Source organism: Kribbella sp. NPDC026611, assembly GCF_040638345.1.
Taxonomy (GTDB): domain Bacteria; phylum Actinomycetota; class Actinomycetes; order Propionibacteriales; family Kribbellaceae; genus Kribbella.
The window spans coordinates 245,462-301,831 of sequence record NZ_JBEZYC010000010.1 but is presented as its reverse complement, the minus strand read 5'-3'; the positions used below and the strand labels follow the sequence as shown (position 1 = coordinate 301,831).

Annotated in this window: 53 protein-coding genes, 1 pseudogene and 1 riboswitch (1 of these 55 running past the window's edge); of the genes and pseudogenes, 34 read left to right on the top strand and 20 right to left on the bottom strand. The window is 69.1% G+C overall.

What is annotated here, in order from left to right:
- From AB0E69_RS34670 to AB0E69_RS34655, 4 genes are all read left to right on the top strand, one after another.
- Positions 1–397: the 3' end of an alpha/beta fold hydrolase gene (locus AB0E69_RS34670; RefSeq protein WP_360156164.1), read on the top strand. It extends 461 nt beyond the left edge of the window; only the last 397 of its 858 coding nucleotides appear in the window; the start codon falls outside the window, past its left edge; the stop codon is at positions 395–397.
- A gap of 199 nt (positions 398–596) precedes the next feature.
- Positions 597–1,493 (top strand): M23 family metallopeptidase, encoded by an 897-nt coding sequence (locus AB0E69_RS34665; RefSeq protein ID WP_360156161.1) that lies wholly within the window; start codon positions 597–599, stop codon positions 1,491–1,493.
- A 42-nt stretch (positions 1,494–1,535) separates the two neighbouring features.
- Positions 1,536–2,054 carry a DUF6886 family protein gene (locus AB0E69_RS34660; protein ID WP_360156159.1) on the top strand — a complete coding sequence of 173 codons (519 nt, stop codon included), beginning with the start codon at positions 1,536–1,538 and terminating at the stop codon, positions 2,052–2,054.
- The gene (locus AB0E69_RS34655) at positions 2,051–3,346 is read left to right on the top strand and encodes a lanthionine synthetase LanC family protein (RefSeq protein ID WP_360156156.1); all 1,296 of its coding nucleotides are present in this window, start codon (positions 2,051–2,053) and stop codon (positions 3,344–3,346) included. Before AB0E69_RS34660 ends, AB0E69_RS34655 begins: the two co-directional genes overlap by 4 nt.
- Here AB0E69_RS34655 and AB0E69_RS34650 read toward each other — a convergent pair.
- The 4 genes from AB0E69_RS34650 to pcrA form a co-directional block, all read right to left on the bottom strand.
- The gene (locus AB0E69_RS34650) at positions 3,336–4,274 is read right to left on the bottom strand and encodes an NAD(P)-dependent alcohol dehydrogenase (RefSeq protein WP_360156153.1); all 939 of its coding nucleotides are present in this window, start codon (positions 4,272–4,274) and stop codon (positions 3,336–3,338) included. The genes AB0E69_RS34655 and AB0E69_RS34650 overlap by 11 nt on opposite strands.
- Positions 4,275–4,322: 48 nt before the next feature.
- On the bottom strand, positions 4,323–4,988 hold the full coding sequence (locus AB0E69_RS34645) for a TetR/AcrR family transcriptional regulator C-terminal domain-containing protein (protein ID WP_360156150.1): 666 nt from the start codon (positions 4,986–4,988) through the stop codon (positions 4,323–4,325).
- A 14-nt stretch (positions 4,989–5,002) separates the two neighbouring features.
- Positions 5,003–5,563, bottom strand: coding sequence for a hypothetical protein (locus AB0E69_RS34640; protein ID WP_360156147.1), 561 nt, complete (start codon positions 5,561–5,563; stop codon positions 5,003–5,005).
- A gap of 87 nt (positions 5,564–5,650) precedes the next feature.
- Positions 5,651–7,969, bottom strand: coding sequence for a DNA helicase PcrA (gene pcrA, locus AB0E69_RS34635; RefSeq protein ID WP_360156144.1), 2,319 nt, complete (start codon positions 7,967–7,969; stop codon positions 5,651–5,653).
- 63 nt (positions 7,970–8,032) lie between these two features.
- Between pcrA and AB0E69_RS34630 the strand changes: the two genes are divergently transcribed.
- Positions 8,033–8,926, top strand: a complete 894-nt coding sequence (locus AB0E69_RS34630; RefSeq protein ID WP_360156141.1) for a phospholipase — start codon at positions 8,033–8,035, stop codon at positions 8,924–8,926.
- Here AB0E69_RS34630 and AB0E69_RS34625 read toward each other — a convergent pair.
- On the bottom strand, positions 8,914–9,291 hold the full coding sequence (locus AB0E69_RS34625) for a hypothetical protein (RefSeq protein ID WP_360156138.1): 378 nt from the start codon (positions 9,289–9,291) through the stop codon (positions 8,914–8,916). The two genes, AB0E69_RS34630 and AB0E69_RS34625, sit on opposite strands and share 13 nt — an antisense overlap.
- A gap of 96 nt (positions 9,292–9,387) precedes the next feature.
- Here AB0E69_RS34625 and AB0E69_RS34620 point away from each other — a divergent pair, with 96 nt between their 5' ends.
- Positions 9,388–9,981: an ATP-dependent Clp protease proteolytic subunit gene (locus AB0E69_RS34620; protein WP_360156135.1), complete on the top strand. Its 594-nt coding sequence runs from the start codon at positions 9,388–9,390 to the stop codon at positions 9,979–9,981.
- Positions 9,978–10,586, top strand: coding sequence for an ATP-dependent Clp protease proteolytic subunit (locus tag AB0E69_RS34615; RefSeq protein WP_360156132.1), 609 nt, complete (start codon positions 9,978–9,980; stop codon positions 10,584–10,586). The genes AB0E69_RS34620 and AB0E69_RS34615 overlap by 4 nt, the downstream gene beginning before the upstream one ends.
- Here AB0E69_RS34615 and AB0E69_RS34610 read toward each other — a convergent pair.
- Positions 10,583–11,674, bottom strand: coding sequence for a serine hydrolase domain-containing protein (locus AB0E69_RS34610; protein WP_360156129.1), 1,092 nt, complete (start codon positions 11,672–11,674; stop codon positions 10,583–10,585). The genes AB0E69_RS34615 and AB0E69_RS34610 overlap by 4 nt on opposite strands.
- Before the next feature lie 44 nt (positions 11,675–11,718).
- On the opposite strand from AB0E69_RS34610, the gene AB0E69_RS34605 reads away from it, so the two are divergent.
- The 3 genes from AB0E69_RS34605 to AB0E69_RS34595 all read left to right on the top strand — a co-directional run bounded on the left by AB0E69_RS34605 (position 11,719) and on the right by AB0E69_RS34595 (position 14,357).
- The gene (locus tag AB0E69_RS34605; protein WP_360156126.1) at positions 11,719–12,444 is read left to right on the top strand and encodes a PIG-L deacetylase family protein; all 726 of its coding nucleotides are present in this window, start codon (positions 11,719–11,721) and stop codon (positions 12,442–12,444) included.
- 40 nt (positions 12,445–12,484) lie between these two features.
- Positions 12,485–13,231: an alpha/beta hydrolase gene (locus AB0E69_RS34600; RefSeq protein ID WP_360156124.1), complete on the top strand. Its 747-nt coding sequence runs from the start codon at positions 12,485–12,487 to the stop codon at positions 13,229–13,231.
- 124 nt (positions 13,232–13,355) lie between these two features.
- On the top strand, positions 13,356–14,357 hold the full coding sequence (locus AB0E69_RS34595) for an IS481 family transposase (protein ID WP_360156121.1): 1,002 nt from the start codon (positions 13,356–13,358) through the stop codon (positions 14,355–14,357).
- Here the strand turns inward: AB0E69_RS34595 and AB0E69_RS34590 are convergent.
- Entirely contained in the window at positions 14,354–15,676 is a 1,323-nt protein-coding gene (locus AB0E69_RS34590; RefSeq protein WP_360156118.1) for a C1 family peptidase, read from the bottom strand. The genes AB0E69_RS34595 and AB0E69_RS34590 overlap by 4 nt on opposite strands.
- Before the next feature lie 138 nt (positions 15,677–15,814).
- Here AB0E69_RS34590 and rpsR point away from each other — a divergent pair, with 138 nt between their 5' ends.
- The gene (rpsR, locus tag AB0E69_RS34585) at positions 15,815–16,057 is read left to right on the top strand and encodes a 30S ribosomal protein S18 (RefSeq protein ID WP_360156115.1); all 243 of its coding nucleotides are present in this window, start codon (positions 15,815–15,817) and stop codon (positions 16,055–16,057) included.
- A gap of 4 nt (positions 16,058–16,061) precedes the next feature.
- Here rpsR and AB0E69_RS34580 read toward each other — a convergent pair whose 3' ends face one another.
- Genes AB0E69_RS34580 through AB0E69_RS34570 form a run of 3 tightly spaced genes read right to left on the bottom strand, consistent with a single transcriptional unit; the run spans position 16,062 to position 19,301 of the window.
- A complete protein-coding gene (locus tag AB0E69_RS34580; protein ID WP_360156112.1) occupies positions 16,062–17,078 on the bottom strand; it encodes an ABC transporter permease in 1,017 nt (338 codons plus the stop codon).
- 46 nt (positions 17,079–17,124) lie between these two features.
- The gene (locus AB0E69_RS34575; RefSeq protein ID WP_360156109.1) at positions 17,125–17,766 is read right to left on the bottom strand and encodes a response regulator transcription factor; all 642 of its coding nucleotides are present in this window, start codon (positions 17,764–17,766) and stop codon (positions 17,125–17,127) included.
- Complete coding sequence (locus AB0E69_RS34570) at positions 17,763–19,301, bottom strand: PspC domain-containing protein (protein ID WP_360156106.1); 1,539 nt, start codon at positions 19,299–19,301, stop codon at positions 17,763–17,765. Before AB0E69_RS34570 ends, AB0E69_RS34575 begins: the two co-directional genes overlap by 4 nt.
- A gap of 196 nt (positions 19,302–19,497) precedes the next feature.
- Here AB0E69_RS34570 and AB0E69_RS34565 point away from each other — a divergent pair, with 196 nt between their 5' ends.
- The 9 genes from AB0E69_RS34565 (at position 19,498) to AB0E69_RS34525 (ending at position 28,369) form a co-directional block, all read left to right on the top strand.
- Positions 19,498–20,811, top strand: coding sequence for a PspC domain-containing protein (locus AB0E69_RS34565; protein ID WP_360156103.1), 1,314 nt, complete (start codon positions 19,498–19,500; stop codon positions 20,809–20,811).
- Positions 20,808–20,999 carry a hypothetical protein gene (locus AB0E69_RS34560; protein ID WP_360156100.1) on the top strand — a complete coding sequence of 64 codons (192 nt, stop codon included), beginning with the start codon at positions 20,808–20,810 and terminating at the stop codon, positions 20,997–20,999. The genes AB0E69_RS34565 and AB0E69_RS34560 overlap by 4 nt, the downstream gene beginning before the upstream one ends.
- A 68-nt stretch (positions 21,000–21,067) precedes the next feature.
- Complete coding sequence (locus AB0E69_RS34555; protein ID WP_360156097.1) at positions 21,068–21,274, top strand: cold shock domain-containing protein; 207 nt, start codon at positions 21,068–21,070, stop codon at positions 21,272–21,274.
- A gap of 58 nt (positions 21,275–21,332) precedes the next feature.
- Positions 21,333–22,484, top strand: a complete 1,152-nt coding sequence (locus tag AB0E69_RS34550) for an L-histidine N(alpha)-methyltransferase (protein ID WP_360156094.1) — start codon at positions 21,333–21,335, stop codon at positions 22,482–22,484.
- Positions 22,481–23,053, top strand: coding sequence for a hypothetical protein (locus tag AB0E69_RS34545; protein ID WP_360156091.1), 573 nt, complete (start codon positions 22,481–22,483; stop codon positions 23,051–23,053). Before AB0E69_RS34550 ends, AB0E69_RS34545 begins: the two co-directional genes overlap by 4 nt.
- Positions 23,054–23,178: 125 nt before the next feature.
- A complete protein-coding gene (locus AB0E69_RS34540; RefSeq protein WP_360156088.1) occupies positions 23,179–25,215 on the top strand; it encodes a hypothetical protein in 2,037 nt (678 codons plus the stop codon).
- A 78-nt stretch (positions 25,216–25,293) separates the two neighbouring features.
- Positions 25,294–26,556 carry an extracellular solute-binding protein gene (locus tag AB0E69_RS34535; RefSeq protein WP_360156085.1) on the top strand — a complete coding sequence of 421 codons (1,263 nt, stop codon included), beginning with the start codon at positions 25,294–25,296 and terminating at the stop codon, positions 26,554–26,556.
- Between the two features lie 110 nt (positions 26,557–26,666).
- Positions 26,667–27,497 (top strand): sugar ABC transporter permease, encoded by an 831-nt coding sequence (locus tag AB0E69_RS34530; RefSeq protein WP_360156082.1) that lies wholly within the window; start codon positions 26,667–26,669, stop codon positions 27,495–27,497.
- Entirely contained in the window at positions 27,497–28,369 is an 873-nt protein-coding gene (locus tag AB0E69_RS34525) for a carbohydrate ABC transporter permease (RefSeq protein ID WP_360156079.1), read from the top strand. Before AB0E69_RS34530 ends, AB0E69_RS34525 begins: the two co-directional genes overlap by 1 nt.
- A 1,092-nt stretch (positions 28,370–29,461) precedes the next feature.
- On the opposite strand, the gene AB0E69_RS34520 is transcribed toward AB0E69_RS34525, so the two are convergent.
- Positions 29,462–30,427 carry an LLM class flavin-dependent oxidoreductase gene (locus tag AB0E69_RS34520; RefSeq protein ID WP_360156076.1) on the bottom strand — a complete coding sequence of 322 codons (966 nt, stop codon included), beginning with the start codon at positions 30,425–30,427 and terminating at the stop codon, positions 29,462–29,464.
- Between the two features lie 94 nt (positions 30,428–30,521).
- Here AB0E69_RS34520 and AB0E69_RS34515 point away from each other — a divergent pair, with 94 nt between their 5' ends.
- The 3 genes from AB0E69_RS34515 to AB0E69_RS34505 all read left to right on the top strand — a co-directional run bounded on the left by AB0E69_RS34515 (position 30,522) and on the right by AB0E69_RS34505 (position 34,070).
- Positions 30,522–31,643 carry an enolase C-terminal domain-like protein gene (locus AB0E69_RS34515; RefSeq protein WP_360156073.1) on the top strand — a complete coding sequence of 374 codons (1,122 nt, stop codon included), beginning with the start codon at positions 30,522–30,524 and terminating at the stop codon, positions 31,641–31,643.
- An 11-nt stretch (positions 31,644–31,654) separates the two neighbouring features.
- Positions 31,655–32,605, top strand: coding sequence for a dihydrodipicolinate synthase family protein (locus tag AB0E69_RS34510; RefSeq protein ID WP_360156070.1), 951 nt, complete (start codon positions 31,655–31,657; stop codon positions 32,603–32,605).
- 241 nt (positions 32,606–32,846) lie between these two features.
- Complete coding sequence (locus AB0E69_RS34505; protein ID WP_360156067.1) at positions 32,847–34,070, top strand: hypothetical protein; 1,224 nt, start codon at positions 32,847–32,849, stop codon at positions 34,068–34,070.
- Between the two features lie 344 nt (positions 34,071–34,414).
- Here the strand turns inward: AB0E69_RS34505 and AB0E69_RS34500 are convergent.
- From AB0E69_RS34500 to AB0E69_RS34475, 6 genes and pseudogenes are all read right to left on the bottom strand, one after another.
- Positions 34,415–34,811, bottom strand: a pseudogene (locus AB0E69_RS34500) (IS481 family transposase); the annotation flags it as partial.
- Positions 34,812–35,260: 449 nt separating this feature from the next.
- Entirely contained in the window at positions 35,261–36,685 is a 1,425-nt protein-coding gene (locus AB0E69_RS34495; protein ID WP_360156064.1) for a DUF222 domain-containing protein, read from the bottom strand.
- 64 nt (positions 36,686–36,749) lie between these two features.
- Positions 36,750–37,748 carry a zinc-dependent alcohol dehydrogenase family protein gene (locus AB0E69_RS34490; RefSeq protein WP_360156061.1) on the bottom strand — a complete coding sequence of 333 codons (999 nt, stop codon included), beginning with the start codon at positions 37,746–37,748 and terminating at the stop codon, positions 36,750–36,752.
- Positions 37,749–37,762: 14 nt separating this feature from the next.
- Positions 37,763–38,038 carry a ubiquitin-like small modifier protein 1 gene (locus AB0E69_RS34485; protein ID WP_360156058.1) on the bottom strand — a complete coding sequence of 92 codons (276 nt, stop codon included), beginning with the start codon at positions 38,036–38,038 and terminating at the stop codon, positions 37,763–37,765.
- Positions 38,035–39,294 carry a threonine synthase gene (gene thrC, locus AB0E69_RS34480; RefSeq protein WP_360156055.1) on the bottom strand — a complete coding sequence of 420 codons (1,260 nt, stop codon included), beginning with the start codon at positions 39,292–39,294 and terminating at the stop codon, positions 38,035–38,037. The genes AB0E69_RS34485 and thrC overlap by 4 nt, the downstream gene beginning before the upstream one ends.
- A 13-nt stretch (positions 39,295–39,307) precedes the next feature.
- A riboswitch (SAM riboswitch) is annotated at positions 39,308–39,447 on the bottom strand.
- Between the two features lie 113 nt (positions 39,448–39,560).
- Complete coding sequence (locus AB0E69_RS34475; RefSeq protein ID WP_360156053.1) at positions 39,561–40,508, bottom strand: DNA-3-methyladenine glycosylase 2 family protein; 948 nt, start codon at positions 40,506–40,508, stop codon at positions 39,561–39,563.
- 46 nt (positions 40,509–40,554) lie between these two features.
- On the opposite strand from AB0E69_RS34475, the gene AB0E69_RS34470 reads away from it, so the two are divergent.
- The gene (locus AB0E69_RS34470) at positions 40,555–41,022 is read left to right on the top strand and encodes a hypothetical protein (RefSeq protein WP_360156050.1); all 468 of its coding nucleotides are present in this window, start codon (positions 40,555–40,557) and stop codon (positions 41,020–41,022) included.
- On the opposite strand, the gene otsB is transcribed toward AB0E69_RS34470, so the two are convergent.
- Genes otsB through AB0E69_RS34455 form a run of 3 tightly spaced genes read right to left on the bottom strand, consistent with a single transcriptional unit; the run spans position 40,988 to position 42,788 of the window.
- Positions 40,988–41,821 carry a trehalose-phosphatase gene (gene otsB, locus AB0E69_RS34465; protein ID WP_360156047.1) on the bottom strand — a complete coding sequence of 278 codons (834 nt, stop codon included), beginning with the start codon at positions 41,819–41,821 and terminating at the stop codon, positions 40,988–40,990. The genes AB0E69_RS34470 and otsB overlap by 35 nt on opposite strands.
- A complete protein-coding gene (locus AB0E69_RS34460) occupies positions 41,818–42,456 on the bottom strand; it encodes a LytR C-terminal domain-containing protein (protein ID WP_360156044.1) in 639 nt (212 codons plus the stop codon). The genes otsB and AB0E69_RS34460 overlap by 4 nt, the downstream gene beginning before the upstream one ends.
- A 26-nt stretch (positions 42,457–42,482) precedes the next feature.
- A complete protein-coding gene (locus tag AB0E69_RS34455; protein ID WP_360156041.1) occupies positions 42,483–42,788 on the bottom strand; it encodes a DUF3263 domain-containing protein in 306 nt (101 codons plus the stop codon).
- Positions 42,789–43,004: 216 nt separating this feature from the next.
- Between AB0E69_RS34455 and AB0E69_RS34450 the strand changes: the two genes are divergently transcribed.
- From AB0E69_RS34450 to AB0E69_RS34405, 10 genes are all read left to right on the top strand, one after another.
- Positions 43,005–44,408 carry an amidase gene (locus tag AB0E69_RS34450; RefSeq protein ID WP_360156038.1) on the top strand — a complete coding sequence of 468 codons (1,404 nt, stop codon included), beginning with the start codon at positions 43,005–43,007 and terminating at the stop codon, positions 44,406–44,408.
- Complete coding sequence (locus AB0E69_RS34445) at positions 44,399–45,397, top strand: Gfo/Idh/MocA family oxidoreductase (protein ID WP_360156035.1); 999 nt, start codon at positions 44,399–44,401, stop codon at positions 45,395–45,397. The genes AB0E69_RS34450 and AB0E69_RS34445 overlap by 10 nt, the downstream gene beginning before the upstream one ends.
- Before the next feature lie 8 nt (positions 45,398–45,405).
- The gene (locus tag AB0E69_RS34440; RefSeq protein WP_360156214.1) at positions 45,406–46,803 is read left to right on the top strand and encodes a trehalose-6-phosphate synthase; all 1,398 of its coding nucleotides are present in this window, start codon (positions 45,406–45,408) and stop codon (positions 46,801–46,803) included.
- Positions 46,790–48,211 carry an FGGY family carbohydrate kinase gene (locus tag AB0E69_RS34435; RefSeq protein ID WP_360156032.1) on the top strand — a complete coding sequence of 474 codons (1,422 nt, stop codon included), beginning with the start codon at positions 46,790–46,792 and terminating at the stop codon, positions 48,209–48,211. The genes AB0E69_RS34440 and AB0E69_RS34435 overlap by 14 nt, the downstream gene beginning before the upstream one ends.
- Before the next feature lie 50 nt (positions 48,212–48,261).
- Positions 48,262–49,830: an alpha/beta fold hydrolase gene (locus AB0E69_RS34430; RefSeq protein WP_360156029.1), complete on the top strand. Its 1,569-nt coding sequence runs from the start codon at positions 48,262–48,264 to the stop codon at positions 49,828–49,830.
- Positions 49,831–49,920: 90 nt separating this feature from the next.
- Complete coding sequence (locus AB0E69_RS34425) at positions 49,921–51,177, top strand: histidine kinase (protein WP_360156026.1); 1,257 nt, start codon at positions 49,921–49,923, stop codon at positions 51,175–51,177.
- Complete coding sequence (locus AB0E69_RS34420) at positions 51,080–51,760, top strand: response regulator transcription factor (protein WP_360156023.1); 681 nt, start codon at positions 51,080–51,082, stop codon at positions 51,758–51,760. The genes AB0E69_RS34425 and AB0E69_RS34420 overlap by 98 nt, the downstream gene beginning before the upstream one ends.
- A 113-nt stretch (positions 51,761–51,873) precedes the next feature.
- Positions 51,874–54,093: an MMPL family transporter gene (locus AB0E69_RS34415; RefSeq protein WP_360156020.1), complete on the top strand. Its 2,220-nt coding sequence runs from the start codon at positions 51,874–51,876 to the stop codon at positions 54,091–54,093.
- Between the two features lie 51 nt (positions 54,094–54,144).
- On the top strand, positions 54,145–54,594 hold the full coding sequence (gene panD, locus AB0E69_RS34410) for an aspartate 1-decarboxylase (protein ID WP_360156017.1): 450 nt from the start codon (positions 54,145–54,147) through the stop codon (positions 54,592–54,594).
- Entirely contained in the window at positions 54,591–56,087 is a 1,497-nt protein-coding gene (locus tag AB0E69_RS34405) for an aminopeptidase P family protein (protein ID WP_360156014.1), read from the top strand. The genes panD and AB0E69_RS34405 overlap by 4 nt, the downstream gene beginning before the upstream one ends.
- The last annotated feature ends 283 nt before the right edge of the window (positions 56,088–56,370 follow it).

Below are 56,370 nucleotides of genomic sequence, written 5' to 3'. Positions count from 1 at the left end.
CCTGGGCGGACTGATCGCGCGGTACTACGTCCAGCGGCTCGGCGGCGACGAGCGCGTGCACACCTGCGTGACGCTCGGGACGCCGCACCAGGGCACGGTCGCGGCCAAGCTGCTGCCGTGGCCGCTGGTCCGCCAGGTGCGGCCGGACAGCGAGCTGATGGCCGAGCTGGCCGAGCCGGCTCCGGGGTGCCGGACGCGGTTCGTTGCGTTCTACAGCGACGTCGACCAGCTGATCGTGCCGCAGCGCCAGGCCCGGATCCGGCACCCGGACCTGCTGGCGAGCAACGTCCGCGTGCACGGCGTCGGCCATTTGTCGCTGCCGTTCCACGGAGACGTCGTGCACCAGATCACCGGCGTACTGGCCCACCTGGACCAGTCGGCGGAAGAAACTGCCTGATCAGGCGGCCAAACGGCCCTACCGAGCGGATGCACGTGCAGGCGCTCTGTGCAAAAGTTTCGTGAAGGAGAGCCAGAAAAGTGGGTGGCAGGGTTTGTCACCCCGTGACTCATCCGTTATCGTCCCTCAGGTCGCCACGGGAATAAACCCCCACAGCGACGGACAGTGTGCCCCTCCCCTGTGACCGAAAGGCCACGTTGTGTCCCAGCACCGTGCCGCGGGCGACCGCGTCACGCCCGGCAACGCTGCGCGCAAGACCGGCGCAGGACGTCATAGTGCCAAGCATCGCGTCGCCAGGCGTAGCACCCCCAGCAGTACCCAGATCGTCGGACTGACCGCCGCGCTCGCCGCGGCCGCCGGAGCTGTCGGCTTCAGCCACAGCTCGCTGGCGAGCCCGACCCAGGCCAACTCCGCGGTGAACCTTGCCGCGGCCAGCCTCGACAACGGGTCGCTGTCCGGTATCACCACCGCACGTATCCAGGCGCGTCAGCTCGCCACCCGTGACTCCTCCCGGGTCCAGCTGGCCGACACCACCAAGAAGCAGTCCGCGGCCAACAAACTGGCCCAGGCCCGCCAGATCAAGCTGGACGCGAGCCGGGCCCTGACCGCGAAGCGCGCGACCGCGCTGGCGCTGGCGAAGGCCAAGCAGGAGGCGGCCGACAAGCTGGCCCGCGAGTCGGCGACCCGCTGCGAGATCATGGTCACCGGCTACCACATCACCGCGACCTTCGGGCAGGGCGGCAGTCGCTGGGCCCACAACCACACCGGCCTCGACTTCGCCGCCCCGATCGGCACCCGGATCGGCGCCGTGATGAAGGGCGTCGTGATCTTCGCCGACTGGGCCGGCCCGTACGGCCGCCAGGTCCAGGTCCGGCACGAGGACGGCACCGTCACCTGGTACAACCACATGTCGAAGTTCAGCGTCGAGGTCGGCGAGACCGTGTACGCCGGCGACGAGGTCGGCCGGGTCGGGATGACCGGCAACACCACCGGCCCGCACCTGCACTTCGAGGTGCACCCGGACGGCGGCGCCGCGATCGACCCGGACCCGTGGCTGCGTAACCACTGCGGTCTCAACCCGTACACCGCGGGCTAATTCCGGAGCGCCGAAACCCTCAGCCTGGCTAAGCTGCGGCGCATGCGCCCGGCACCCGGTCAGGTCCTGCACTTCTCCGAAGATCCGACGATCACGTCGTTCACGCCGTACGTCGCGAAGACGGCCGGCAAGGTCACGCCGTACGTGTGGGCCGTCAACCACGACCGGGCCCCCGACTACTGGTTCCCGCGGGAGTGCCCGCGCGCGATGGCCTGGGTCGGTCCGTCGACCACTCCCGAGGACCGGGACCGCATCATCGGTGCGGGATCCGGCGACCGCGTGCACGCCGTCGAGTACGGCTGGCTGGACGCGATGCGGTCCGTCGAGCTCTACGCGTACCGGCTGCCGGCCGACGACTTCTCGGAGTACGACGCGGCGATGGTCGCGACCACCGAGGTCGAGCCGCTCGGCCCGGCGGAGCGGGTCGGCGACCTGTTCGAGCTGCACGACGAAGCGGGGATCCAGTTGCGCGTCCTGAACCGGCTGCACGACTTCTGGGCCGAGACCGTCGCCAGCACGCTCAAGTGGAGCGGCATCCGGCTCCGGAACGCCAGGCCATGAGGTACGGCGAGCTCGGCGAGGCCGCCTGGGCCTGGGTGCTCGGCCAGGTGCGCTGGGACGACGACGGCCCGTGGATCCCGGAGGCCGGCGGCGGCGAGAAACCCGATGAATACCTGAACGGGATGCACAGCGGGATCGGCGGGCTCGCGCACGTACTCACCGAGCTCAGGCTCACCCGTCCGTTGACCTCGGGCGAAGAGCAGTTGGCCGGCGCCATCGCGGACCGCATCCGCGGCTCGATCCCAGCTGATCCGTCGATCTCGTTCTTCGACGGCCTCGCCAGCTCGATCGGCGTCCTGACCGCTCTTGGTGAACCCGGTTCTGGGTCCGCGGTGCAGCGCGCTCTGGACATCGCCATCGTCGACGGGTGGAACGAAAGCACCTTCCAGAACGAGACGCGGTACCACCCTGGAGCTGTGGGCAACGACGTGACGCTTGGGAATGGTTCCGGGTTGATCGGTGCGCTCTGGGCGTTACGGCACGGGGTGGACGCGCGGGAGCTGGCGGAGCGGTCGGCGGACTGGGTGCTCATGCAGAAGGTGACGACTGAGGCCGGGCTGACCTGGCCGTTCGTCTCGCAGTGTTTCCGGCAGGACGAGGGCATCGACATGCCGAACTTCTCGCACGGGCTGGCCGGGACGGCCGCGGTGCTGGCGGTGGCCGGTGTCGAGCTCGAGCGGCCGGAGCTGATCGAGGCGGCGCGGCTCGGAGCGGAGCAGCTCGTGACGCTCGGGATCAACGACGACAAGGGCTTCCGGGTGCCGCGGGTGATCCCGTGGGCCGAGCGGCACGGCGACGAGTACACCTACAACTGGTGCCACGGCGGCGCCGGTACAGCGTTGCTCTTCAGCGCGCTCGAGTACGCCGAGGTCCCGCGCGTGGCCGGTGAGCCGACGAAGCTCTGGCGCCGGCGGTGCCTGGACGGCGTCCGGTACTCCGGGATCCCCGAGCGGCTCCACCCCGGCTTCTGGGACAACGACGGCCGCTGCTGCGGTACTGCGGGAGCCGGCGACGCGTTCCTGGACGCGTGGCAGCGAGATGGCGACAAAGACGATCTGGAGTTCGCCGTCCGGCTGGGTGATGCCCTGGTGGACCGTGCGTACCGGGAGAACGACCACGCCTACTGGCGATTCGTCGAGCACCGGAACGACGACCCGCTGCTGCCGCCGGGCGTCGGCTGGATGCAGGGTGCGGCCGGGATCGCGGCGTACCTGCTCCGGCTCGACCGCGTGCTCGGTGGTGACGAGCGCGCGGTCGCCCGGATGGACAACTGGTGGGCCGTCACACCGTAAGAACCACCTTGGCCCGCGCGTGCTCGCCTTCCAGGTAACGCATCGCGTCGGCGGTCGCAGCCAGCGGATAGGTCCGATCGACCACCGGCTTCACCTTGCCCGCCTCGATCAACTCGCGCAGCTGGGCCAGCAGCTCCGCGCCCGGCCGCACGGTCAGCACCTCGGTGCGCGACAGCTTCCCCCGGATCATCAACCCCATCGGGCCGAAGACGCTCCCGCCGGTGAACACGCCACCGCCGGACAGGATGACCCGCTGGCCGGCCTTCCGAAGGTCACGAAGCGACCGGTTACCCACCAGGTCCAGCAGGACGTCGTGCTGCTCAACGCTTCTGACGAAGTCCGTGGTCTTGTAGTCGATCACCTGATCCGCCCCGAGCGACTCGAGCAACTCGACGTTCCGCGTGCTGCACACCGCCGTCACTCTTGCGCCGAACGCCTTGGCGAGCTGTACGGCGAACGTGCCGACCCCGCCGGACGCGCCATTGATCAGTAAACGCTCGCTGATACCGCTCACACCTATCAGCGCCGTCTGCCCGGCCAGCGGGACGGCCGCGGCCTCCTCGAAGGTCAGGTTGGCCGGCTTCTGCTCAACCCGCCCCTCCCTCGCTACGACGTACTCGGCGAAGGCTGCCGGCGAATCGCCGTACACCTCGTCCCCGGGTCGGAAGCGGGTGACTGCCGACCCGACTGATTCGACCACCCCGGCGAAGTCCGAGCCACGGATGCGGTCGTTGGGGCGGAACCACCCGAGGTCCCTGGAAGGTCTGGCGACATACGGATCGCCACGGAGCACGTGCCAGTCTCGTGCGTTGAGTGAGGCGGCTTGGACGCGGACGAGGACTTGGTCGGTGGCTGGTTCGGGCTTGGGAACGTCGGCGAACTGGAGTACGTCGGGTGATCCGTAGCGGTCCTGGACAACAGCTTTCATCGATCACACCCCCTTACAACGTAAGGCTGGCTTACGTTGTAAGAAAGGTCAAGCGTTCAGCCGCTCCAATCCGTCCAGGAGCAGATCCAGCGCGAACTCGAACTCGGCCTGGTCGTCGCACCAGCCGATCGTCGAGTCCGGGTCGTCGTGCGCGACCTCGGCGAGCATCCCCGCCAAGTTCGGCAACTGGTCGGCCATCTGCGCGAACATCTCCATGTCCGCGTCCGACGCCGCCTCACCCGGGTCGAACAGCTCCTGGCTGAAGCCCAGCGCCCGGCTCCCCAACGCGTGCAGGGCGTGGTGCGCCAGGTCGTTGGAGAAGCCGCCCGACCGCATCAGCCCGACGATGCCGTCGTGGTACAGCACGACCGCCGGACGCATCGTCGTCCGGCTCTCCAGCAGCCGGGGCGCCCACGGGTGCCTGAGCATCACCTGCCGGGCGGCCAGGATCTGCTGCCGCAGCGCGGCCTTCCAGTCCGGCTTCGGGTCGAGCTTGCCGACGGCCTCGGTGATCTCTTCCATCAGTACGTCGACGAGGCCGTCGAGCAGGGCGTTCTTGTTGGCCACGTGGTAGTACAGCGACATCGCCTCGGCGCTCAGGGCCTCGCCGATCCGGCGCATCGTGACGGCCGGCAGTCCGTCCGCGTCGGCGATCTCGACGGCGGCTCGCAGTACCCGCTCGCGGCTGAGTGGGGTTCTTTCAGCTGCTTGCATTCATACAGCGTAAGTCAGCGCTGCCAGACCTCTGCGGTGGTCAGGAAGGCGGACGAACCGGGCTTGTCGGGCGAGCCGTCGACCTGGACGAAGCCGGGCACCGAGGCGCCGCCGATGGACACGGTCGCGGACCGGACCGGCGCGATCACCAGGCTGAGGCTGTGATTGCCCTCGGCGAGCTGGAAGTTGTCGGTCGCGAAGAGCCGGCGGTCCAGCACGCCGCCCATCTCGATCTGGATGTCGGCCGCCTTGGCGCTGAGGCCGTCGGCCAGGTTCATCGAGACCTGGACCAGGTCGCGCTCGACCGCGGGCTCGTGCCAGGGCAGGCCCTGCACCTCGAGGAACGAGCGGACGAAGTACCGCTCCAGCCAGGCGGCCAGGTCGACGTCCTCGGACACCACCCGGACGATCCCGTCGAACCACAGCACGACCGCCGTCCCCGCGCCGCGGATCGACCAGTCGACCATCCAGATCGAGGCGTACGCCGTCACCTTGCCGTGCTCGTCGAACAGCCGCAGCCCAGGATTGGCACCCGCCAGGATGATCCGGCGGTTGCTGCCAGCCGACTTGGACATGAGGGGGAACGCTTCCGGGAGGGGCCGAAGATCCTTGATTGTCTCAATCTCCGCCCCAGATGCAACGCAAACGTCCCAAACGTTGGCTTAGATCTTTTCCACCGGGGCGTAGCGGAGCAGTAGCCGTTTGACACCTTCGGAGCCGAAATCTATGTCTGCCTGGGCTTGCTGGCCTTCGCCGCGGACGACGACGACCGTGCCCATGCCGAAGGTGTCGTGGACGACGCGGTCCCCTGGGTTGAGGCTGATCACCGGCTTGTCCGAGGCCGTCCGGCGGGGTGGCTCGTACCGGCTCGAGATGCCGCTGCCGCGGGTCGTGCCGGTACCGGACCAGCGGGTGATCGCGGACTCGTCGCGGCGCCAGTCGAGCAGCTCGGACGGGATCTCCTCGAGGAACCGGGACGGTGGGTTGTGCTGCGGAGCGCCGTACGCCGAACGCACCGCCGCGCGCGAGATCGCCAGCCGCTGCCGGGCCCGGGTGATGCCGACGTACGCGAGCCGGCGCTCCTCCTCGAGCTCCTTCAGGTCGGTCAGCGACCGGGAGTGCGGGAAGACGCCGTCCTCCATCCCGGTCAGGAACACGACCGGGAACTCCAGGCCCTTCGCGGTGTGCAGCGTCATCAGCGTGACCACGCCACCGTCTGCCGCCGCGTCCGGGATCTGGTCGGCGTCGGCGACCAGCGCGACCCGCTCCAGGAACGCCTGCAGATCCGCGGCCTCGCCGGCCGCGGTGCGCTCCTCGACGAACTCGCGGGCCACCGAGATGAACTCGTCCAGGTTTTCCAGGCGGGTCTCGTCCTGTGGATCCGGTGACTTCTGCAGCGTCTCGTAGTACCCCGAGCGGTGCAGCGCGACGTCGAGGATGTCGTCCGGCGGCGCGCCCGAGTCGACCATCGTGGTCAGCTCGTCGAGGATGTCCACGAAGGCCTGCACGGCGTTCACCGAGCGCGCGGCCATCGCCGGCGCGTCCTGCGCCCGGCGCATCGCCGCGGCGAACGAGATCCGGTCCCGCGCCGCGAGCGACTCGATCGCGGCCTCGGCCCGGTCGCCGATCCCGCGCTTCGGCTCGTTCATGATCCGGCGCAGCGAGACGGTGTCCTCCGGGTTCACCAGCACGCGCAGGTACGCGAGGGCGTCGCGGACCTCCTTGCGCTCGTAGAACCGGACACCGCCGACCACCTTGTACGGATGGCCGGTGCGGATGAACACTTCCTCGAACACCCGGGACTGCGCGTTGGTCCGGTAGAACACCGCGACGTCGGCCGGCTTGATCCCGTCCGCGTCCGTCAGCCGGTCGATCTCGTCGGCGACGAACTGGGCCTCGTCGTGCTCGTTGTCGGCGACGTACACCGCGATCTGCTCGCCCTGGCCCTGGTCGGACCAGAGGTTCTTCGCCTTGCGGCCCTCGTTGCGCGCGATCACGGCGTTGGCGGCGGACAGGATGGTCTGGGTGGAGCGGTAGTTCTGCTCCAGCAGGATCGTCTCGGCGCCGTTGAAGTCTTCCTCGAAGGCGAGGATGTTGCGGATCGTCGCGCCGCGGAACGCGTAGATCGACTGGTCCGAGTCGCCGACCACCATCAACTCGGCAGGCGGCGCCGTCGGGCCGTTGTAGCCCGCCGGGTCTTCGCCGCAGAGCTCACGGATCAGCGTGTACTGCGCGTGGTTGGTGTCCTGGTACTCGTCGACGAGCACGTGGCGGAAGCGGCGCCGGTAGTACTCACGGACCTCGGGGAAGGCCTGCAGCAGGTTGACCGTGGTCATCAGCAGGTCGTCGAAGTCCAGCGCGTTCGCCTGGGCGAGCCGCTCCTGGTACGTCCGGTAGCACTCGGCGTACGTCTGCTCGAGATGGTTCTCCGCCTTGGACGCGGCCGTCTCGTGGTCGATCAGCTCGTTCTTCTGGGTGCTGATCCAGTTCAGCACGGCGCGCGGGTTGTACCGCTTGACGTCCAGGTCGAGCTCGCGGCAGACCAGCGTCATCAGCCGGCGCGAGTCGGTGTCGTCGTAGATCGAGAACGTCGAGCTGATCCCGAACCGCTTGATGTCGCGGCGCAGGATCCGCACGCAGGAGGAGTGGAAGGTCGAGACCCACATCAGCTTCGCCCGCGGCCCGACCAGGTCGACCACCCGCTCGCGCATCTCCGCGGCGGCCTTGTTGGTGAACGTGATCGCGAGGATCGACCCGGGGTGCGCGTCGCGCGCCGCCAGCAGGTAGGCGATCCGCCGGGTCAGCACCCTGGTCTTGCCCGAGCCGGCACCCGCCACGACCAGCAGCGGTTTGCCGGAGTGCACCACCGCGGCCCGCTGCTGCGGGTTGAGCCCCTCGAGCAGCTTGTCCGGATCGGTCCGATGCGACTTCGGCTCCTCCAGCGGGGCGGGGAGCTCGTCGGGCGAGAACAATGTGGTCATCACCCAACACCATAGGCGCTCGCTCCGACAGTTACCGAAACCGCGGGGCACTACGGTGAGGTCATGGCAGAAACCTCCCGCTTCGATGGTCTGGTCGATCGTGTCGCTGAGCTCTACGCCGGCGAGAAACCGGCGGAAGCGCTCGCGCTGCTGGAGGCGGAGAGTGCCGGGCTCGAGCCGTGGGCAGCGGACCTCGCCCACCTCAAGGCCTGCCTGCTCGGTGTCTCCGGTGATGCGGACGGCGCGCTGCGGACGCTGCAGGAAGCGAGTGCGGCCGGGCTGTGGTGGGACCCGTCGATCCTGACCGGCGACGACGATCTGGCCGCGCTGCAGGACCGGCCCGAGTTCCAGGAGCTCGTCGCGGTGTCCGGCGAGCGGGTGTCGGACGATCCGGTCGCGCCACTGATCGAGCTGCCGAAGGGATCGGTCGCCGGGACGGTTGTGGCATTGCACGGCGCCGGCCAGCGGGCGGCACAAGCGGCCGAGGACTGGGCCGGCGTACTGGAGCTCGGCTACGCGCTGGTGTGTCCGACGTCGTCACGGCGGATGACTCCGATGTACCGGACCTGGCCGGACCGCGAGAAGGCGACGGCCGACATCGCCCGCGCGCTCGGCGAGCTGCCGGTCGAGCTGGCCGGCGGACCCGTCATCGCGGCCGGCTTCTCCGCCGGCGGCCGGGCCGCGCTGGACTGGGCGCTGACCGCACGGCCTTCGCAGCCCGCCGGCGTACTCGCGATGGGACCGGCGCTCCGCGAGCTCCCCGGGACCGCGGCCGGAAAGTTGTCACGGGCAACGATCTGGATCGGCACCGAGGATGGCCTGCTGACGACCGTGACCGATGCCGAGGAGCAGCTGACCGAACTCGGCCTCACGGTCGAGCGGGTGCCGGAGCTCGGTCACACCTTCCCGGCCGACTTCAGCGAGCGGCTACAGCAGCTGCTGGGTCAGGACAGCTGACGGGTGAGCTGTAGCTCGACGGGCGCGGCGCTGCCGAGCCAGAGCAGCTTGGCGGAATGGTCGTCGCACGAGGTGATGCGGAGACCCGGCACGCCTTCGATCTGGCCCTCATAGTCCTTGGCGGCCAGGTGCGCGACCACCTCGGCGAGCTCCGGCCCGTCCATCCACTCGACGCGGGCGAGGTCCGCGCGCGCCTGCCACATATCGACCCAGCCCGCCGGGTCCTCACCGAACAGCATCGTCCGCAGACTCATCGAGACCGCGCCGAGCAGCGTCGCCGCCGGTGTCGCAGTCAGCTCCAGCAGGGTGCGCTCCGGCTCGGACAGACCGTCCGCAACCAGCATCGCGTCATCACTCGAATTCACCCGCAGGAGACTGCCACACGAACGGCTTTGCTCTGGGCAGACTTGCCGTCAGCAGAAAAGGTGGGGCGAAGGCGGTAGCGCGGTCAAGGTGGAGACATGGCAGAAGACATGAAACCGCCGATGTTCAACGAGACGGCGCGGCAGCGGCTGTTCGGGCAGCGGATCGTCGTCCTGGACCGAGTTCTCGACGACGACATCGGGACCTTGCTGGCCACCCAGATCATGACGCTGGCGGCCGAGGACCCGGACACCGACATCGCGTTCTGGATCCACTCGCCCGGCGGCTCGGTGCCGTCGATGCTCGCGATCCGCGACGTGATGCGGATGGTCCCGTGCGACGTGTCGACGCTGGCGATCGGGCTGGCCTGCAGCGCCGGGCAGTTCCTGCTGTCGGCCGGTACGCCGGGCAAGCGCTACGCACTGCGGCACGCCCGTATCCTGATGCACCAGGGCTCGGCCGGGATCGGTGGATCGGCGGTCGAGATCGAGATCCAGGCCAACGACCTGCGGCACCTCCGCGACACCTTTCTCGGGCTGATCGCCGACGACACCGGCCAGCCGTTCGACACCGTGCAGGAGGACTCGCTGCACGACCGCTGGTACACCGCCGAGCAGGCTCGCGAGTACGGCTTCATCGACCACGTCGTCGAGTCCTTCGACCAGGTGATGCCGAGGAGGGCCGCAGCATGAGCAGCTACACGATCCCGAACGTGATCGCGCAGCACCCGCGGGGTGAGCGGATCATGGACGTCTACTCGCACCTGCTCACCGAGCGCGTCATCTACCTCGGTACGGCGATCGACGCCGGCGTCGCGAACGCGATCATCGCCCAGCTCCTGCACCTGGAGACGGACAAGCCGGAGGCGGAGATCAACCTGTACATCAACTGCGAGGGCGGCGACATGACCGCGATGCTCGCGATCTACGACACGATGCGGTTCATCCAGTCGCCGATCGCGACGTACGGCGTCGGGCAGGCGATCTCGGCCGGTGCGGTGCTGCTGGCCGCGGGTACGGCGGGACGTCGAGCGATCCTGCCGCACGCACGCGTCGTACTGCACCAGCCGGCCGCGCGGGGACAGGGGACGATCCCGGACCTGATCCTGCAGGCCGACGAGGTGGTGCGGGTGCGTGGCCAGGTCGAGTCGATCCTGGCGCACCACACCGGTCAGTCGGTCGAGCAGCTGCGACACGACACCGACCGGGACCACGTCCTGACGGCTGACGGCGCCAAGGAGTACGGCATCGTCGACCACGTGATCCAGGAGCGCTCCCCGCTCCCAGCGCTGGTCTAGTCGGTGACTGCTGCCAGGACCTTGTCCGCGACGGCGGCGTGGTGGAGGAGGTCGGCGCGGGGGCGGCCGGCCCGGTTGGTGACGTAGGCGTACACGAGTCGCCGGTCCGGGTCGGCCCAGCCGATGCAGCAGTTGCTCCCGTTGTGGCCGAAGGTCCGTGGGCTGCTGAGGGTGCCCAGTGGGCTCACTGCGCCTTCCAGCCAGCGCGGGCCGCCGAGCTGGAAGCCCTGCGACCAGCGGATCGGTGCCTGGGCGGTCCGGTCCAGCTCGCCTTCGCTGGTCGGGTGCACAGCCGCCAGGATCGACTCTGGGCGGAGGATGCGGCCACCTGGTGCCACGCCGCCGTGTAGCAGGGCTTGGTAGAACGCGGCGAGATCTCGTGCGGTAGTGGAAATGCCAGCCGCCGGTATGACGGCTTGGCGGGTACTGCGGCGGTTCACCACGGACTGCACGAACGGACCGGCCGGACCGGATCCCTTCAGCGGGACGTGGCGGCCCCACTGGTCCGGCGGGAGGCCCAGGTACGTGTCGGTGACGCCGAGCGGTTCGAGGACGGCGTGGCGTACCAGCGCTTCGATCGGTGTGCCGCTGCAGCGCTGGGCGACGCGAGCGAGGGTGAAGCCGAAGGCCAGGGGGCTGTAGGCGACCGTGCCGATCGGCCAGCGCCGCGGCGCCTCCTCGATCCGGTGCAGCGAGCGGTCCCAGTCGGTCATGGCGCGGACCTCACCGACGTACGAGCCCGCGTTGGAGAGGCCGGAGCGGTGCTGGAGGACCTGACGGACAGTGATCTCCCGCTTGCCGTTGTGACCGAACTCGGGCCAGTACGCCGCGACCGCGTCGTCCAGGTGCAGCCGGCCGGCCTCGACCAGCTGGTGGATCACGACAGCGACGTACGGCTTGCTGGCGGAGAACAGCCAGAACAGGCCGTCCGGCTCGCAACCGAACGCTCGATTGACGACCACCTGCCCGTCGCGAATGACACACAGCTGCGCCGCGGCACGCCTGGCCTCGACCAGCTCGCCCGCTTCCACCAGCAGAGCTTCGTCGAGTCCGACGTCCCGCGGTGCGCAGGTCCCACCGAGCTCCATGAATTCCACTGTGCCCATCCAGGCAAACAGATAGGGTCGAAACCGTGAGTGTTCCTGAGGCGAATCCGCGGCCGGACAGTGAGATCGAGCGGGTGCTGGTGGTGGTCGCGCACCCGGACGACATCGACTTCGGCGGCGCCGGGACGGTCGCGACCTGGACCAAGGCCGGGATCGAGGTGCACTACTGCATCGTCACGGACGGTCAGGCCGGCGGCTTCGAGCCGGACCGCGACCGGGCCGAGATGCCCGCCGTACGCCGCGCCGAGCAGACGACCGCTGCCGAGCACGTCGGCGTCCACGACCTGCACTTCCTGGGGTACGTCGACGGCGCGGTGGAGCCGACGCTGGACCTGGTCCGCGACATCAGCCGGGTGATCCGGACCGTGCGGCCGCAGCGCCTCCTCACGCAGTCGCCGGAGCGCTCGTGGAACCGCCTGCAGGTCTCACACCCAGACCACCTGGCCGCGGCCGAGGCGGCGGTCCGGGCGTTCTACCCAGCGGCCGGGAATCCGTACGCCTACCCGGACCTGACCGAGGAGGCCTGGGACGTCGGCGAACTGTGGATGATGGACCACCCCGAGCCCAACTACCACGTCGACATCACCGACACCATCGACCAGAAGCTGACCGCCCTGGCGTCCCACGCCAGCCAGCACCAGGACCCCGAGGCCCTGCTGGCGGGAGTCCGCACGCACTTCGCCGCTGTCGCCACCTCGCTGGGCCTCCCTGCCAACCACTACGCCGAGCGGTTCACGGTCATCCGGCTCTAATTGTTTTGCGGGTGCAGAGGGAAACCGAGAGGGTGCGACTATGACGATCTCGTACAACGTGGTGGGCGACGGCCCCACCGTTCTTCTGGTGCATGCCGGTGTCGCCGACGCCCGCATGTGGGCCGCTGTCGTGGAGGACCTCCGCGACGACCACCAGGTCATCACGCTCGACCTCCGTGGGTACGGCGACACCCCGCTGGAGCCCGGCGCCAAGTACTCCGACGCCGCCGACGTCCTCGCAGTACTGGACGCGGCAGGCGCGGGCGCGGTGACGGCCGTGGGCTCGTCGTACGGCGGGTACGTCGTCCAGCAGGTGGCGAGCCGAGAGCCGCAACGCTTCGCCCGGCTGATCCTCCTGTGCGCCCCCACCGACAACGTAGAACCGGACGAAGACCTGCGAGCCCTCTGGGCCGAGGAGAACCAGCTGATCGACGCCGGCGACGTCGACGGCGCCACAGAACTCACCGTGACCCGCTGGATCGGCCCAGACGCCGACGACGAGGCCCGCGGCCTCCTCCGCACCATGCAACGCCACGCGTACGACGTACAGCTGGCCGCAGGCGACGTGGACAACGAGGAATGGCCGGTAGTCCCGGAAAAGATCACGGCCCCCGTGCGGCTGATCACGGGGGCGCATGACTTCAGGTTCTTCGCGGACTGCGCCGATTATCTGGCTGACCGGCTACCGAATGCCACCCGGGTCGAACTCCCCTGGGCCGGGCACCTCCCGACCCTGGAGCGACCCGCCGACGCTCTCGAGCTGATCAGCCAGGACGACGAGGACTAGTTGTACTGCCCAGGCAGGTTGGTTGAGTTTGTGTGATGACACGTTGTGAATGTGGTTGATGGGTGAAGGCCTCCCGGCGTGAAGTGGAGATGTCTAGTAACCGCTTCACGGCCAGGAGGCCTTCGTGTCCCACGCTAACGCTGCATTGACTCCGCGCGCCCGGTTACGGCTGGCGCGTCTGATCGTGGATCAGGGCTGGCCGGTCTCGCTGGCCGCGAAGATGTTCCAGGTGTCCTGGCCGACCGCGAAACGCTGGTCGAGCCGCTATGCCCAGTCAGGCCCGGGCGCGATGTCGGATCGGTCGTCTCGGCCTGGCCATTGCCCGGCCAAGACACCACCGGCAGTGGTGCGAAAGATCGTGCGGCTGCGGTGGCGACGCAGGCTCGGACCCGTCCAGATCGCCGGCCGGCTGGCGATGCCGGCCTCAACCGTGCACGCCGTACTGGTGCGGTGCCGGATCAACCGGCTACGTCACATCGACCGTGTCACCGGCGAAAAGGTCCGCCGCTATGAGCACCCCTACCCAGGCGCGATGCTGCACGTCGACGTCACCAAGTTCGGCCAGATCCCCGACGGCGGCGGCCATCGTTACCTCGGCCGAACCGAAGGCAAGAAGAACGCCATCGCAACCGCGACACGGACCGGGCAGCGCGGCGGCGGTGGCCGTGCTCTGGTCGGAGTCGCCTACGTCCACACCGTCATCGACGACCACTCACGTGTCGCCTACGCCGAGATCCACACCGACGAAAAAGCCGCCACCGCCATCGCAGTACTGCGCCGAGCCGTCATCTGGTACGCCGCTCGCGGCGTCACCGGCATCGAACGAGTCCTGTCCGACAACGGCAGCTGCTACCGCTCCCACGCCTGGCGCGATGCCTGCCACGAACTCGGCATCACACCCAAGAAGACCAGACCCTACCGACCCCAAACCAACGGCAAGATCGAACGCTTCCACCGCACCCTCGCCGACGGCTGGGCCTACGCCCGCTTCTACCCCACCAACTCAGAACGCGTAGCGGCCCTCACACCCTGGCTCCACTACCACAATCACCACCGACTCCACACCGCCATTGGAAACCAGCCACCCATCAGCCGGTTAACCAACCTCCCTGGGCAGTACAACTAGCCGGCCAAAGCGCCCATCGGGTCCCAGGCCGGGAGGACGATGGGCTGCTCGTCGAGGCGGGCCTGGAGGTCGGCGGGGAGGGACGAGCGGCGGACGGCGATCTCGAAGACGTGTTCGGCGAACCAGTTGTCGTTCATCGTCCAGAAGCCGTTGTCGGCCTTCTCGTCGCCCCAGCTGTTCTCGACGCGCCAGCGGCGGGGCTTGCCGTCGACCAGGTCGACGCCGGTGAACAGCATCGCGTGCGTCATCAGGGTCTCGTGGTGGACCAGGCGGTCGGCCTTGTCCAGCGCGAACTCGGTGTCGTAGACGGAGCCGTAGTCGTACAGCTTCGCGTCCCAGAAGCCGAGGTCGGAGTTCATCTGCTTGCCGACGTCACACCCGAACCAGACCGGCTCGCCGCCGACGATCGCGTCCTGGGTGAGCTGCTTCATCAGGTCGATCTCGACGTTCAGGTACACCACCGGCGGCGCGTCGATCACGTTGCCGAGGTAGTCCACCGTGAAGGTCTTGCCGACCGGGCTGGTCTTCCGCGGGTCGTGCACGAGGCAGACGTACTCGTCGACCGGCAGCTGCACGTACGCCGCCGCGAACTCGGTCGGCGTGGTCCAGCCGTCGCGGTGGAAGGCCTTGTCACTGTCCTTCCACTGCCACAGGAACTTCTGCGGCGGCGTCCCGAGGTGGATGCTCAGCGCCCGGTGCACGGCGGTGAGGATCTCGCGCTTGCGGTCCCGCCGCGCCTCGTCGCCCTCGAGCGCCCGCAGGTCGCGCGCGCCCTGGCGGAGCAGCTTGCGGAGGATGTCGTTCAGCTGCGCGGTCGCCGAGGAGCTCTCGGTCTCCGGCATCGCCGACTTCGGCACCAGCCCGTGCTTGCGGACCAGCGCGATGAACATGTTCCACTGGCCGCCGTCGCTGATCGGGTCGGACAGCAGATGCGCCACCGTCCGGTCGTCGGCGTCCCGGTCGGCGGTCTCGATCATCGCCTCGAGGAAGAAGTTGGCCCGCTCGAACTTGTCCCAGAACAGCAGGTAGTTCTGGGAGAACTCGAAGTCCTTGACCCCGAGCTTGGCCGCCGCACCGACGCGGAGCAGGTTCAGGCCGGCGAACAGCCAGCACCGGCCGCTCTTCTTCTGGTTCGTGACCTTCCAGTCGTCCAGCAGGTTCGACACCGAATGGTCGATCGAGGTGACGACCTGACGGTCGAGGGCGATGCTGTTGACCGGCGTCTGCGTGACGGCGTTCTGCATCACCCGGTACTGCGGGTTCGACGCGAACTCCTTCTCGAAGAGCGCGAGCTGATCGGCACTGAGATTCCGCTCCATAACAGACGACGGTATAACAGCAACCAAGCCGGGATCGCCCCTGTCGGGGTGGCGCATCGATGCCCTGTCCGAAACCCGCCACCCGGGGACCGGCTGCGCTATGCTAATTGAAAACGAAGTTCAACTGAGGAGTACGCCATGCCTCGACGCCCGGCACCGACCGGTAAGCGCAAGCCGAAGCAGAACCCGCTGGACCGCGACAAGATCACCTACATCGACTACAAGGACACCGCGCTGCTGCGGAAGTTCATCTCCGACCGCGGCAAGATCCGCTCCCGCCGCGTCACCGGACTCTCGGTCCAGCAGCAGAAGCAGGTCGCCCGCGCGATCAAGAACGCCCGCGAGATGGCCCTGCTCCCGTACACCTCGGCGCAGCGCTGATCGGCTACTTCAGCCGGACCCGCGGATCGATCACGCTGTAGGCGAGGTCGACGATCAGGTTCATCGCGACGAGCAGCACCGAGCCGAGCAGGACCGTGCCCATGATCAGCGGCAGGTCGTAGTCGCTCACGGCGTCCAGCGCCAGCACCCCGAGCCCCGGCAGGTCGAAGATCTTCTCGGTGAAGATCGCGCCGGACAGGCTGGCGGCCAGGTCGAGGCCGAAGATCGTCACGACCGGGATCAGGCCGGCCCGGAGCGCGTGCCGGTAGGTAACCGCCCGGTCCGACAGGCCCTTGGCCCGGGCGGTCCGGATGAAGTCCTCGTTCAGCGTCTCCACCATCGATCCGCGGGAGTACCGGGCGTAGTCCGTGCACCCGTACACGCTCAGGATCACCCACGGCGCCACCAGGCCGGTGAACCAGTGCCCCGGACTCTCGAACGGCGACACCCAACCGCTCCGGGGCAGGATCGGGTAAAGGATCGTCAGGTAGAGCGCCGCCATCAGGCCGACGATGTAGTACGGCACCGAGCTGATCACCAGCGTGCCGCTCATCATCAGCCGGTCCCCCGGCGTACCCCGTCGTCTGGCCGCGATCGCGCCGGCTGTCACGCCGATCGTCAGCACGAGTACGCCGTACCCGAGGACCAGCGAGGCGGTCACCGGCAGCCGGGCCATCAACATGCCGGTCACCGGACGGTCGTTCTTGAACGAGAAGCCCAGGCACGGCACCGAGCAGTGCCGGACGACGCCGGACGTCTCGAAGTCGCGGCCGACCACGATGCCCTTCGTGTACCGGGCGAACTGCTGCACCTTCGGCTCGTCCAGGTGCAGGTTCGCCCTGATCTCGTTGTACCGCGACTGCGGGCACTTGCGCTCCCCGCAGATCGCACCCGCCGGATCCGTCGGCGCGACGAAGAACAACGCGAACGTCGCAACCAGCGTCACCGCGACCACGCTGATCGCGGACGCGACCCGGCGCACCACGTAATGCAACACGACATTGCCCCCCTCGAATGCCACCCGATCGATGGAGATTACCTCGACGGGTGCACCGCGGTGGGACCGGCTACACCAGCCGGCGGTCGGTGGCCCAGCGGGTCAGTTCGTGCCGGTTGGACAGCTGGAGCTTGCGCAGCACCGACGACACGTGGGTCTCGACCGTCTTCACCGAGATGAAGAGCTCGCGGGCCACCTCCTTGTAGGCGTACCCGCGGGCGATCAGCCGCAGTACCTCGCGCTCGCGCTGCGAGAGCCGGTCCAGGTCCTCGTCCACCGACGCGATGTCGATCGCACCCGAGAACGCGTCCAGGACGAAGCCGGCCAGCCGGGGCGAGAACACCGCGTCGCCGTCGGCGACCCGGCTGATCGCGTCGACCAGCTCGGCGCCGGAGATGTTCTTAGTCACGTACCCGCGGGCGCCGGCCCGGATCACGCCGATCACGTCCTCGGCCGCGTCCGACACCGACAGCGCCAGGAACTTCACCTCCGGGTGCCGCTGGTGGACCTGCTTCATCACCTCGGTCCCACCGCCACCAGGCAGGTGGACGTCGAGCAGCACGACGTCCGGCTCGGCGGCGACGATCGCCTTCACCGCGGTGTCGACGTCGGAGCCCTCCCCGACGATGTCGACCGAGGTACCGATCTCGCTGCGGACTCCGGCCCGGAACATGTCGTGATCGTCGACAACGACTACGCGCCTGCTGCTCATCTGTCCATCTCCAGTCGCACTTCGGTTCCGGTTTCCGGATCCGACCGCACTGTCGCGCGGCCGCCGTGCCGTTCCATCCTGCCCATCACACTGTGCCGCAAGCCCAGCCGGTCGTCCGGTACGCCGTCGACGTCGAAGCCCTGGCCCCGATCGCGGACGAACATCTCCGCCCGGTCGCCGTCCACCTCGACGAACACATCGATCTTCGCAGCTCCGGAGTGCTTTGCGGCATTCACCATCGACTCCCGCGCGGCCCGGACCATCGCCGACAGCGGTTCGGTCAGGTCGCAGTCGCCCACCGTGACCACCTCGATCGGTACGCCGTGCGAGTCCTCGACCTCGGCCGCGGCCCGTTTGGCGGCGCCGGAGAGCGTCTGATCGGTCTTGTCGTCCTCGTCGTACAGCCAGGCCCGCAGCTCGCGCTCCTGGGAGCGGGCGAGCGTCAGCACGGCCCGCGGGTCGTTGGCCTGCTTCTGGATCAGGGCGAGCGTCTGGAGCACCGAGTCATGCAGGTGCGCGGCCATGTCGGCGCGCTCCTGCGAGCGGACGCGCTCGGCCCGCTCGGCGTTCAGGTCGCGGGTCAGCCGGTGCACCCACGGTCCGGCGATGACGCCGATGCCGACCACCGCCAGCAGCAGCGCGATCAGTACGTCGCCAACCATCGAGAGGCGGCCGTTCTGCACCAGGAACACGGTGACCGCGGTACCGATCAGGATCAGGCCGACGGCGACCCGGAGCAGCGACTTCCAGCCGCCCTTGCCGAGCACGAGGCCGAGGATCGGGACCCGGATGTCCTGCGTCCACTTGTCCTTCTGGTTCTCGTCCGCCTGCCGCCAGATCAGCGCGAGACCGGTCGCGGCGAACACCAGCGGCCAGAACAGCTTGCCGGCGATGCCCAGCCCGGCGACCTGCAGCAGCAGGACCACGCCGATGCCGATGGCGATCAGCGCGGTCACCTGGCCCTTGCTCTTCTCCCGCTTGCGCTCCTTGGCCTCCACGACCGGTGGCGGCGGCTCGTCCGACCGCAACCCGCCGCGGGTGTGCGCGGCGAGCCCTGGGGCGTTCGGCACGGTCGCCGGAGCGAGCGGCATCAGGAACCACAGCGCGGCGTAGACGATCAGGCCGATCCCGCTGAACACGGTCGCCGCGATCAGGATCAGCCGTACGACGGTGTCCGACACGCCCAGGTGGTCCGCGACCCCGCCGGCCACGCCGGCGATGATCCGCCCATCGGTACGCCGATACGCCCGCCGAGGCGGTCCGCTCGGAGGGGGTTGTTGCCCGGCGAACGGCGTACCGCCTGGTGCTTGTCCGCGCGGAGGCGGCGGGAGCGCCCTGCCTGCGGCGCGTTCGGCGGCTATCCGGGCCGCGTAGGCGGCGTACGGGCCTTGGTACTGGCCTGGGCCCGCCGGACCCCAGCCTTTGTAGCGCCACTGGTCCTGTGCCGTCTGGTCCTGGGCCTGGGCAGCGGGCGGCTCGGGAGGGGCTCCGTTGGTGGAGGACCCGCCCGGCGGCGCGGCTGCTGGCTGGCTCATCACCACGATCGTCACATGTAGGAAGGTCCGGCACCAGCAGGCTTGTCCCGGGCCGGTTCCTCAGCGCGCCCCCGCCGTACTCAGGGTCGCCTCGGGGACAACCCCGAGCCGGCGCCGAACAGAAAACCCGACTCCGGGTCGCGTCAGGGGGTATCCCGGATGTTGTCCGGGCTCCGCGCGCGCGACCATCGATGACATGGAGCAGAACCAGAGTGGACCCGCCGGGTTCGACCGCGACCGCCTGCAGAACCCGCAGAGCTGGCGACGCAGCCGGTCGGACCGGTGGGTGGCCGGTGTCTGCGGCGGGATCGGTCGTGCGCTGAACATCGACCCGGTCCTGATCCGCGTGGTGATGGCCGTCCTCGTCCTCACCGGCCCCGGCATCATCTTCTACCTCGCCGCCTGGGTGCTGATGCCGGACGAGAACAGCGACCGCTCACCCGCCCAGGGCCTGCTCGGCGACCGGATCCGGCCCGACCACCCGTGGCTCTGGCCGGCCGTCGTCGGCGTGTGCGTGTTCGCCGCGATCGCGATGATGTCGTCGTTCAACGTCGGCCGCTTCATCCCCGGCCCGCTGATCGTGCTCGCGATCATCTTCCTGGTCGCGAAGTCGCGCAAGCACAACGGCCGCCGCAGTACCCAGTGGCTGAACAGCAACTGGGCTGCCCAGAACCCGGACCGGACCGGTCCGCAGGACACCACCCAAGCGGCCGCCACGCCGCCCCCGACCGACCCGTCAGCTCCCCCGGCGGGTCCGTCGTCCTCGGCCACACAGCGCCCACAGGACCGCACCGTCGAACCGGTCCAGCCTGTGTGGACCGAGGACGACCCTCTCGGCCTGTACGTCGACGAGCCGGCCGGCTCGCAGCGGACCCAGCAGCAGCCGGCCTGGTCGAGGCCGGCCGAACCGCCCGCGAAGGGCGTCCGCGGGATCAAGTCGATGGTCGTGGTGCTGACCGGGATCGCGATCGGCATCGCCGCGCTGGCCGGTGCACCGACCACGACCATGCTGGTGATCGGCCTGGCCACGCTCGGCGCGGGCATGCTCCTCGGCGGGTTCGTCGGGCGCACACTCGGGCTGCTGCCGCTGGGCATCCTGCTCGCGGCCGGCGTGGTGGCGAGCACCGTGTTCTCGAGTGTCCCGCGCAACTTCGCCGACACGAACTACGTCGCGCCGGTCGGCCAGACCATCACGTCGACCGGGACGAGCTACTCGTTCGACGCCGGGTCGGTCCACCTGGACCTGACCAAGGCGACCTTCGCGCCCGGCGCGAAGGTCGAGGTGAACGGCGGCGCCGGCGAGGTCATCGTCAAGCTGCCCGAGAACGTCGACGTCAACGGCAAGCTCACCGCCAAGATGGGAGACGTGGCCTGGCTCACCGAGCACCGCGGCGGCCATAATGCGGAGCTGGTCCTGAACGACCTCGGCCCGGACGGCAAGGCCGGCCCGCAGACGGTCACCCTGGACCTGCACCTCAGGCTCGGCAGCATCAAAGTGGAGCGCGGATGAACGAGCGGCCCCGCAAGACCAAACCGGACGTTCCCGGCGTCGTGGCCGGCACCGTCCTGACCGGCGCCGCCACGATCTGGATGCTGAACGACGCCGGCGTCCTGCAGACCGACGACCTCGGCGTGACCAGCGCGCTGCTGCTGGTCACCGCCGGACTCCTTGGACTGGCGGCCTCGCACCGGGACTGACCGGTTAGGCTTGTTGACCGCGATGTCCCGAGGGGTCCGGGTAGTGGGCCCCGTGGTCTAGGAGTTTGATGGTGCGCGGCACCGTGAAGTGGTTCAACGCCGACAAGGGGTACGGCTTCCTCGCCGTCGACGGGCAGGAGGTCGACGACGTGTTCGTGCACTGGAGCAAGATCGTCTCCGACGGCTACAAGACGCTCGAGGACGGCCAGCAGGTCGAGTTCCAGATCGTCGACGGGCCCAAGGGCCGCGAGGCGGACGCGGTCACTCCGATCTGACGGGCACCCCGCGTCGGCAACCGGTAACCTGACGTCTCACCAGGTGAGGGGTGGGGACGTGACAGAGCCGGTACCGGTGGTCCGGAAGCTCGAGCAGGCGCTCGCGGACGACGACTTCGTCTGGTCGCTGCTGATCGTGGGCGAGGACCAGACCGACAAGCTCGCGACGCTCACCGGCGACCTACGCGGCCCGGTCTCGGCCACCGGTGACGGCAAGCAGATCACCTCCGGCTTCTCCTACTGGGGGATCGGCCCGACGATCGCCTGGGCGAACGCGACGAACGACCCCTTCTACCTGGTCATGAAGGCCGGCACCGAGTCGTTCCTGCGGCACTGGCGCAAGGTCCGGCCGCACGTCGAGAACGGCGGCTTCCACCTGGTCAGCCTGGGCATCGGCACCGGCGTGAAGGACCGGACCATCGTCGGCGACCTGCGGCGCCGGAAGAAGGACATGTTCTACATCCCGGTGGACATGAGCTCGGAGATGCTCCGGATGGGCTCGCTGGAGTCGGTCCGCGGCGCCGGCTTCCCGATCTCGCAGGTGCTCCCGGTCCAGCTCGACTTCTCGATCGCCGACAACGTGAAGCAACTCGGCCAGATGCTGGGGAAACTGATCGGCGACGAGCCGGTCCTGTTCACGCTGACCGGCAACACGCTGGCCAACTTCGAGAACGACGAGGAGCTGCTCAGCACCATCACCGGCGCCCTGCGTCCGCAGGACCGGCTGCTGCTCGAGGTCGCGAGCACCACCCGGCTGGACCAGGCCACCGCCGACGCGGCCGCGGACGAGTACCACCAGACCAGAGCCTTCGCCGAGTTCGTCACCAGCGCCCTGCGCTACAACACCGACCTGAAGATCGACAACGAGCGGGTGAAGTTCATCGGCGAGGTCGAGGACAACGACGCGCTGCTGGTGAAGATCCTCTGGCAGAACGACACCAACGCCGAGATCCGGATGGGCCTGCCCGACCACACCGAGGTCGTGCTGCCGATCGGCGACACCATCCGGCTCTACACCACCCGCAAGTACTCCACCGACCGGCTGAAGCGGCTCACCGAGGCGTGCAAGCTGACACCGGTCGAGGCGATCCAGTCCCAGTTCCGCTACACCCGCCGGCCGAACCCGTTCGGTCTGGAGCTGCTCCTGCTGGCACCGGAGGCGGCCGGCGAGGGTGCGCACTCGCTGGCCGACGACATCTGGTCGGTATGACCCGACTGGCCGGCCGGACCGTCGTCAGCGCGGTCACCTACGGACTGCTCGGGCTGGCCTTCGTCCTCGGCGTGATCTGGTTCTTCTGGCCCGGCAACTCGCGCTGGGAGCCGGCGGTCAACTCGCTCACGCTGGTCGCCGGCCTCACCGGCATCTTCGTGGAGCGGCTCACGGCCGAGGCAGAGCGGCGTACCGAAGTACTGCGGGCCGTTGTCGACGAGCTGAACGAGAACAGCAGGCTGCTCGACGACCCGCGGTTCTCGCCGGCCGTGCCGACCGCTCGCCAGGTGTACCCGCGGCTGGTCGTGTCCGCGGTCGATCTGGCGCTGGTCTCCGGCGCGCTCGGCCTGCGCCGCGACGCCGAGCTGGTCGGCCTGCTGCACCGGTGGCGGGACACCGTGCACCTGTTCAACCGGCGGCTCGACCTGACCGAGATCAGCACGTTCTCGAACACCATCTCGGCCGAGGAGCTGGCGGCGTTCCACCGGGCGCTGCACCGCAAGGACAGCTACTTCGCGACCACCCGCGCCCAGCTGACCGAGCTGCTGGCGTTGATCCCGAAGGCTTAACGGCCGAGGCCGTAACCATCGCCTGCCGTGCCAGTAGTGGCAAATAGTGCCCAGCCGTTGACTTCGTGCTGCCGCGAGCGCTTCACTTTCGGACAGGACCGTAAATAGGCTCCCGGAGGCATCGCATGCGATCAGCTCGTTCGTTCGTCGCGGTGGCACTCGCCGCCCTGCTCGTCACCACCCTCTCGACAACCGCCGACGCCAAGCCGACTCAGCCGACACAGCCGAAGCCGCCGACGCCGACGGTCACCTCGCTCGGCGTTCCGCTCTCCGACGTACTGCTGATCGGCGGCACCGTCGCTCCCGGCCCGAACGGGAAAACCGCGATCTGGAACGCCTCCAGCGGCGCGCCGGCGCACTTGAACGCCATCGACCCGGCCACCGGCGACAGCCTGCTCTCGGCGGAGCTGCCCGGCGGCGACGGCAGCTACGCGGTCGCCGCGGCGCCGGACGGGACGATCTACGCCGGGACCTACTACAACGGGCACCTCTATCGGTTGCGACCGGGCTCGAGCACCGTCGAGGACCTGGGCCGGCCCCTCCCCACCGAGACGTTCATCCTCCGGATCACCGTGGACGAGCAGGGCAACGTGTACGGCGGGACGTATCCGCACGGCCGCGTGTTCCGTTACGACCACGAGACCGGCGCGGTCCGCGACTACGGCACGATCAAGGCCGGCCAAGGCTACGTGAAGAGCATCGACTACGCGGCAGGCAAGCTCTACACCGGCACCGAGCCGGACGCGTACTTCTCCGAGATCGACGTCGCCACCGGCGCGATCACCGAGATCCCGGCACCACCGGCGATGGGTGACCCGAAGGACAAGGTCGTCTACGACCTGAACGTTCGCGGCGGCCGCGTGTACACCCGGGTCAGCACCGCGTTCCCCGGCCCGATGTACGTCTGGGACATCGCGTCGCGGACCTGGGTCGACGAGATCCCGAACGAGCACGGGCTGGACATCTCCCCGATCGGCGCCGACGGATCGCTGTACCTGATCCAGGCGAGCGAGCTGAAGAAGTACGACCCGGCCACCAAGACCCTGACCGGGACCGGGCTGACCTTCACCGGCCGGATCCAGAACGCGCGCGCGATCGGGTACGCCGACCTCGGCCTGCCGGACTACCCCGGGACCAGCGTGGTCGGCACGCTCTGGCGCGGCGAGGAGTTCCGGTACAACCCGCAGACCGGGAAGTCCGAGATCTTCCAGACCAAGGTCCGGCGGGAGCCGATCGACATCCTGGCCGTCGCCGGCGGCAAGGACAAGATCTACACCGGCGGCTTCCTCAACGGCGGCGTCGCGGTCGTCGACCCGAGCACCGGCCAGGCCACCTTCAACCGGTTCTCCCAGGTCGAGGCGTTGCTGGAGGGTTCCGACGGGATGCTCTGGATCGGCGCGTACCCGGAGGCGCGGCTGTATGCCTACGACACCACGAAGCCCTGGAGCAGCCCGGAGTACTCACCCGGCCCGCCCGGCACTCCGGACAACCCGACGCAGCGGCTCAACCTCAAGCCGGACCTGTTCCAGACCCGCGCCCGCGCGCTGGCCGAGGTGAACGGCAAGATCGCCGTCGGCACCGTCCCGGACGGCGACCGGCTCGGCGGCGCGCTGGTGATTTATGACCCGAGGACAGGTACGTCGGAGAAATATCGCAACATTGTGCAGGACGAAAGCGTCTACGGAGTGACGGCGCAGTGCGGCATCGTGTACGGCGGAACCTCGATCGCGGGTGGTCTGGTGACCACTCCTCCGACCCGGGAAGCGGGCACAGTATTCGCGTGGGACGTGGCCAGGAAGAAGAAGCTCTGGGAGGTCGTGCCGGTACCGAAGGCGGCCACCGTGTCGTCGGTCGTGATCGGGCCGGACGGGCTGCTGTGGGGCGTTGCCGGCAAGACGGTCTTCGCCCTGGCCCCGGACAGCGGCAAGGTGAAGAAGTCCTTCACGCTCGGGACGACGTCGTCGAGCGGCGACGTCGTGGCCACCCGGGACGCCGTCTACGTGAGCATCGACCAGAACAAGATCTACCGGATCGCGCCGGGCAGCAAGGCCACTCCGGCGCTGTTCCTCGAACACCCGCACCGGCGGCTGGCGGTCCGCAACGACCACCAGCTGGTGATGACCAACGGTCCCGAACTGTTCCGGATTGATATCAGTCGTTGACACCATAAATTCGTTCTCGCTACTTTCGGGCCTGACCGTTATTCGGTCGGCTGCGAAGTCCGACACCCTGGGGGTGCGATGAAATCGTCCGTCCGCCGCATCGCGGCACCACTCACGGCACTCGTGCTGGCCGCCGCGCTCGGTTCCTGCGGGGGCAGCGACTCCGGCTCGTCGGCGAAGAAGAGCGTCACGCTCTGGATGTACCCGGTGATCGCCGACCAGGCGGCCAGCGACGCGTACTGGAAGGAGGTCGAGACCGACTTCGAGGCGGCCAACTCGGGCATCGACCTCAAGATCGAGGCGCAGCCGTGGGCCAAGCGCGAGGAGAAGGTCTCGGCCGCGTTCTCCGGCAAGAAGGGCCCGGACGTCCTGCTGATGATCCCGGACCAGATCCCGCAGTACGTCGCGAACGGGTCGCTCACGCCGGTCGACGACGTGGTGGCGCCGGAGAAGGACAAGTTCCTGCCGGCGGCGATTCCGGGGCTGACCGTCGACGGCAAGGTGTACGGCGTACCGATCTATCACACCGTCACCACGACGATGTACAACAAGACGGCGCTGACCAAGGCCGGGATCAGCAAGCCGCCGGAGACCTGGGACGAGATCAAGACCGCGGCGCCGAAGCTGAAGGCGGCCGGGTTCTCCACGCTGGACTACTCGGCCTCGCCGGAGGCCACGCTGAACCTGAACTTCTACCCGCTGCTCTGGCAGGCCGGTGGCAAGGTGTTCGCGGACGACGGCAAGTCGGTCGCGTTCAACCAGCCGCCGGGGGTGGACGCGCTGACGTTCCTGAAGACGCTGTGGGACGAGGATGCGATTCCGAGGAGTGCGCTGACCAACGGGAACGTGCTCGCCGACCAGCCGATGGGCAAGGGCCAGGTCGCGATGGGGTTCACGAACACGGCGGCCGATGCGGCGACGGTCGCGAAGACGTGGGGTGCCGGGAACGTCGAGATCGGCGCGCCGCTGACCGGGAAGAAGCAGGCCGGTTACGGCATCCCCGGCGGGCTGGTGCTGAACGCGGCGTCGGCGAACACGGACGCGGGGAAGAAGTTCCTGTCGTTCATGATCCAGCCGGCCCAGCTCGACGCGCTGAGCAAGGCGTCCGGGTTCTTCTCCCCCCGCACCGACACCGCGGTGAAGCCGGCCGACGCGACCGCGCAGAAGTTCGCCGACGCGCTCCAGTACGCCGTACCCGGTGAGCCCAACCCGGCCGCTCGCCAGATCATGTCGCTCCTCGCCACCGAGATCCAGGCTGTCCTCACCGGCAAGAAGCAACCTCAGCAGGCCCTCAACGACGCCGCCAAACAGTCCAATGACCTGCTCGCGAGACAACGTTGACCAACCCCAGCCAGTCCCCGGACACGGATCGGGCGGGATCCGTGTCCGGCCGGCCGGGGCGGCGCGGGCCATTGCGGCGTGGGTTACGGCGGCGTCCTTGGGTCGGGTTGTTGTTCGTCGCACCGATGCTGGTGCTGTTCCTGCTGTTCAGGTTTCTGCCGGTGGTCGGGGCTTTTCTGCTCAGCCTCACGGACTACCGGTTGAGTGGTAAATGGGATTTCATTGCCCTCGACAACTACACACGGCTGGTGCAGGACAGCATCTTCCACGAGGCGTTGCTGGTCACCCTGCTCTACACCGTGATCTTCGTCCCGCTCACCGTGCTGCTGTCGCTCGGGACCGCCATGCTGCTCCACCAGGCCGTCTGGCAGCGCGGCTTCTTCCGTGGTGTCTTCTTCCTGCCGTACGTGACGAGCATCGTCCTCGCCGCCGTCATCTGGAAATGGATCTACAACGCCCAGGACGGCCTCCTCAACGCCGCCCTCGGCCTGGTGAACCTCGGCCCGGTCGACTTCCTCGGCCAGTCCGGCACCGTGCTCCCGTCCATCGCGGTCACCTCCGCCTGGAAGGGCTTCGGCTACTCGATGCTGATCCTGCTGGCCGGCCTCCAGGCCGTCCCGAAGTCGTACCTCGAAGCCGCCATGATCGACGGCGCCGGCAGCTGGCAGCGGTTCCGCTTCATCACGCTTCCGCAGCTCCGCCCGATCCTGTTCTTCGTGCTCGTGATCGAGACCATCGGCGCATTCCAGGTCTTCGACGCGATGTACGTGATGACCGGCGGCGGCCCGGTCCGCTCCAGCTACTCGCTCGTGTACTTCCTGTACGACAGCGGGTTCAAGTACTTCGACTTCGGCTACGCCAGCGCGATCGGCCTGGTGCTGTTCCTGATCGTCCTGATCGTCTCGCTCGTCCAGCGACGCCTGGTCGGAAGGGACGCCTGATGGTCAACGTGCTCGACCGCCCGCCGGTCAAAGAGCTGACCGAGTCCCGCGCCGCCGGCCGCCGCCCGGTCGCCCGCCTCACCCTGCCGACGCTGCTCGCCCTGACCGCGATCGTCACCGTCGTCCCGTTCGTGGCCATGGTCCTGGTCGCCTTCACCCCGCCGAGCGGCCAGATCTTCCCCGACGCGCTGAACCCGGCCAACTTCAGCCTGGAGAACTTCTCCCACGTGCTCGCCAGCTCGGACATCCCGCGCTGGACGGTCAACTCGCTGCTCTATTCGCTCGTCTCCGTCGTCTGCGTGCTGCTGTTCTCGTCGATGGCCGGGTACGCGTTCGCGAAGAAGAAGTTCCCCGGCCGGGAGATCATGTTCTGGGCCTTCCTGGCCACGCTGATGGTCCCGTTCCAGGCGACGCTGATCCCGTCGTACATCCTGGTCTCGCGGCTGGACTGGGTGGACAGCTACTGGGGCCTGATCGTCCCGACGCTGGCCAACTCGCAGGCCGTGTTCCTGATGCGCCAGTTCATCAGCCAGCTCCCGGACGAGCTCTTCGAGGCCGCCGAGATCGACGGCGCCCCGGAGTGGCGGATCTTCACCACGATCGTGCTGCCGCTGATCCGTCCGGTGCTAGCGACGCTCGGCATCTTCGTCTTCCTCTGGCACTGGAACGACTTCCTCTGGCCGCTCGTCATCGGCCAGTCCGGCAAGATGCAGACCCTCACCGTCGGCCTGGCCACCCTGCAGACGCAGGCCGTCCCCATCAACGAGGTGATGGCCGGTGCGACCATCACGGTCGTCCCCAGCCTGCTGGTCTTCGGCCTCCTGCAGCGGTACCTGACCGACAGCATCGCCATGTCCGGCCTCAAGGCCTGAGTGCAGCGCGCGGTACTCGCGCACCGGGTGGTAGCGGTCGTACAGCATGGTCAGGATGCTGACCAGGAAGATGAAGAACAGGGTGTCGGTCAGCGGCAGGGCGCGGTTGCCCCGCGCCAGCAGGACGTCGGCCACGACGACCAGGAGGACGTTGGTCAGCAGGACGGTGACGAACGAGAGTACGGCGGAGTCCCAGCCGTAGCCGCGGCGCGCGCCCCACAGGCCGATCGCCGAGTTCAGCACCACGAACACCGCGATGCCCGCGAAAAGCTGGACACCGCTGACCTGAACGCCCGGCAGCACGCTCCCGTAGATCACGCTGGTCAGCCCGATCAGCACGATCTTCTCCAGGGCCGCCCCGTCGATCACCCGGTTGTGCGCCGCCCGGTACGCCGCGCGCTCGCTGGCCTCGTCCATCTCCACCGGCAGCCGGTCGGCGCGCAGCCTGAGCTGCCAGTCGGGCGGCCGGAGCCGCGGCCGGACCACGAACCACAGCACCGCCGCCAGCACGAGCAGGGCCGCGATCAGCGCCGGCAGGAACCACGAGACGTCCCGGATCGTGTCGGTCACGTCCAGCTCGAGGATGTGGATCCAGGTCTCCTGCGGCAGCTTGACGAAGATCCAGATCCCGGCCGCGACCTTGATCCAGAACCGCATCCCGTAGCGCAGCGGGTTCCGCCGGCTCCGCACGCCCTCGTAGGCGATGAAGAAGTACTCGAACGTGTTCGGGAACACGAGTAGCAGGAACCGCAGCCCGGTGAGCTCGAACAGCACCACCCCGACCTGCCGGTAGTAGAACAGGAACCGCGAGATCTGGGACGCCGGCGGGCTTTGCCAGTTCCGCAAGCTCGCCAGGTACGCGATCGACAGGTAGAACGTGTCCATCGCCTTGTCGTAGCTCTGGTAGTTCGACGGCACCACACCGAAGATCTGGAAGATCGTCTCATCCACTCCGTCGAGCAGCAGGCACCCGACAATCGCCGGCAGCGGGTACCGGAGGATCAGCAGCGGCAGGGCGAAGCGCGCCAGTACTACCGCCCAGAAGACCGCCATCCGCCCACCTCCTGACGGCAGGCTACGACTCCGGGCCGGTTAGAGCAGCGCCCCGAAGGCCTCGATCGACTTGAGGGCGTCGGCCTGGGGCATGCCGGGCGGCTGGAGGCGGAGAATGATCCCGTTGGCGCCCATGGCGTCGTACTGGGCCAGGCGCTCGGCGCACTCGGCCTGGGAGCCGATGACGCTGCGGTTGGTGATGTCGTCCCAACCCTGGGTGTAGCGGGAGACGTCGGTGGAGGTGCGCTTCCAACCGGTGTACGCGTCGTACAGGTCGCGGAGCGGCTCCTCCAGCGCGGCGCGGGCGGCCTGGGTCGTCGGAGCGCAGTACCCCTCGCGGCAGAGGATGACCTCCTGGCCGAGGCTTTGCGGGCCGCGAGGGTACGCCAGGTACTCCGCGATCTTCGCCGGCAGGTCGGCGTCGAGCTCGTTGAAGGACGTGGTCCAGCCGTCGCACATCCGGGCCGTGCGCTCGAGTACGGCGGACACGCGGCCGCCGTTCCAGATCCGCGGGCGTGGGCTCTGCACCGGGCGGGGCGAGAGGTACGCCTCGCTGATGCTGGTGAACTTGCCGTCGTACGTCACCTCCTCCTCGGTCCACAAGCGGGTCAGGATCTCCAGCCCGTCCTCGAACCGGCGGACCCGCTCGGCCTGCGTCACGCCGTACAGCGCGAACTCCTCCGGGCGGTACCCGAGCACAAACCCGGCCGTCAGCCGGCCGCCGGACAGGACGTCGAGGTGCGCCAGCGTCTCCGCGAGCAGGACCGGGTCGTAGAGCGGTACGACGATGCCCGCGGTCGCGATTCCGATCGTCGACGTGTGCGCCGCCAGCCAGGTCATCGAGGTGAGGATCTCGTGGTACCCGGGCCGGTGCAGGTGCCGCTCGCCGAGCACGATCCAGTCGAATCCGGCCTGCTCGGCCAGTCGCGCCTGCTCGACCGCGTCCGCCAGCCGCGGGCGCTCGTCCGGGGTGCCGTAGAGGTTCAGATAGAGACCCAGCCGCATCGGTGTGCCACCTTCCGTTGACAGAGAGCACTCGCGGTATTTACGGTCTTGACCGTAAATGGTTTTAGCTCAGATTGCGACCTGAGGAGCCGGAATGAGTGTTGCATCTGACGAACCTGTCGCCTTCCCCGGCTCACCCGCCGCCCGGGCCGTCAGCGCGATCAAGACCCGGGTGGTGAGCGCGCGGTACCTCCGGCCGTTCCAGATCAGCAGCGGGATCAGCACCGAGCTGGTCAGCCTGGTGGTCGAGGTGCACACCGCGGACGGCGCGATCGGGATCGGCGAGACGTCACCGATGACGGCGTACACCGGTGAGACGCTCGCGGGCGTCACCGCTGCCATCGAGGACCACCTGGCCCCGGCCCTGATCGGCCGCGACCCGCTGGACCGAGCCGGTGCGCACGTGGTGATGGACGCCGTACTGCGCGGTCAGTCGGTGGCCAAGGCCGGTCTGGACATTGCCCTTTACGACCTGGCCGGGAGGATCAGCGGCTGGCCGGTGCATGCCGTCCTCGGTGGCAGTGTGCGCGACCGCGTGCAGACCACCTGGGTCGTCGGCCTCGGGACGCTCGACGAGATGGCTGCCGAGGCCGCGGAGTACGCCGGTCGCGGGTTCCGGCACCTGAAGGTCAAGGGCGGCCAGGACCCGGCCAAGGACCTGGAGCTGATCCGCGCCGTCCGGGACGCCATCCCCGCCGACGCCGAGCTGTGCCTGGACGCCAACGAGGGGTACGACGCCACGACCGCGCTGCCGTACCTGGCCAAGATGACCGATGCCGGCATGACGCTTCTCGAGCAGCCGCTGCCGCGCTGGGACCTGACCGGGCTCGTCCGGCTCCGCGAGCGTCTCGACGTACGGCTGATGGTCGACGAGAGCATGCACTCGCTGCACGACGCCATGGAGATCGCGCGGCGCGGAGCGGCCGACGTACTGAACATCAAGATCCTCAAGGTCGGCGGGCTGCACCGCGCGCTGCAGATCGCCAACGTCGCGGAGGCGGCGGGGCTGGCGGTGAAGGTAGGCTCGATGCCGGAGCTGGGCGTGGCGACGCTGGCCGCCGTACACCTGGCCGCGGCCGTCCCCGGTGCCACCGTCGCGGCTGACCTGGTCGGGCCGCTGATGGTCGACGAGGACCCGCTGGCACCGTCCGTGTTCGCCGACTGCGACGGGTGGATCGACGTACCGCAGGGCCCGGGGCTCGGGCACGAGGTCTGAGAGGGGTCAGGATGCACGCGTTGGTCTCGCAGCTCCGTGGCACTGTGCTGCCGGCCGTTGCCACTCCGATGGACGCTTCCGGAGTCGTCGCTTACGACGCTCTGGGTTCTTATGCGAGTGCTTTGGCTTCGGGGCCGATCGGTGGGCTCGCGGTGTGGGCGCACACGGGGCGTGGGCTGTACCTGTCGGCGGGCGACCGGGCTCGGGTGCTGGCGACGTGGCGGCAGGCTACTTCGTTGCCGGTGGTTGCGGGGGTCGGCGTACCACGGTCTTCGGCGGCGCACTCGCTCGCTGAGGCCGCTGACGCGACCGTGGCGATGGCGCGGCAGGCTGCTGATGGTGGTGCGGACGCTGTGATGGTCTACCCGCTGGCGGGGCTCGCGGCGCTGCCGGACGGACACGCCCAGGCCGTCGCGCTGCACGAGCGGGTCGCCTTGGAGAGCGGGCTGCCGCTGGTCGGTTTCTACCTGCACGGCGAGGCTGGTGGGTATCCGTACCCGCCGGCGTTGATCCGGGACCTGCTGGCGCTGGACGCGATGCTCGGGGTGAAGACGGCGACGCTGGACCGGGCCATCGGGTGTCAGGACGCCCTGTCGGCCGGCCGCTCCTCCGGCAAGCTGCTCATCACCGGCGAGGACCGCATGTATGGTCCGTCGTTCATGTGGGGCGCTGACACGGCCCTGGTGGGCATTGCGGCGGCACAGGTCTCGTTGTCGGTCGACGTACTGCGTGCTTGGACGTCGGGCGACCACGGTGGCTTCCTGGCCGCATCCGAGCGGCTGGACCGGTTCGCTGCGGCGACCTTCTACGCGCCGATCGAGGGGTACGTACAGCGGATGCTCTGGGCGGCCGAGTGGGAAGGGCTGGTGCCCGCCGAGGCCGCCCACGACCCGTACGGACCCGACCTGCCGGCGAGCGAGCGCGCCGCGGTGGTGCGCTGCCTCGAGGAGCTCACCACCTAGGGCGTGTCTCCCAATTCCACGCCGTAGTCCGCGGGTCGCCGCACCCGGGTGGGGACGCGGGGCGTGGAACGCTCCCTCCGTCGCTCCACACACCGTTGCCCGGGTTGCCGGCAATTGTGGTCTTGACCGAAATTAAATGAGTTGGGCCGGAACGTCAAGACCTTTGCGGCTGCTGCGCTATCCTCCGAGTTGAGGGCCAGACCAGAAGTCGTCGAAGGAGTGCCGTGATCAGGATGGACCGATGACACTCACGGTCGGCGTCATCGGGCCCGAGGACCTGGTCGAACGCGTCACCGCGGTCGGCCCGCCGAGCGGGGCGGTGCTGCAGCCGCTTCCGTACCGGCACGAGACCGAGGCGGTCTCGCTGGTCTCCGCGGCGGAGGTCGACGCGTTTCTGTTCACCGGCGTGGTCCCGTACACGATCGCGACCGAGGCGGGGGTGATCGACCGGCCGGCGATGTACGTCTCGTACGACGGGGCGACGCTGCTGCGGGCGCTGGTCGAGCTGCTGCGGCTGGGGCACAACGTCACGCAGTTCTCGATCGACACGCTGCGGCGGTCCGAAGTACTTGAGACGCTGATCGAGGCGAAGCTGCCGACGGAGCAGATCCACGTGCTGCCGTACCGGCCGGGGCTGACGTCGGACGACATCGTGGCGTTTCATCGGGCGGCGCGGGAGAAGCACGACACGAAGGTGGCGATCAGCTGCCTGGGGTCCGCGTTTCATCTGCTGGAGAACGAGATGCCGTCGGTGCGGCTCGCGCCCTCGCGGTACTCGATCCGCTCGACGTTGCAGGCTCTGGTGCTGACCACGACGGGTCAGCATGTCGGCGATGCGCAGGTCGTGCTCGGCGTGATCGACGTACCGTCGCCTGACGACGCCCTCGCCGCCGACCTGATCACGCTGGGCGGCAGCCTCGCCACGCTGTCCGACGGGCGCTACCTGGTCGTCACTACACGCGGCCTCTTGGAGCAGGCGACCGACCAGTTCACCCGGCTCCCGCTGTTGGACGTGCTATCCGCCCGCCACCCCACCGCGTACGTCGGCTTCGGCGTAGGCCGCACGGCCGCCGAAGCCGAGGCCCTGGCCCGCCGAGCCACCAGCCGAGCGGCTTCCATCGGCACCGTCGCCGGCGTGATCTCCATGTCCGACGACGTGGAAATCGTCATCGAACCCACCCCCGGCCCCAACCCAACCCACGCCACGCCTGGGCGCGACAGCCTCCCCCTGCTGGCCCGTCGAGTAGGCCTCAACACCCAAACCCTCGCGCGCATGCGAGAACTGACCGCCACCCTCCCCGACGGCCTCACCACCCAGGACGTAGCCGACCACCTAGCCGTCCAACTCCGCACCGCCCGCCGAGTCCTCAAACGCCTAGAACGAGCCGGCCTAGCCGCCCCCACCGGCACCCAACAACACGGCCGAACCGGCCGCCCACCCACCGTCTACCTCATCAGGCTCTAACAGCCCCACGCACGCTACGCAGCCGCTACGCTCCTCACCGCGCCCACTCCGCGAACTCCCACCCCCCCCGGCTCAGCGCCGTACCTCCGGCTTCCGCCGGACCCCAGCCGCCTACCGCCGGCGAGCTGCTCGCTACCGCTCGCGGGCGACTACCGCGTGGCGACGCCAAGCCCGATCCACCCGCGCCAACCGCAACGCACTCCGCTCGCCCGCTACGCCAGCGCTCCGACCACGCAAGACCTGCGCGAGCCGCCCGCGAACTACTCAGCCGAGGGCTGCCCCGCCGGTATTGGCCTTCCGTCGCGTGCCGGGCATGGCTGTCACGCGGCTGTGGGTGGGTTGTTGGGCCGGGTCTTCTTGGGGATGCTGCCAAGCTCGAAGCAGGCGCCGCGCCGTAGGTTGGAGCGGGTAGACGAGCCGTTGTCGGACAGGTCCCGTTCGATGCGGGTGATGCCGCGCCCCGCGAACCAGGCCACGGCACGGCGCAGGACTGCGCTGGCAGTTGCACCGGTCTCGTCGTCGTGGATTTCGGCGTCGGCGACGCGGGAGTGGTCGTCGATGCCATCAGGGGACGGTGTGGACGTAGCTGATGCTCAGTTTCTTCACGTCGACATGCAGCATCGCGCCGGGGTATGGGTGTTCCGAGCGGCGAATCGTCTCGCCGCTATGCCGGTCGAGGTGCGATAGTCGGTTCAGCCGGCACCTGATCAGTACGGCCCGCACGGTCGAGATCGAGACACCCCGCCAGGTCCGCCAGCTAGATCGGCGCGTACCTGTGGCGCGCCGCGGAGGCTGACGATGCGTCCGCCACGACCGGGATATGCATGGGTGGATGGTGCGACCGCGACGACCGATCCGTCGTACCCGCCTGTCCGAGCTCGCGGTACAGCTGCAACCCACCGTTTCGCGGTCAGCCCGCGACCGGCAAACGAGCACGAGGCGTCGAAGCAGCACCACCTCAGTTGATGCGGTCGCCTGCACCACTCGAGCAGACCGCAGACGTGCCGGCTACGCAAGCTCCTCCGTCGTCCGCTACGCCCGCTCTCCGACCCGGCACGACCTGCGCGGCGCCCGCGAACTGCGCGGCCGGGGACTGTCCCACGGCGACATCGCCGCCGCCGTCACGGAGGCGGCCCGGCATTGGCGGTTGCGTCGCGTGCCGGGACCGGCCGGCGCGGCCGTTGGGTGGGTTATAGGGCGCGCGCGGGTATCGGGTCCCATGGGATGGGAAGCACGGTGGTGGGTTTGAGGTTTGTTGGGGCCGGTCTCTCGCCCCAGATGGCGAGGGTTGCGGGCTCGTGAGGGGTCAGGGCGTTGGGTGAGGCGGTCTGTGGGGCTGGTCGTGGGATCGGGGGTTGCGGTCGGACGCGGGCGCTGTCGGCGCGGCGGCGACGATCTTCCAGCGGTGGGTCTGCCCAGGTTGGGCGGGCTACCTGCACCTGGCCGTTGGTGATAGCGATGGTCCATTCGCCGGCGTGGATGGCGAGGTGGTGGCGGCGGCAGAGCAGGGCCAGGTTGTCGACCGAGGTCGTGCCGCCGTCGATCCATGAGGTCAGATGGTGTGCGTCGCAGGCGATGGGTGGTGCGCCGCAGACGACGCATCCCTTGTCGCGCGCGTTGAGAGCACGGCGCATCGCGCGGGTCACCAGGCGCTCGGAGCGGCCCACGTCCAAGGGTTCAGAATGGGAGCCGAGCACCAGCGGGATCACCCGAGCGTCGCAGGCGAGCCGCCGGATCGTCGCCGCCGAGAGGCCCTCACCGTAGACGGTGTCGCCGATCGCCTTCGGAGTTGCCGACTTCAGGTCTTCGAGATCGATGGTGACGGTGATGTTCGCCTTGGCGCCGAAGCCCGGCACGTCGCTGGAGCTGCCGGGCACAGCTGCCGTGCCGGCATCCAGGGCACCGGCAGCCACCGTGAGCGCAGCCGTCAACGCATCCGCCTGACGCTTCTCCCGCGGACGCGGATCCAGCTCGCCGTCAGCAGTCTTGTGCGGCCGAGCACCAGCATGGATCAGTGAGCGCAGCAGCTCGGCGTTCTCGTTCGCAAGGTAGCCGCGGAACTTCACGCCCCGGTCGGCGACACTCAACGTCAGGCTCTCCCGCGCGTACGCCTTCTGCTCTTCAGGCTCAGGCCCATCGGTGTCCAGCAGATCCCGGACACGCTCCCCCGCCCGCCGCAGCTCAGCCGGCGACAAATGCCGAGCCAAACCAACCAGCTCCCGCTCCGCGACATTCACATCTTCCACTGCGACCGTCACCGGCACCTTCTCGAGCGCGGTAACGATCACCTCGGCCTGCGCCGGACGGAGCACCACGGCAGCACCAGAATCGGCGGGATCCGGCAACGCAGCCGACACCGCGCTGTACTTCGGCAACGCCTGTGCCAACCGCACATCCCGCCGGGCACGCGCCCGGTCCAGCCGGTAACGATATTCGAGCAGCTGCTCGGTATCGTGCGCACCGATCTCACCAGCGTGACCGACCTCGTCCAGCCCCGCGATCAGCTGCAAACGATAGGTTTCCAGCCGGGCAAGCTCAGCTTCCACCGTGTCGAGAGTCGCGAGCAACTCGCTCCCACCCATCGACCAGACGGCCCGCTCACCCAACGATTCCATACCCCGACTCTAGACACCCCCACCGACAGTTTCCAAAGCCAGAAACCCCTTTGTTTCAAGGGGTTCAGGGCACGATGACCGTTACGCCGGCTGGGGTGCCGTTGGTGAGGGCGGTGAGGGCGGTGGGGGTTTCGTCGAGGGTGATAGTGCGGGTGATCAGGTTGGCGGGGGTTAGGTTGCCTGCGGCAACTAGTGTGAGCATTTCGGGGTAGGCGTGGGCGGGCATGCCGTGCGAGCCGAGCCATTGGAGTTCTTGGGAGATCAGGCGGCCGACGTCCAGTTGTACGCCGGTGGGGAGGAGGCCGATCTGGAGGTGGCGGCCTCGGGGCGCAAGATGTTCGAGGGCTTGCTGGATCAGTTCGTTGGAGCCCAGGGCGTCGACGGTTACGTGGAAGCGTTCGGTGGTGAGGGCTTCGGGGGTGGCGGTGTGGGTGGCGCCTTGTTGGTGGGCGAGGTGTAGGGCTGCTGGGTTGGTGTCGATGGCGGTGACCTCTGCGCCCAGGGCGGCGGCGATCATGACGGCGGAGAGGCCTACGCCGCCGCAGCCGAAGATGGCTACTTGTTCGCCTTCGCGGACGCGGCCGACGTGGTGGATGGCTCGGAAGGAGGTCGCGAAGCGGCAGCCGAGGCCAGCGGCGGTCGTGAAGGGCATGTCGTCGGGGAGGCGGACGAGGTTGACCTGGGCGTACGGGATGGCTACGTATTCGGCGTACGAGCCCCAGTAGTTGAAGCCGGGCTGGAGCTGGTTCGGGCAGACCTGGTGGTTGCCGGAGAGGCACTGCTCGCACCTGCCGCAGGCACAGATGAAGGGCGTCGTGACGCGGTCGCCTACCGACCAGCCGCTCACTCCCGCACCCAAGGCGGCGATGGTGCCCGCGAGTTCGTGGCCGGGGACGTGCGGGAGGACGATGTCGGGGTCGTGGCCCATCCAGCCGTGCCAGTCGCTGCGGCAGAGTCCGGTGGCCTCGACCTTCAGGACCACCGAACCCTCGGCCACCGCCGGTTCCGGAACCGAGCGAACCTCCGGCAGTTCGCCGTACTTCGTTACGACAACGGCACGCATGCCCGCATCGTAGGTCAGCCGCCGGCGACCGCGGGGATGATCGAGACCTGGCCGCCGTCCTTGATCTCGGTCTGCAGGCCGGAGGCGAAGCGGACGTCGTCGTCGTTCACGTAGACGTTGACGAAGCGGCGCAGTTCACCGGACTCGTCCAGGACGCGGGCCTTGATGCCGGGGTACGACGTGTCGAGGGAGTCCAGCACCTCGGTCAGCGTCGTGCCCTCGGCGGACACCTCGGACGCGCCCTGGGTGTACGGGCGCAGGATGGTCGGGACGCGGACGCTCACACTCACTGCAGGCCTGCCTTCACGAAGGCGTCGTACGACGCGGGGATGGTCACCTTCGGGCCGACCCGGTCTGCCACGGCGTCGAGCGTCTTCAGCCCGTCGCCGGAGTTGATGATCACGGTCTCGGCCTCGGGGTCGAGCTGCCCGGTCGCGATCAGCTTTTTCAGCGTCGCGACGGTCACCCCGCCAGCGGTCTCGGCGAAGATGCCCTCGGTCCGCGCCAGCAACTGGATGCCCTCGATGACCTCTTCGTCGCTGACGTCCTCGATCGCACCGTTGGTACGGCGGGCAACGTCCAGCACGTAAGGCCCGTCGGCCGGGTTCCCGATCGCGAGCGACTTCGCGATGGTGTCCGGCTTGACCGGCTTCACCACGTCGTGCCCGTCCCGGAAAGCCTGCGCCACCGGCGAGCACCCGGTCGCCTGCGCGCCGTACACCTTGTAGTCGGTGGCGTCGACCAGCCCGAGCTTGCCCAGCTCGGTGAAGCCCTTGTCGATCTTGGTCAGCTGCGACCCGGATGCGACCGGTACGACGATCTGCTCCGGCAGCCGCCAGCCGAGCTGCTCGGCGATCTCGAAGGCCAGCGTCTTCGAGCCTTCGGAGTAGTACGGCCGGACGTTGACGTTCACGAACGCCCAGCCCTCCTCCTCACCGGCGATCTCGGAGGCGAGCTTGTTCACGTCGTCGTAGTTGCCGTCGACGGCGACCAGCGTCCCGCCGTACACCGCGGTGGTGATGATCTTGGGCCGCTCGAGGTCCTGCGGAATGAAGACCACCGAGCGGATGCCGGCCCGCGCGGCCGCGGCTGCGACGGCGTTGGCCAGGTTGCCCGTCGAGGGGCAGGCGAAGACCTTCATGCCCAGCTCGCGGGTCGCGCTCAGCGCGGAGGCGACCACCCGGTCCTTGAAGGAGTGCGTCGGGTTGCCGGAGTCGTCCTTCACCCACAGCTTGCGCAGCCCGAGCTCGCGGGCCAGGTTGCCGGCGTCGACGAGCCGCGTGTACCCCGGCTCGGTGTTCGGGAAGCTCGCCACGTCGACCGGGACGGGGAGCAGCGGCTGGTACCGCCAGATGTTCTTCGGACCGGCCTCGATCTGCTCGCGGGTGATCGCCGGGTACTCGTACCCGACCTCGAGCGGACCGAAGCACTCCATACAGGCGTAGAACGGACCGAGCGGCGACTTCGCCCCACAGGCGCGACAGCTCAGGTGCGTACCGTTGCCGAAGGCACCTTCACGGATGGTGTGGGTGGCGGTCTGGCTCATGAGTGAGGTTCCCCTCTCATCTTCCCCGGGAGCCGGATCTCGGCGCGGGACGGATTTGGCACCGTTCCCTCGTTTTCGGCCCGGACGGGCGTACGACGGGGAGGGTTGCCGGGACGTCAACGGGCCGTTTCCCTCAGTCCCTCTGGATGAGCTGCCCCCGAGATTACCCAATCGGGTCCATATTGTGTCCTACGTTCCCACCATCCGAGACGCGCGATCTCAACCCGGACCCGATGGTCATCGGGTGAATCAGCCCGTGCCCAGGGCTACCTCAGGCGATGCGTGGCTCCCGGCGTGTGCGTGGGCAGCGCCTTGCGTGGGCCGAAGCGCGGGTGGCCGATCCCTGCCATCTCGATCAGCCGCTGCACGCGGAACCGATGCCCGCGGTACGGCTCGATCAGCTCGGCGCAGCCGTCGTCGTCCAGCTCCTCGCCGATCAAGGCGTAGGACACGTTGCGCGACACGTGATAGTCCGCGAAGGAGAACGCGTCCGCGTCGCCATGCGCCCGCTGCCGCACCTCAGCCGCCGTCCACACGCCCACCCCGGGCAGCGACCGCAGCCGCTGCTCGACCTCGGCACCGTCAGTCAACTCAAGCGTCCGCTCCAGCGCCTTCGCCCGCGTCGCCGCTGTCACGACCACCCGCGACCGCCGGTTTTCAACGCCGGCCCGCAGCCACATCCACGACGGGATCAGCCGCCACTCCTCCGGCGCCGGCGGCACCATCATCGGCCGCCCCGCAGGTCCACCCGGCCCCGGCGCGGGCTCGCCGTACGTCCGCAGCAGCACCCGCCAGGCCCGGAACGCCTCCTTGCCGGTCACCACCTGCTCGATCCCCGCGGCCGCCATCGCCTCGAACACCGCCCGCGACCGCGGCACCCGCAGATGCGGGAACCGCCGCGCCGCATCCACCAGCACCCTGTGCTCCGGCAGCGGCTCGAACCCGTCCCAGCTGTCCAGCTCCCCCAGCAGCTCCGGCACCCCGTCCAGCGCCCAGCCCGCGCCCGGTCCCCACGCCTCTGCCTCGACAGCTCCGGCGTACGGCGTCAACCGCAGCAGCACCGGCCCCTCCGGCGTCCGGGTCGCCCGCCACACCGTCCGCCGGCCGGCATCGAACACGTACGCCGGGTCGCCGGGCCCCTTACGCAACCCACCGATCACCGACTGCGGATCGACAACCCGCCCAGGCCGCCAGACCCGCACTCGCGAACTCACCCGCCAAGTCTTACCCACCGCGCCGACAAATCTCATACTGAGGTGCATGACGGCCTGGCAGCGGGTCAAACTCATCGGCAACTTCGTCAACCTCTCGACGCTCGCCGGCTTCCTGGTGTGCGCGCTCGGCCGCGCCACCCTGACCCGCGGCCCGCGCGGCCTGTTCTTCGCGAACGGCTACAAGCTCGGCTTTCCGGTCGCCGGCGCTTTCACCATCGGCAACGTGGTTCTCAGCAAACACGACCGCTCGTACTTCGACGACGCGCACCTCGTCCGGCACGAGGAGCGCCACTCCTGGCAGTACTTCTGCCTGCTCGGTCTCCCGATGCTCCCGCTGTACGTCGTCGCCGTGGTCGTCTCGTTCCTGCTCACCGGCGACACCGCCTCTCGCAACCCGTTCGAGCGGCTCGCCAGTCTCAAGGAGGGCGGGTACGTCGAACGCCCGATCCAGCCGCTCGGCAAGACCGTGACGCAGGCGTTCAGCGCGCTGAGATCGCGTCCGAAAGGGCCGTGAGCACGGTCACGACACCACTGGGGTCGTCCACCACGATGTCCGCCGCGTCGATCAGCTCGGTGGCGTCGGACGACCGCGTAGCGACCAGCACTGCGCGGAGACCGGTCTTGCGCTGCTCGTCGATCGCCCGGTACGCCGCCAAGTCGCCCAGGTCGTCACCGGCGTACAGGATCGAGCGCGCGCCGGTCGACTCGAGCAGGCGGGCGATCGCGACGCCCTTGTCGATACCGGGTGGTCGCAACTCGAGCACGAAGTTGCCCGGCTCCAGCCGTAGCTCGGTCTCCTCCGCCAGCGCCGTCAGAGGGCCACGCAGCAGCTCCAGCGCACCGGCCGGGTCCTCCAGCCGCCGCGTGTGCACAGCCAGCGAGCTGTCCTTGTCCTCCACGAACGCATCCGGTACGCCGACCTCGCGCAACAGGCCCGGCAACCTGTCACGAGCTGTCGCCACCCCAGCTGGTACGGGCGCGCTCGTCACCTTGCCGGTGGCAGCGTCCCAGCGCTCCAGACCGTAGTGGCCTAGCACGACGAGACTCTCCAGGCCGGGGTGCCTGCTCACACCGGACAGCTCAGTAGCCACCAACGCCGGCCGACCGGTGACGATGGCCACCTGCCGCACCGAGCGGGCCAGCCGGGCCAGGGCGTCCAGCGCGCCTTCTACCGGACGGGACCTGGCCGGATCCTCGACCAGCGGGGACAGCACGCCGTCGAAGTCCGACGAGATGACCGCGGTGGCCGGGTCGGAGACGATCGCCGCCCAGCCCTCGTGGCCGGCGTCCGTCTGGATGATCGGGGTACTCATCCGGCGTAATCCGAGGTGAGGATCACCGTCAGGCGGTCCTTCTTCATGTTGTCCAGCGCCTGCTTGCTCCGGGGGACGCCGAGGTCGCGGGCGAGCTGGTTGGCGGCATCCAGCATCCCGGGCGGGTAGTACACCGTGCTCTCGGCGACCTTGCCGTGCCAGTTGTCGACGCCGGCGACGGTCCAGCCGGCCTGCTTCGCGCGGCCGGCGACCTCGTCGGCCATGCCCTTGCGCGGCGTGTTGTTGTAGATCTCGATCGCGGGCCGCTCCTCCGCCGGGATGGTCACCGGGTTGGAGGCCGGCGGGTTCGGCGGTTGAGTGGTGTGCTCGGTGGTCTGCGGCGCCTGCGTGGGTTCGCTGGACGGGGGCTGGGTGGTCGGGGCAGTCGTCGGGGCAGTCGTCGGGGCGCTGGTCGACTTCGACGGCCGCGGGATGCTCGCGCCGACCGTCGACGGGCCGGTCGTCGGCTTCACGCTCGGCTTCGGCGTACCCGAACCGGACGTCTCCTTCGCCTCACTGTCGTGCCCGCGGGTCCCGAACAGCACCAGCAACCCGGCCAGGATCGCGACCACAGCGGCCACGGCGACGAGGGACGACAAGACCTGACCCTGGTCGCCCTGAGGGCGTGCAGTCACCCGGGACGCCCTACGGCGGGACATGCTCAGACCTCGATGCCCAGACGACGGGCCGAGCGGGCGCGCTGGCGGGCCGCGCGGAGGCGGCGCAGGCGCTTGACCAGCAGCGGGTCGTGCGCGAGGGCCTCCGGCCGGTCGATCAGCGCGTTCAGCACCTGGTAGTAACGGGTCGCCGACATCTGGAACTGGTCCCGGATCGCCTGCTCCTTGGCGCCGGCGTACTTCCACCAGTGCCGCTCGAAGGCGAGGATCTGCCCGTCGCGATCGGAGAGTCCCGCGGCCGGCGGCACAGCTTCGGCGGGGCCGGAAGAGCTGGCGTTGGCGCTGTCCATCTGCTGCTGACTCCTGTGCGGTCGGTGATCGTCCGTCCGGCTGCCACTCTACGTGCCGAACAACACCAATGTCATTCACCGCTCAGCCGACACGGTGCGTGTCGCTGACGAGGCAGCCGACCTACGTGGGATGGCGCGCGGCCACCACAGCCGACCTTAACCAACTCTGGCAGGATTCTGAGAGTGACCTCAACTCTCTCAGATCGGGGTGGTGGGGTGGGGAAGGAATCCAGCTCAGCGGCGCTGGTGGCGGAGCTGCAGGACCGGATCCGGGCCGTGGACCCGCTGGTCAACGCGATCTGCACGCCGAACCCCGCCGCCCTCACCGAAGCGGCCCGCCTCGACACGGAGCGTGACGAAGGTCGCGTTCGTGGCCCGCTGCACGGCGTACCGATCCTGGTGAAGGACAACATCGACACCGCGGACCTGCCCACCACGGCCGGCTCGCTGGCGCTGGCCGACCAGCCGCCGCCCCCGGACGACGCCCCAGTGGTACGGCGGCTGCGCGAGGCCGGCTGCGTGATCCTCGGCAAGACCAACCTGAGCGAGTGGGCCAACTTCCGCGGCTCCGCGTCCTCCTCCGGCTGGAGCGCGTACGGCGGTCTCACCCGCAACCCGTACGCCCTGAACCGGTCCGCCGGCGGCTCGTCCAGCGGCTCGGGCGCGGCGGTCGCCGCCGGACTGGCGGAGTACGCGATCGGCACCGAGACCAACGGCTCGATCGTCTGCCCGGCCGCCCTCAACGGCATCGTCGGCCTGAAGCCGACGGTCGGACTGGTCCCCCAGCAGGGCATCGTTCCGATCTCGCATTCGCAGGACACCGCAGGGCCGATGACGAAGACCGTCCGGCAGACCGCCGCCCTGCTGACCGTCCTGACCGGCGGCGGGACCGACTACACCGAGCACTGCCGCGGCACGGACCTCAGCAACTTGCGGATCGGCGTACCGCGCGGTCCGCTCTGGGGCTACTCCACCGGCCTCGACCAGGTCACCGAGCGCGCTTTGGAGACGCTGAGCCGCTGCGGAGCCACTCTGGTCGACCAGCTGTCCCTGCCGTCACCAGGTGGCGACGAGGACCAGCTCCAGGTGCTGTCGCACGAGCTGAAGGTGGACCTCGCGGCGTACCTCGCCACTCGCGTCCCCGGCGGGCCGCGGACGCTGGACGACCTGATCGAGTTCAACAAGAAGCATGCGGACGTGGAGCTGCAGTGGTTCGGCCAGGAGCTCTTCGAGCAGGCCGCCGCGACCGAGGGCCTGCACGCGCCGGTCTACGTCGCCGCACGGCTCGCCGCGCTCCGAGCGGGCCGGGACGGTATCGACAACCTGCTCCGCGACAACCAGCTCGACGCCCTGGTCAGCCCGTCGTACTCACCGGCCTGGTCGATCGACCTGGTGAACGGCGACCACGTGCTCGGCAGCTCCTCCTCACACGCCGCTCTGGCCGGCTATCCACTGATCTCCGTGCCGTCCGGACTGGTGTCCGGGCTGCCGGTCGGGATCACGCTGAGTGGCACCGCTCGGAGTGACGCCACGCTCATTCGCTTGGCTCACGCCTTCGAAACCGCGAGAATCGCAGCAGACGGACCGTTCCCGACCCCGGAGTTCACCCAGTGGATGTAGCGCGCGTCAGGTGGGGTATCGTTGCTACTGGCAACATCTCGACCCAGTTCACCAGTGACCTGGGGCTCACCACCGGCGCCGTCGCGACGGCGGTCGCGTCCCGGTCCCAGGACAGCGCTGACCGGTTCGCCAAGGAGTTCGGCATCGAGCACGCCTACGACGACTACCGTCGGCTGATCGATTCCGGCCACGTCGACGTGATCTACATCGGGACGCCGCACCCGCAGCACTACGCGATCGCGCGGGCGGCGTTGCAGGCCGGCATCGGCGTACTGGTCGAGAAGCCGGTGGCCCTGACCGGCAAGCAGGCCAGGGACCTGGTCGCGGTGGCCGAGCAGCACAACGCGCTGTTCGCCGAAGCGATGTGGATGCGTACCAACCCGGTCATCCAGGCGTTGTTCAAGGATGTCGCCGACGGTGTGATCGGTGAACCGCAGCAGGTGGTTGCGGACTTCGCGTTCCACAAACCGTTCCTTCCGGCCCGGCTGCTGGATCCGGCGCTCGGCGGCGGTTCGCTGATGGACGGCGGCATCTACCCGATGACGTTCGCCTACATGGCCCTCGGCCGACCCGCCGAGGTCAAGGCGGTCGGCTCGCTGAACGAGGACGGCATCGACCTGAACGTCGCCATGGCCTGGCGCTACGACTCCGGCGCCGTCGCCGCCCTGACCTGCGGACTCAAGTCCCAGAACCCCTGGGTCGCGTCGATCAGCGGCCCGGACGGCAACCTCCAGCTCCCGCACCGCTTCCACCACCCGGACCACTACGTCCGGACGACGGCGGCGGGGACCGAGCGGATCGACGTACCGACGCATGGCCGTGGGTACCACTACGAGGCAACCGCAGTAATGCAGACGCTGCTTGCCGGGCGGATCGAAGTACCGGCGCTGCCGCATGCCGCCACCCTCGAGATTCTGGACCTGCTCGACGCGACCCGCGCCCAACTCGGGGTCCGCTATCCCGGTGACGACGACGACCTGAGTGGATGACGCTGAAGATGCCGAACGGACGCAGTTCCTTCGTAGTGGTGGCCAACCGGCTGCCGGTCGACCGGATCGAGATGCCCGACGGCAGTACGGCGTGGCGCCGTAGCCCGGGCGGCCTCGTCACCGCGCTGGCGCCGGTGATGCAGTCCCACCACGGCGCCTGGATCGGCTGGACCGGCAGCGCCGACGAGAAGCTGGACCCATTCGACGAGGCCGGGATGCACCTGGTCCCGGTGATGCTGACGGCCGAGGACGTCCAGCTGTACTACGAGGGCTTCTCGAACGCGACGCTCTGGCCGCTGTACCACGACGTGATCGTGGCGCCGGAGTTCCACCGCGAGTGGTGGGAGTCGTACGTCGCGGTGAACCGGCGGTTCGCGGAGGCCGCCGCGGAGGCCGCCGACGACAACGCGGACGTCTGGGTGCACGACTACCAGCTCCAGCTGGTCCCGGCGATGCTCCGGCGGCTGCGTCCGGACGTCCGGATCGGGTTCTTCCTGCACATCCCGTTCCCGCCGACCGAGCTGTTCGCGCAGATGCCGTGGCGCCGGCAGATCCTGGACGGGCTGATGGGTGCGGACCTGGTCGGGTTCCAGCGGCCCGGCGCCGCCTCGAACTTCGCCCGCCTGGCCCGCAACCGGATGGGCCTGCGGACCCGCGGCGACCGCATCCACCTGCCGGACGACCGGATCGTGCGGGCCAAGGCGTTCCCGATCTCGATCGACGTCGGCGAGCTGGAGACCCTGGCCCGGCAGCCGGAGACGGCCGCACGCGCCGCCGAGATGCGCCAGGAGGTCGGCAACCCGGCGCACATCCTGCTCGGGGTGGACCGGCTCGACTACACCAAGGGCATCCGGCAGCGGCTGCGCGCCTTCGGTGAGCTCCTGGACGAGAAGCGCGTGTCGGTGGACGACGCCGTGTTCATCCAGGTCGCGACGCCGTCCCGCGAGCGGGTCGAGCAGTACCGCGTGCTCCGCGACGAGATCGAGCTGCTGGTCGGCCGGATCAACGGCGAGCACGGCCGGATCGGCACGCCGGCGATCAACTACCTGCACACGTCGTACTCGCGGACCGAGATGGCCGCGCTGTTCCGGGCCGCGGACGTCGCGGTGGTGACGCCGCTGCGCGACGGCATGAACCTGGTCGCGAAGGAGTACGTCGCCTGCCGGTACGACGACACCGGCGCGCTCGTGCTGAGCGAGTTCGCCGGCGCGGCGGACGAGTTCCGCCAGGCGTTCCTGGTGAACCCGCACGACATCAACGGGATGAAGGACACGATCGTCGACGCGATGAACACCGACGACCGCCAGCTCGGCCGCCGGATGAAGGCGATGCGCAAGCACCTCGCCGCGCACGACGTGAACGTGTGGGCCCAGAGCTTCCTCAGAGCGCTGCATGACGAGGACTGACGACCGCGTCCTGGCCCTCGACCTGGGTACGTCGTCCGCGCGCGCCCTGGTGCTGTCCGCGGCGGACGCCGCGCCGATCGAGGGAGCGCTGGCGCGGCACAAGATCTCCCCGACGTACAGCACCGGCGGGTCCGCGACGCTCGACCTGCACGAGTACGTCGAGGGTCTGCTCGGCTGCCTCGACGAGCTCGAGCAGAACGGTCATCTCGACGGCATCACCGCCGTCGTGCTGTCCTCGCAGTGGCACTCGATCGTTGCCCTGGACAACAAGGGCGCGGCACTCACCCCGGTGGTGACCTGGGCGGACACGCGGTCGGTCGACCTCGAGCTCGGGCCGTCCTTCGACGAACGCGCGTTCCACGCGCGGACCGGGGCCTGGCTGCACCGGCTGTACTGGACCCGCCGGATCCCGTGGCTGATGTCGGAGGTTTCGCCGGCCGGTTTCGCCGGTCTGCCCGACCTTGTGCTCGAGCGGCTGACCGGCGAGCGCGTCACCTCGGTCTCGATCGCCTCCGGCACCGGGACGCTGGATCTCGCCTCGGGTGGGTACGACGCCGAGGCCCTGGACATCGCCGGCGTGAAGGCGGATCGGTTGCCCTCGATCGTGCCGACCGGATGGACCGGGACGCTGTCCCGCGAGTACTCGCGCCGCTGGCCGGGGCTGGTCGGCGTACCTGTGCATCCGCCGACCGGTGACGGCGCGGCGTCGAATGTGGGATCGGGTGGGTTCGACTCGGGCACCGCGGCCGTGACAGTGGGTACGTCGGCCGCGGTCCGCGTGGTGCATCCGATCGCCGACGCACCGGAGTTGCCGTGGGAGCTGTGGCGGTACCGGGTCGACGACCAGCGTGCCGTGACGGGGATGGCGTTCTCGGCGGCAGGCAACCTGCATGCGTGGCTGACCGAAGTACTGCAGCTGGACTCGCCGGAGCCGACGGGCGTGGAGGTCGGATCGGCGAAGGCGATCGCGATCCCGTTCATGGCCGGGACGCGTCCGCCGGCGACCGTACCCAGCGGGTCCGGCGTGTATTTCGGCCTGTCCTTCGACGACTCGGCTGCGGACCTGCTCGCCGCGGCTCTGCAGGGGGCTTCGCTCGAGATCGACCGCGGTCTGCGCTTGCTCGACTCGCTCTTCGGCCGCGACCTGGACGTCGTCCTTGGGGGCGGCGGCATCGACGCCTCCGCCTGGTGGCGCCGCTGCCTCACCGCGACATTCGCTCGCCCCACGACGGTCTGCGCGGAGCCCGAGGTCGGAGCCCGGGGCGCCGCCGCTGTCGCTCTCGGCCTGTCCCCCGCTCCCGGTGGCGAGCACCTGACGCCGGTGGACGAGGACGTCGCACGGCTCGCAGTGCTGCGTCCCCGCTACGAGCGCTTCCGCGACCTGGCAGTCCAAGCCGCCACAGACTGACCCTCCGCCCGGATACGTTGCGTGCCCTACGCGCTACCGAGGGGGTACTTATGCGTTTCCGCCTGGCCGTGGTGACCGCCGCGGCCCTTGCCCTGATCGCGCCGGCCGCTCCGGCCGTCGCCGCGGTGGCCGCTCCGGTCGCCGACCCAACTAGTTCGCTCGCGTTCGGCGCCTGCCCGGCCGACATTGCACAACCCTTCCCAGCCCTGACCTGTGCGACCCTGCAGGTGCCTGTCGACTACACGCAACCAGACGGCGCCACGATCTCGTTGCTGGTCACCAAGCGCGCCGCCAACGACCCGTCCAAGCGGCTGGGGGCGCTGCTGCTCAACCCGGGCGGTCCCGGCGGCGCGGGCTCGCTGTCCGCCGGTGGGCTCACCAAGCCGGACGCGACCGGGTTCACCCGGTTGCAGCCCGCAGTACTCGACGCCTACGACGTGATCGGCTTCGATCCGCGTGGGGTGGCGCACAGCGACGGGATCAGTTGCACGGACCCGTCGTACTTCTCCGCGCCGCAGCCCGATCCGGACGTTCCCGCCAACCGGAGCAAGCTCTGGAAGCTGTGGGGCGGGTACGCGGACGCCTGTGGCGAGAAGGCGGGCGACCTGCTGTCGCACCTGGGCACCGTGGACGTCGCTCGGGACATGGACCGGATCCGGGACGCCCTGGGCGAGCAGAAGCTCAACTACGTCGGTTTCTCCTACGGGACGTACCTCGGCGCGGTCTACGGCAAGCTGTTCCCGCAGCGGGTCGGGCGGATGATCCTCGACGGCAACATCGACCCGACGCCGCGGGACGTCTGGTACCAGGCCGGGCTGGCGCAGTCGGTGGCGATCCAGAAGCGGTTCGACAGCTACCTCGGGTGGGTGGCGAAGTACGACTCGGTCTTTCACCTCGGCAGCACGGTCGACGCGGTGCGCGCCGCCTGGAACTCCACGTTGACGAACTTTCGCACCACCCCGCACGGTGTGGTCGGTGGCCACGAACTGCTCGCCGGCGCTTACGGCGTGATGTTCTCCGAGTCGGGCTGGATCCCGTTCACCAAGGCGCTCAGCACGTACGTCGTCGGTGGCGACGACAGCGCGCTGGTCACGTTCGCGGCGCCGGACACCAGCGCGAAGGGCGAGCAGTTCAACGCGATCTTCAACGCGGTGATCTGCGTCGACTCGCCGTGGCCGAGCAAGGCGCGGTACGAGCGCGACGGTGTGCGGACGGCCAAGGTGTCCCAGTTCGCCTGGTACAACATGTGGACCAGTGGCAGTGCCTGCCGCAACTGGCCGGTGCCGAGCGCCCGGCCGCTCAAGATCACCGGTAAGGACCTGCCCGGCATCTTGATGTTCAACACGATCGGTGACCCGGCCACGCCGTACGCCGGGGCGCTCAAGCTGCACGCGTCCTTGCCGACCTCGGTGCTGGTCACCGAACTGGACTCCGGGAAGCACTGCGTCTTCGCCAACTCGCGGGCGATGGTGAACGTCGCCGCGAACGACATCGGCACGCGCTACCTGGTCACCGGCGAACTGCCGGCTCAGGACACGTCCGTACCGGGTCACGCGCTACCGGTGCCGACAGCAGCGGCCAAGGTCTCGTTCACACGGCCATCGCTGCTGGAGCACTGACAGCCACCTCCCCTGTACTGCGACTGCGGTACAGGGGAGGTACGGCCGCTGTGGGACGCCGCGGTTCGGCGGGAGACGTACTGTGAGTGCATGGGTGCGCTCGCGCGGTGGTGGCGTGACGTGGGGCTGCCGCCCGCGGTGGTGGACGTCTTGCTCGCCCTCACGCTGGTGGTGGGCAACGGGGTCGTGCTAGGCCAGCGCCACCACGGGCAGACGTCGTTGACGGTGTCCGGTGCGGCGCTGGTCATTGCCGGCGGGGTGTTCATGCTCCTGCGGCGACGACTGCCGGTGGTGGCGTTGGCGCTGACCACGGTGGTCGGCGTGACATACACGGTCACGCAGCAGGCCAAGAGCCCGATCGGGCTGTTCATGGCGTGTTCGGCGTACGTGCTGGTGCAGCGGACGGAACGGCGTACCCGTGCGATCGCGCTGGTGTCGGTGGTGACGGTGACTGTGGTCGCGGCGGCGGTCTACACCGGCGGAGAGCTGCTGGCGAACCTGGTGAACGGGCTGCTGGTGCTGTTCGGCGCATGCGTCGGCGAGGCGGCGCAGTACCGGCGCGCTTTCCTGCTGCAGCTGGAGGAGCGGGCGCTGCGCGCCGAACAGTCGCGGGAGGAGGAGGCGCAGCGACGGGTGATCGAGGAGCGGCTGCGGATCGCCCACGAGCTGCACGACGTGATCGCACACCACATAGCGCTGATGAACGTGCAGTCGGGGGTGGCTGCGCACGTACTGCGTTCCCAGCCCGACGAGGCCGAGCGCGCGCTGGCGCTGGTGCGCTCTGGCGGACGCACGGTGCTGCAGGAGCTCACTGTGCTGCTGGGCGTACTGCGACGGTCCGGGTCGCTGCCTACCGCTCCTGCGCCGTCGCTGGGCGAGCTGGACCTGCTGATCAAGTCCTTCACCGCTGCGGGCGTCGAGGTCGAGCTGCAGCTGCCGTCGGTCGGTCCGCTGCCTGACGTCATCGAACTGACCGCGTATCGCATCGTGCAGGAGTCGCTGACCAACGTGCTGAAGCACGCTCCGGGTGGGCGGGCCTGTGTGAGCCTCACTCGGGGCCCCGCCGCTCTCGAGGTCACGATCACCAACACTGCCGGCGTTGGTGGGGCGGCTCCGGTGGGGAGTGGGCACGGGCTGGTGGGGATGCGCGAGCGGGTCACGGCGGTCGGTGGGACCTTGGTGACGGGTCCGGAGGCGGACGGCGGGTTCGGCGTACGGGCTGTTCTGCCGCTCGAGACGGGAGTCTTGGATGACGATCAGGGTGTTGCTGGCGGACGATCAGACGCTGATCCGCAGCGGATTCCGGGTCTTGATCGGCTCCGCGCCGGACCTGCAGGTCGTTGCTGAAGCGTCGAACGGTGGCGAGGCGGTCGAGCTGGCCCGCTCGGAGCGGGCCGATGTGGTGCTGATGGACATCCGGATGCCGGTCGTGGACGGGCTCGCGGCGACCCGGCTGATCACCGCGGACGAGGCGCTGGCCGGGGTGAAGGTCTTGATCCTGACGACCTTCGAGGTCGACGAGTATGTGTTCGAGGCGATCCGGTCCGGGGCCAGTGGGTTCCTGGGGAAGAGCGTCGAGCCGGCCGAGCTGATCGAAGCGATCCGGGTAGTGGCTCGCGGCGACGCACTCCTGTCCCCGAAGGCGGTCCGGGGTCTGATCAACCGGTTCCTGGCCGAGCCTCGGTCGGGGTATCCGGTCGGCCCGTCGGTGCTCGACGTACTCACCGAGCGCGAGCGCGAGATCGTCGCCCTGGTCGCGCACGGGCTGTCCAACGACGAGATCGCCGTACGCCTCGTCCTCTCGCCGTCGACTGCGAAGACGCATGTCAACCGCGCGATGGTGAAGCTCAACTGCCGCGACCGGGCCCAGCTGGTCGTCCTCGCGTATCAGACCGGCCTCGTGCGCCCCGGCGTACCGCAAGCGCAGTAGTGGTACGCCGGACGCGGTAGCGCGGGACGGCTCCGCTCGGGCCGGCGCAGTACGCCGGGAAGCCTGCGTGCGGCTGACGCGGGCGACGGGCTCGGGTCGGAAGCATCGGCGGTATGGCTACGTATCTCTACCGGCTGGGTCGGTTCGCGTTCCGGAGGCGGCGGTTGGTCGTACTGATCTGGCTCGGGTTGCTGGGTGCTGGTGTGGTGGGAGCTGTGACGCTGTCGGGTCCGACGGCGAACGGGTTCTCCATCCCTGGCACCGAGTCGCAGCGGGCGGCCGACCTGCTCAACGAGCGGTTCCCACAGGCCGGCGCGGACGCGGCGACCGCGCGGATCGTCTTCCAGGCGCCGCTGGGCTCTAGGCTGGACCGTCCTGAAGTGCAGCAGACGCTCGACCGGATCGCGCATGCACCTCAGGTCGCTCGGGTGCTCGATCCCTTTGCCGCGAAGGCGATCTCGGCCGACGGACGGACCGGGTACGCGCAGGTCACGTACGACGTACCCGCCGCAGACGTCACCCAGGCGGCCAAGGACGCGGTCGACGCCGCGGTCGCGCCGGCGCGTGCGGCCGGGCTCACGGTCGAGTACGGCGGCGACGCTTTGCAACCCCAGGACGGACAACAGCTCACCGAGGTGATCGGTATCGGGGTCGCCGCCGTGGTCCTGCTGATCACCTTCGGCTCCCTCGTCGCCGCCGGCCTACCGTTGCTCTCGGCAATCATCGGCGTGGGTATCGGCACCACCGCGATCTCCACCCTCAGCGGCTTCACCGACATCGGCTCCGGCACGCCCATCCTCGCCCTGATGATCGGCCTGGCCGTCTCGGTCGACTACGCCCTCTTCATCATGTCCCGCTACCGCCACGAACTAGCCACCGACCCGGCGAGCAGTCGAGCCGGGTTCGAGCCGGAGGAGGCCGCCGGGCGAGCAGTCGGCACCGCCGGCTCCGCCGTCGTGTTCGCCGGGCTCACGGTGGTGATCGCCCTGGCCGGCCTCTCCGTGGCCGGCATCCCCTTCCTCACCCAGATGGGCCTCGCAGCAGCCTTCACAGTTGTCATCGCCGTAGCCATCGCCCTCACCCTCCTCCCAGCCCTCCTCGGCTTCGCCGGCCACCGAGTCCTCCGCGGCCGCATCCCCGGCCTCCGCACCCCCGACCCCGAAGACGCACGCGAGGGCAGTGCCGGCGCGCGGGTGGCGGTGGGGCGGCGGTGGGGTCGGCTTGTGTCGCGGCGGCCGCTTGCTGTCCTGGTCGTGGCTGTGGTTGGGCTCGGGGTGCTGGCGGTTCCTGCGGCCTCGATCGAGCTTGGGTTGCCGGATGACAGTACGGCGGCGCCGGGCTCTACCCAGCGGAAGGCGTACGAGCTGCTGGCGGCGGGTTTTGGCGCCGGTTTCAACGGCCCTCTGATGGTCGTGGTCGATGCGGGTGGGGCGCCCGATCCGAAGGCCGCCGCGGCTGCGACCGCAGCGGCTGCGGGCAGGCTGCCTGATGTGGTGATGGTGTCGCCGGCTCGGTTCAACCCGGCTGGGAACACGGCGCTGCTGACCGTGATCCCGGCGAGCGGTCCGTCCACGCAGCAGACCCGCCACCTCGTCAAGGCGATCCGCGCGCTGCCTGACCCGCGCGGCACCGAGGCGTCGGTGACCGGCGCGACCGCGGTCAACATCGACATCTCGGACAAGCTCGGTGCCGCGCTGGCGCCATACCTCGGGTTGATCGTCGGGCTGGCGTACCTGCTGCTGATGCTGGTGTTCCGCTCCGTGCTGGTGCCGTTGAAGGCGACGCTGGGCTTCCTGCTGACCGTGGTGGCGACGTTCGGCACGCTGGTCGCGGTCTTCCAGTGGGGCTGGCTCGCCGGCCTGTTCGGCGTCGCGGGGCAGACCGGGCCGGTGATCAGCATGCTGCCGATCTTCCTGATCGGCGTCGTGTTCGGGCTCGCGATGGACTACCAGATCTTCCTGGTCACCCGGATGCGCGAGGAACACGTCCACGGCGCCGCACCACGGGTCGCGGTCGTCGACGGGTTCGCGCACAGTGCCCGCGTGGTGACCGCGGCGGCGGTGATCATGACGGCGGTCTTCTCCGGGTTCATCTTGTCCGGGCAGGCGCTGATCCGGGAGATGGGCTTCGGTCTCGCGCTCGCGGTCGTCATCGACGCGTTCGTCGTACGGATGACCGTCGTACCGGCGGTGATGACCTTGCTCGGGCGGCGCGCCTGGTACCTGCCGGGCTGGCTGGACCGGCTGCTCCCGAACATCGACGTCGAGGGCGACTCGCTCCGCCGCCGGGCGGCAGCCGCGGACCCGCAGGAACCGGAACTCGTATCCCGCTGACGTGATGGCGGCCACTGACAGCCGGACCTCCCGGCTGTCACATTGGCCGCCATGTGGCGCGAGCTGATGAAGTCGAAGGTGCACCGGGCGACCGTGACCCAGGCCGATCTGGACTATGTCGGATCGTGCACGCTGGACGCGGACCTGATGGACGCCGCGGACCTGCTGCCGGGCGAGAAGGTCGACATCGTCGACATCACCAACGGCAACCGGCTGTCGACGTACCTGATCGAGGGGCCGCGCGGATCGGGCGTGGTCGGGATCAACGGGGCCGCCGCGCACCTGATCCACCCGGGTGACCTGGTCATCCTGATCGCGTACGGGATGTTCGACAGCGCCGAGGCCAAGGTCTTCGAACCGAGCGTAGTCTTCGTGGACGGGCACAATGCGATCACTCGCATCGGCACCGACCCCGCGGAGGCACTGCCCGGCACGCTCCGCGGTGACCAACTGCACACCGGTGTCCGGGACACCCACGTCGAGACGAGGACTGGTCGATGACCGACACGACCGAGACCACCGCATCCGCTGATCTGACCGCAGGCGCTGACGGCCACGTGACCGCTGAGAGCACCGGTGCGGCGCCGAAGACCGCGTCGCACGACAGCGAGCCGAGCGCGAAGCTGCGGGCGTTCATGAACTCCGGGTGGGCCGACACCGAGCGGCAGGACCTGACCCTCGCGGACGTCGGGGTCTGGGCGGCCAAGCGGCGGGACGCGCTCTCGCAGGCGTTCCCGGGTGAGCGCCTGCTGATCCCGGCCGGTACCTACAAGGTCCGGTCGAACGACACCGACTACGTCTTCCGCCCACACACCGACTACGTCTGGCTGACCGGCAACCAGACCTCCGACGCCGTCCTCGTGCTCGAGCCGAACGGCACCACCGGCCACGACGCTGTCCTGTACTTCCGTCCGCGCTCCGACCGCAGCCAGGGCGAGGAGTTCTGGCGCGACCGCGCGTACGGCGAGCTGTGGGCCGGCCGGCGTCCGTCGCTGAACGAGACCGCCAAGGAGTTCGGCCTCGAGACCCGGCACGTCGACCAGCTGGCCGACGCGTTGAAGGGCGACGTACCGACCCGGGTGCGGCGGGACGAGGAAGAGTCGATCGCGCACCTGCTGACCGGCCTGAAGATCGACGACCAGAAGAGCAACGAGCTCGGGACGGTCCTGTCCGAGCTGAGGCTGGTGAAGGACCCGTTCGAGCTCGAGCAGCTGCGGAACGCGGTCGACATCACCCACCGCGGGTTCTCCGACGTCCTCGCCGAGATGGACCAGGTCCGGCGGTACGGCGAACGCTGGATCGAAGGCACGTTCTGGCGCCGGGCCCGGGCCGAGGGGAACGACGTCGGGTACTCCTCGATCGCCGCGGCCGGACCGCACGCCACCACGCTGCACTGGATCGAGAACGACGGCCCGGTGGTCGACGGCACGATGATGCTGCTCGACATGGGCGTCGAGAACCGGCACCTGTACACGGCCGACATCACCCGCACGCTGCCGGTGAGCGGCGAGTTCACCCCGCGGCAGCGCGACCTGTACCAGCTGGTGCTCGACGCACAGAACGCCGGCATCGACGCGCTCCGCCCGGGCGTCCCGTTCCGCGCCGGGCACAACGCGGCGATCGAGGTGATCGTGCACGGCCTTGCCGCGATGGAACTCCTCCCGATGTCGGTCGACGAGGCGCTCGACCCGGCTACCAACCTCCACCAGCGCTACACCCTCCACGGCGTCAGCCACATGCTCGGCCTCGACGTCCACGACTGCGCCGCCGCCCGCTCCGAGCTCTACCGCCAGGGCCCCCTCGAAACCGGCTACGTCCTCACCGTCGAACCCGGCCTCTACTTCCAGCCCGACGACCTCACCGTCCCCGAAGACCTCCGAGGCATCGGCATCCGCATCGAAGACGACATCCTCATCACCGAATCCGGACCCGAAAACCTCTCCGCCGCCCTCCCCCGAACCCCCGATTCCCTACAAACCTGGATGGCTGCCTAACCACGCCCCAAGCACACCCTCGGATACGACGCCCCGGGCGCGAACGGGCGGATGTGTGCCGGGTACGGCGCCAGACGGCCGCTGGCGCGTACGGCGAGAGCCGGCTACGACGACTCCGGGTACGACGAGTCCGGCGTACCACGGTTTAATGAGGTGCGCCGGGCACGACACCAGACGGCCGCTGGCACGTACAGCGGGAGCGGGTACGACGACTCTGAGTACGACGAGTCCGGGATACCACGGCTTGATGAGGTGCGCCGGACACGACACCAGACGGCCGCTG

Bases quoted from the DNA above. Each gene is read 5' to 3' on its own strand.
- AB0E69_RS34540 (WP_360156088.1), top strand. From the start codon at position 23,179: ATGCGATCAGCTCGTTCGTTCGTCGCGGTGGCACTCGCCGCCCTGCTC.
- AB0E69_RS34560 (WP_360156100.1), top strand. From the start codon at position 20,808: ATGAACGAGCGGCCCCGCAAGACCAAACCGGACGTTCCCGGCGTCGTG.
- AB0E69_RS34610 (WP_360156129.1), bottom strand. From the start codon at position 11,674: ATGGAGCTCGGTGGGACCTGCGCACCGCGGGACGTCGGACTCGACGAA.
- AB0E69_RS34575 (WP_360156109.1), bottom strand. From the start codon at position 17,766: ATGAGCAGCAGGCGCGTAGTCGTTGTCGACGATCACGACATGTTCCGG.
- AB0E69_RS34505 (WP_360156067.1), top strand. From the start codon at position 32,847: ATGACACTCACGGTCGGCGTCATCGGGCCCGAGGACCTGGTCGAACGC.
- AB0E69_RS34490 (WP_360156061.1), bottom strand. From the start codon at position 37,748: ATGCGTGCCGTTGTCGTAACGAAGTACGGCGAACTGCCGGAGGTTCGC.
- AB0E69_RS34645 (WP_360156150.1), bottom strand. From the start codon at position 4,988: ATGCAAGCAGCTGAAAGAACCCCACTCAGCCGCGAGCGGGTACTGCGA.
- AB0E69_RS34455 (WP_360156041.1), bottom strand. From the start codon at position 42,788: ATGGACAGCGCCAACGCCAGCTCTTCCGGCCCCGCCGAAGCTGTGCCG.
- AB0E69_RS34660 (WP_360156159.1), top strand. From the start codon at position 1,536: ATGCGCCCGGCACCCGGTCAGGTCCTGCACTTCTCCGAAGATCCGACG.
- AB0E69_RS34515 (WP_360156073.1), top strand. From the start codon at position 30,522: ATGAGTGTTGCATCTGACGAACCTGTCGCCTTCCCCGGCTCACCCGCC.
- AB0E69_RS34650 (WP_360156153.1), bottom strand. From the start codon at position 4,274: ATGAAAGCTGTTGTCCAGGACCGCTACGGATCACCCGACGTACTCCAG.
- AB0E69_RS34640 (WP_360156147.1), bottom strand. From the start codon at position 5,563: ATGTCCAAGTCGGCTGGCAGCAACCGCCGGATCATCCTGGCGGGTGCC.
- AB0E69_RS34495 (WP_360156064.1), bottom strand. From the start codon at position 36,685: ATGGAATCGTTGGGTGAGCGGGCCGTCTGGTCGATGGGTGGGAGCGAG.
- rpsR (WP_360156115.1), top strand. From the start codon at position 15,815: ATGCCTCGACGCCCGGCACCGACCGGTAAGCGCAAGCCGAAGCAGAAC.
- AB0E69_RS34570 (WP_360156106.1), bottom strand. From the start codon at position 19,301: ATGAGCCAGCCAGCAGCCGCGCCGCCGGGCGGGTCCTCCACCAACGGA.
- AB0E69_RS34620 (WP_360156135.1), top strand. From the start codon at position 9,388: ATGGCAGAAGACATGAAACCGCCGATGTTCAACGAGACGGCGCGGCAG.
- otsB (WP_360156047.1), bottom strand. From the start codon at position 41,821: ATGAGTACCCCGATCATCCAGACGGACGCCGGCCACGAGGGCTGGGCG.
- AB0E69_RS34615 (WP_360156132.1), top strand. From the start codon at position 9,978: ATGAGCAGCTACACGATCCCGAACGTGATCGCGCAGCACCCGCGGGGT.
- AB0E69_RS34425 (WP_360156026.1), top strand. From the start codon at position 49,921: ATGGGTGCGCTCGCGCGGTGGTGGCGTGACGTGGGGCTGCCGCCCGCG.
- AB0E69_RS34630 (WP_360156141.1), top strand. From the start codon at position 8,033: ATGGCAGAAACCTCCCGCTTCGATGGTCTGGTCGATCGTGTCGCTGAG.
- AB0E69_RS34470 (WP_360156050.1), top strand. From the start codon at position 40,555: ATGACGGCCTGGCAGCGGGTCAAACTCATCGGCAACTTCGTCAACCTC.
- pcrA (WP_360156144.1), bottom strand. From the start codon at position 7,969: ATGACCACATTGTTCTCGCCCGACGAGCTCCCCGCCCCGCTGGAGGAG.
- AB0E69_RS34420 (WP_360156023.1), top strand. From the start codon at position 51,080: ATGACGATCAGGGTGTTGCTGGCGGACGATCAGACGCTGATCCGCAGC.
- panD (WP_360156017.1), top strand. From the start codon at position 54,145: ATGTGGCGCGAGCTGATGAAGTCGAAGGTGCACCGGGCGACCGTGACC.
- AB0E69_RS34555 (WP_360156097.1), top strand. From the start codon at position 21,068: ATGGTGCGCGGCACCGTGAAGTGGTTCAACGCCGACAAGGGGTACGGC.
- AB0E69_RS34435 (WP_360156032.1), top strand. From the start codon at position 46,790: ATGACGAGGACTGACGACCGCGTCCTGGCCCTCGACCTGGGTACGTCG.
- AB0E69_RS34590 (WP_360156118.1), bottom strand. From the start codon at position 15,676: ATGGAGCGGAATCTCAGTGCCGATCAGCTCGCGCTCTTCGAGAAGGAG.
- AB0E69_RS34655 (WP_360156156.1), top strand. From the start codon at position 2,051: ATGAGGTACGGCGAGCTCGGCGAGGCCGCCTGGGCCTGGGTGCTCGGC.
- AB0E69_RS34545 (WP_360156091.1), top strand. From the start codon at position 22,481: ATGACCCGACTGGCCGGCCGGACCGTCGTCAGCGCGGTCACCTACGGA.
- AB0E69_RS34440 (WP_360156214.1), top strand. From the start codon at position 45,406: ATGCCGAACGGACGCAGTTCCTTCGTAGTGGTGGCCAACCGGCTGCCG.
- AB0E69_RS34600 (WP_360156124.1), top strand. From the start codon at position 12,485: ATGACGATCTCGTACAACGTGGTGGGCGACGGCCCCACCGTTCTTCTG.
- AB0E69_RS34525 (WP_360156079.1), top strand. From the start codon at position 27,497: ATGGTCAACGTGCTCGACCGCCCGCCGGTCAAAGAGCTGACCGAGTCC.
- thrC (WP_360156055.1), bottom strand. From the start codon at position 39,294: ATGAGCCAGACCGCCACCCACACCATCCGTGAAGGTGCCTTCGGCAAC.
- AB0E69_RS34565 (WP_360156103.1), top strand. From the start codon at position 19,498: ATGGAGCAGAACCAGAGTGGACCCGCCGGGTTCGACCGCGACCGCCTG.
- AB0E69_RS34405 (WP_360156014.1), top strand. From the start codon at position 54,591: ATGACCGACACGACCGAGACCACCGCATCCGCTGATCTGACCGCAGGC.
- AB0E69_RS34430 (WP_360156029.1), top strand. From the start codon at position 48,262: ATGCGTTTCCGCCTGGCCGTGGTGACCGCCGCGGCCCTTGCCCTGATC.
- AB0E69_RS34415 (WP_360156020.1), top strand. From the start codon at position 51,874: ATGGCTACGTATCTCTACCGGCTGGGTCGGTTCGCGTTCCGGAGGCGG.
- AB0E69_RS34520 (WP_360156076.1), bottom strand. From the start codon at position 30,427: ATGCGGCTGGGTCTCTATCTGAACCTCTACGGCACCCCGGACGAGCGC.
- AB0E69_RS34510 (WP_360156070.1), top strand. From the start codon at position 31,655: ATGCACGCGTTGGTCTCGCAGCTCCGTGGCACTGTGCTGCCGGCCGTT.
- AB0E69_RS34535 (WP_360156085.1), top strand. From the start codon at position 25,294: ATGAAATCGTCCGTCCGCCGCATCGCGGCACCACTCACGGCACTCGTG.